The 57,671-nt window shown below is 71.9% G+C and carries 49 protein-coding genes and 2 pseudogenes (1 of these 51 running past the window's edge); 23 read left to right on the top strand and 28 right to left on the bottom strand.

The window, feature by feature from the left end; genetic code table 11:
- The 7 genes from IF89_RS0127500 to IF89_RS0127470 all read left to right on the top strand — a co-directional run.
- Positions 1 to 538, top strand: partial view of a sensor histidine kinase gene (locus tag IF89_RS0127500; RefSeq protein ID WP_030773656.1) — the final stretch only. 650 nt of this gene lie to the left of the window's left edge; only the last 538 of its 1,188 coding nucleotides appear in the window; its start codon lies beyond the left edge, outside the window; it ends in the stop codon at positions 536 to 538.
- Between the two features lie 205 nt (positions 539 to 743).
- Positions 744 to 2,048: a sensor histidine kinase gene (locus IF89_RS0127495; RefSeq protein ID WP_078628557.1), complete on the top strand. Its 1,305-nt coding sequence runs from the start codon at positions 744 to 746 to the stop codon at positions 2,046 to 2,048.
- Positions 2,049 to 2,405: 357 nt separating this feature from the next.
- On the top strand, positions 2,406 to 3,065 hold the full coding sequence (locus IF89_RS0127490; RefSeq protein WP_030773649.1) for a response regulator transcription factor: 660 nt from the start codon (positions 2,406 to 2,408) through the stop codon (positions 3,063 to 3,065).
- Positions 3,066 to 3,215: 150 nt separating this feature from the next.
- Positions 3,216 to 5,159, top strand: a complete 1,944-nt coding sequence (locus IF89_RS0127485) for a 2-oxoacid:acceptor oxidoreductase subunit alpha (protein ID WP_030773646.1) — start codon at positions 3,216 to 3,218, stop codon at positions 5,157 to 5,159.
- The gene (locus tag IF89_RS0127480; protein WP_030773644.1) at positions 5,152 to 6,231 is read left to right on the top strand and encodes a 2-oxoacid:ferredoxin oxidoreductase subunit beta; all 1,080 of its coding nucleotides are present in this window, start codon (positions 5,152 to 5,154) and stop codon (positions 6,229 to 6,231) included. The genes IF89_RS0127485 and IF89_RS0127480 overlap by 8 nt, the downstream gene beginning before the upstream one ends.
- A 233-nt stretch (positions 6,232 to 6,464) precedes the next feature.
- Entirely contained in the window at positions 6,465 to 7,409 is a 945-nt protein-coding gene (rarD, locus tag IF89_RS0127475; RefSeq protein WP_030773642.1) for an EamA family transporter RarD, read from the top strand.
- Positions 7,410 to 7,644: 235 nt separating this feature from the next.
- A complete protein-coding gene (locus tag IF89_RS0127470) occupies positions 7,645 to 8,961 on the top strand; it encodes a M28 family metallopeptidase (RefSeq protein ID WP_030773640.1) in 1,317 nt (438 codons plus the stop codon).
- Between the two features lie 72 nt (positions 8,962 to 9,033).
- Here IF89_RS0127470 and IF89_RS0127465 read toward each other — a convergent pair whose 3' ends face one another.
- The 4 genes from IF89_RS0127465 to IF89_RS0127450 all read right to left on the bottom strand — a co-directional run bounded on the left by IF89_RS0127465 (position 9,034) and on the right by IF89_RS0127450 (position 12,217).
- Positions 9,034 to 9,453: a hypothetical protein gene (locus IF89_RS0127465; RefSeq protein WP_030773637.1), complete on the bottom strand. Its 420-nt coding sequence runs from the start codon at positions 9,451 to 9,453 to the stop codon at positions 9,034 to 9,036.
- Positions 9,450 to 9,653 (bottom strand): ribbon-helix-helix domain-containing protein, encoded by a 204-nt coding sequence (locus IF89_RS0127460; protein WP_225884906.1) that lies wholly within the window; start codon positions 9,651 to 9,653, stop codon positions 9,450 to 9,452. Before IF89_RS0127460 ends, IF89_RS0127465 begins: the two co-directional genes overlap by 4 nt.
- 102 nt (positions 9,654 to 9,755) lie before the next feature.
- Positions 9,756 to 10,967 (bottom strand): LolA family protein, encoded by a 1,212-nt coding sequence (locus tag IF89_RS0127455; protein WP_030773631.1) that lies wholly within the window; start codon positions 10,965 to 10,967, stop codon positions 9,756 to 9,758.
- A 239-nt stretch (positions 10,968 to 11,206) separates the two neighbouring features.
- Positions 11,207 to 12,217, bottom strand: a complete 1,011-nt coding sequence (locus IF89_RS0127450; protein ID WP_030773628.1) for a polyprenyl synthetase family protein — start codon at positions 12,215 to 12,217, stop codon at positions 11,207 to 11,209.
- Positions 12,218 to 12,709: 492 nt separating this feature from the next.
- On the opposite strand from IF89_RS0127450, the gene IF89_RS0127445 reads away from it, so the two are divergent.
- The gene (locus tag IF89_RS0127445; RefSeq protein ID WP_030773624.1) at positions 12,710 to 14,716 is read left to right on the top strand and encodes a CocE/NonD family hydrolase; all 2,007 of its coding nucleotides are present in this window, start codon (positions 12,710 to 12,712) and stop codon (positions 14,714 to 14,716) included.
- An 18-nt stretch (positions 14,717 to 14,734) separates the two neighbouring features.
- Here the strand turns inward: IF89_RS0127445 and IF89_RS0127440 are convergent, their stop codons facing one another.
- Positions 14,735 to 15,553 (bottom strand): HAD family hydrolase, encoded by an 819-nt coding sequence (locus tag IF89_RS0127440; RefSeq protein WP_030773622.1) that lies wholly within the window; start codon positions 15,551 to 15,553, stop codon positions 14,735 to 14,737.
- Between the two features lie 141 nt (positions 15,554 to 15,694).
- Between IF89_RS0127440 and fahA the strand changes: the two are divergent.
- From fahA to IF89_RS0127405, 8 genes and pseudogenes are all read left to right on the top strand, one after another.
- Positions 15,695 to 16,777 (top strand): annotated as a pseudogene (gene fahA, locus IF89_RS47890) (fumarylacetoacetase); the annotation flags it as partial.
- A 132-nt stretch (positions 16,778 to 16,909) separates the two neighbouring features.
- Positions 16,910 to 17,689: a GntR family transcriptional regulator gene (locus IF89_RS47885; protein ID WP_324605364.1), complete on the top strand. Its 780-nt coding sequence runs from the start codon at positions 16,910 to 16,912 to the stop codon at positions 17,687 to 17,689.
- 32 nt (positions 17,690 to 17,721) lie between these two features.
- A complete protein-coding gene (locus IF89_RS0127430; RefSeq protein ID WP_030773618.1) occupies positions 17,722 to 17,949 on the top strand; it encodes a 4Fe-4S dicluster domain-containing protein in 228 nt (75 codons plus the stop codon).
- Positions 17,950 to 17,963: 14 nt separating this feature from the next.
- The gene (locus tag IF89_RS0127425) at positions 17,964 to 19,310 is read left to right on the top strand and encodes an ABC transporter substrate-binding protein (RefSeq protein WP_030773616.1); all 1,347 of its coding nucleotides are present in this window, start codon (positions 17,964 to 17,966) and stop codon (positions 19,308 to 19,310) included.
- Entirely contained in the window at positions 19,307 to 20,266 is a 960-nt protein-coding gene (locus IF89_RS0127420; protein ID WP_043194475.1) for an ABC transporter permease, read from the top strand. The genes IF89_RS0127425 and IF89_RS0127420 overlap by 4 nt, the downstream gene beginning before the upstream one ends.
- Positions 20,263 to 21,027, top strand: a complete 765-nt coding sequence (locus tag IF89_RS0127415) for an ABC transporter ATP-binding protein (RefSeq protein ID WP_078628554.1) — start codon at positions 20,263 to 20,265, stop codon at positions 21,025 to 21,027. The genes IF89_RS0127420 and IF89_RS0127415 overlap by 4 nt, the downstream gene beginning before the upstream one ends.
- Before the next feature lie 11 nt (positions 21,028 to 21,038).
- Positions 21,039 to 23,849, top strand: a complete 2,811-nt coding sequence (locus tag IF89_RS0127410; RefSeq protein ID WP_078628553.1) for a fumarate reductase/succinate dehydrogenase flavoprotein subunit — start codon at positions 21,039 to 21,041, stop codon at positions 23,847 to 23,849.
- A 43-nt stretch (positions 23,850 to 23,892) separates the two neighbouring features.
- Positions 23,893 to 24,507 carry a hypothetical protein gene (locus tag IF89_RS0127405; RefSeq protein ID WP_030773606.1) on the top strand — a complete coding sequence of 205 codons (615 nt, stop codon included), beginning with the start codon at positions 23,893 to 23,895 and terminating at the stop codon, positions 24,505 to 24,507.
- A 97-nt stretch (positions 24,508 to 24,604) separates the two neighbouring features.
- On the opposite strand, the gene IF89_RS0127400 is transcribed toward IF89_RS0127405, so the two are convergent.
- Both IF89_RS0127400 and IF89_RS0127395 read right to left on the bottom strand, forming a co-directional pair.
- Entirely contained in the window at positions 24,605 to 25,267 is a 663-nt protein-coding gene (locus IF89_RS0127400; RefSeq protein ID WP_030773603.1) for a response regulator, read from the bottom strand.
- Positions 25,242 to 26,414, bottom strand: a complete 1,173-nt coding sequence (locus IF89_RS0127395; protein WP_030773599.1) for a sensor histidine kinase — start codon at positions 26,412 to 26,414, stop codon at positions 25,242 to 25,244. The genes IF89_RS0127400 and IF89_RS0127395 overlap by 26 nt, the downstream gene beginning before the upstream one ends.
- Positions 26,415 to 26,589: 175 nt before the next feature.
- On the opposite strand from IF89_RS0127395, the gene IF89_RS0127390 reads away from it, so the two are divergent.
- Positions 26,590 to 28,848 (top strand): MMPL family transporter, encoded by a 2,259-nt coding sequence (locus IF89_RS0127390; RefSeq protein ID WP_051807721.1) that lies wholly within the window; start codon positions 26,590 to 26,592, stop codon positions 28,846 to 28,848.
- 157 nt (positions 28,849 to 29,005) lie between these two features.
- On the opposite strand, the gene nuoN is transcribed toward IF89_RS0127390, so the two are convergent.
- Genes nuoN through IF89_RS0127320 form a run of 14 tightly spaced genes read right to left on the bottom strand, consistent with a single transcriptional unit; the run spans position 29,006 to position 44,820 of the window.
- The gene (gene nuoN / locus IF89_RS0127385; RefSeq protein ID WP_043194474.1) at positions 29,006 to 30,661 is read right to left on the bottom strand and encodes an NADH-quinone oxidoreductase subunit NuoN; all 1,656 of its coding nucleotides are present in this window, start codon (positions 30,659 to 30,661) and stop codon (positions 29,006 to 29,008) included.
- Entirely contained in the window at positions 30,658 to 32,250 is a 1,593-nt protein-coding gene (locus tag IF89_RS0127380; protein ID WP_030773590.1) for an NADH-quinone oxidoreductase subunit M, read from the bottom strand. The genes nuoN and IF89_RS0127380 overlap by 4 nt, the downstream gene beginning before the upstream one ends.
- A 1-nt stretch (position 32,251) precedes the next feature.
- Positions 32,252 to 34,147, bottom strand: coding sequence for an NADH-quinone oxidoreductase subunit L (nuoL, locus tag IF89_RS0127375; RefSeq protein WP_030773587.1), 1,896 nt, complete (start codon positions 34,145 to 34,147; stop codon positions 32,252 to 32,254).
- A gap of 9 nt (positions 34,148 to 34,156) precedes the next feature.
- Positions 34,157 to 34,456 carry an NADH-quinone oxidoreductase subunit NuoK gene (gene nuoK, locus IF89_RS0127370; protein WP_030773573.1) on the bottom strand — a complete coding sequence of 100 codons (300 nt, stop codon included), beginning with the start codon at positions 34,454 to 34,456 and terminating at the stop codon, positions 34,157 to 34,159.
- A complete protein-coding gene (locus tag IF89_RS0127365) occupies positions 34,453 to 35,259 on the bottom strand; it encodes an NADH-quinone oxidoreductase subunit J (protein ID WP_030773571.1) in 807 nt (268 codons plus the stop codon). The genes nuoK and IF89_RS0127365 overlap by 4 nt, the downstream gene beginning before the upstream one ends.
- On the bottom strand, positions 35,256 to 35,858 hold the full coding sequence (gene nuoI / locus IF89_RS0127360; RefSeq protein ID WP_030773567.1) for an NADH-quinone oxidoreductase subunit NuoI: 603 nt from the start codon (positions 35,856 to 35,858) through the stop codon (positions 35,256 to 35,258). Before nuoI ends, IF89_RS0127365 begins: the two co-directional genes overlap by 4 nt.
- Complete coding sequence (gene nuoH / locus IF89_RS0127355; protein WP_030773563.1) at positions 35,851 to 37,212, bottom strand: NADH-quinone oxidoreductase subunit NuoH; 1,362 nt, start codon at positions 37,210 to 37,212, stop codon at positions 35,851 to 35,853. Before nuoH ends, nuoI begins: the two co-directional genes overlap by 8 nt.
- Positions 37,209 to 39,713 (bottom strand): NADH-quinone oxidoreductase subunit G, encoded by a 2,505-nt coding sequence (locus IF89_RS0127350; protein WP_030773561.1) that lies wholly within the window; start codon positions 39,711 to 39,713, stop codon positions 37,209 to 37,211. The genes nuoH and IF89_RS0127350 overlap by 4 nt, the downstream gene beginning before the upstream one ends.
- Complete coding sequence (nuoF, locus tag IF89_RS0127345; protein WP_030773558.1) at positions 39,710 to 41,077, bottom strand: NADH-quinone oxidoreductase subunit NuoF; 1,368 nt, start codon at positions 41,075 to 41,077, stop codon at positions 39,710 to 39,712. Before nuoF ends, IF89_RS0127350 begins: the two co-directional genes overlap by 4 nt.
- Positions 41,077 to 41,832: an NADH-quinone oxidoreductase subunit NuoE gene (gene nuoE, locus IF89_RS0127340; protein WP_030773555.1), complete on the bottom strand. Its 756-nt coding sequence runs from the start codon at positions 41,830 to 41,832 to the stop codon at positions 41,077 to 41,079. The genes nuoF and nuoE overlap by 1 nt, the downstream gene beginning before the upstream one ends.
- Positions 41,829 to 43,154: an NADH-quinone oxidoreductase subunit D gene (locus IF89_RS0127335; protein ID WP_030773552.1), complete on the bottom strand. Its 1,326-nt coding sequence runs from the start codon at positions 43,152 to 43,154 to the stop codon at positions 41,829 to 41,831. The genes nuoE and IF89_RS0127335 overlap by 4 nt, the downstream gene beginning before the upstream one ends.
- Positions 43,154 to 43,894 carry an NADH-quinone oxidoreductase subunit C gene (locus IF89_RS0127330; protein WP_051807705.1) on the bottom strand — a complete coding sequence of 247 codons (741 nt, stop codon included), beginning with the start codon at positions 43,892 to 43,894 and terminating at the stop codon, positions 43,154 to 43,156. The genes IF89_RS0127335 and IF89_RS0127330 overlap by 1 nt, the downstream gene beginning before the upstream one ends.
- A complete protein-coding gene (locus IF89_RS0127325) occupies positions 43,891 to 44,445 on the bottom strand; it encodes a NuoB/complex I 20 kDa subunit family protein (RefSeq protein ID WP_030028258.1) in 555 nt (184 codons plus the stop codon). The genes IF89_RS0127330 and IF89_RS0127325 overlap by 4 nt, the downstream gene beginning before the upstream one ends.
- A gap of 15 nt (positions 44,446 to 44,460) precedes the next feature.
- Entirely contained in the window at positions 44,461 to 44,820 is a 360-nt protein-coding gene (locus IF89_RS0127320) for an NADH-quinone oxidoreductase subunit A (protein ID WP_030773548.1), read from the bottom strand.
- Positions 44,821 to 45,595: 775 nt separating this feature from the next.
- Between IF89_RS0127320 and IF89_RS0127315 the strand changes: the two genes are divergently transcribed.
- Together IF89_RS0127315 and IF89_RS0127310 are read left to right on the top strand one after the other, a co-directional pair.
- Positions 45,596 to 46,426, top strand: coding sequence for a C40 family peptidase (locus IF89_RS0127315; RefSeq protein WP_030773546.1), 831 nt, complete (start codon positions 45,596 to 45,598; stop codon positions 46,424 to 46,426).
- 212 nt (positions 46,427 to 46,638) lie between these two features.
- Entirely contained in the window at positions 46,639 to 46,911 is a 273-nt protein-coding gene (locus IF89_RS0127310; protein ID WP_030773543.1) for a hypothetical protein, read from the top strand.
- 10 nt (positions 46,912 to 46,921) lie between these two features.
- Here IF89_RS0127310 and IF89_RS0127305 read toward each other — a convergent pair whose 3' ends face one another.
- On the bottom strand, positions 46,922 to 48,205 hold the full coding sequence (locus IF89_RS0127305) for a geranylgeranyl reductase family protein (RefSeq protein WP_030773541.1): 1,284 nt from the start codon (positions 48,203 to 48,205) through the stop codon (positions 46,922 to 46,924).
- A gap of 97 nt (positions 48,206 to 48,302) precedes the next feature.
- On the opposite strand from IF89_RS0127305, the gene IF89_RS0127300 reads away from it, so the two are divergent.
- Entirely contained in the window at positions 48,303 to 48,845 is a 543-nt protein-coding gene (locus tag IF89_RS0127300) for a GNAT family N-acetyltransferase (RefSeq protein ID WP_030773539.1), read from the top strand.
- A 15-nt stretch (positions 48,846 to 48,860) separates the two neighbouring features.
- Here the strand turns inward: IF89_RS0127300 and IF89_RS0127295 are convergent, their stop codons facing one another.
- Together IF89_RS0127295 and IF89_RS0127290 are read right to left on the bottom strand one after the other, a co-directional pair.
- The gene (locus IF89_RS0127295; RefSeq protein WP_420706972.1) at positions 48,861 to 49,757 is read right to left on the bottom strand and encodes a glutaminase; all 897 of its coding nucleotides are present in this window, start codon (positions 49,755 to 49,757) and stop codon (positions 48,861 to 48,863) included.
- Between the two features lie 38 nt (positions 49,758 to 49,795).
- A complete protein-coding gene (locus IF89_RS0127290) occupies positions 49,796 to 50,488 on the bottom strand; it encodes a demethylmenaquinone methyltransferase (protein WP_030773533.1) in 693 nt (230 codons plus the stop codon).
- Positions 50,489 to 50,755: 267 nt separating this feature from the next.
- Between IF89_RS0127290 and IF89_RS0127285 the strand changes: the two genes are divergently transcribed.
- Positions 50,756 to 51,664 carry a DUF3152 domain-containing protein gene (locus tag IF89_RS0127285; RefSeq protein WP_030773530.1) on the top strand — a complete coding sequence of 303 codons (909 nt, stop codon included), beginning with the start codon at positions 50,756 to 50,758 and terminating at the stop codon, positions 51,662 to 51,664.
- A gap of 54 nt (positions 51,665 to 51,718) precedes the next feature.
- Positions 51,719 to 52,090 (top strand): response regulator transcription factor, encoded by a 372-nt coding sequence (locus IF89_RS0127280; RefSeq protein WP_030773528.1) that lies wholly within the window; start codon positions 51,719 to 51,721, stop codon positions 52,088 to 52,090.
- Here IF89_RS0127280 and IF89_RS0127275 read toward each other — a convergent pair.
- The 4 genes and pseudogenes from IF89_RS0127275 to IF89_RS0127260 form a co-directional block, all read right to left on the bottom strand.
- Positions 52,056 to 52,700: an imidazolonepropionase-like domain-containing protein gene (locus tag IF89_RS0127275; protein ID WP_030773525.1), complete on the bottom strand. Its 645-nt coding sequence runs from the start codon at positions 52,698 to 52,700 to the stop codon at positions 52,056 to 52,058. The two genes, IF89_RS0127280 and IF89_RS0127275, sit on opposite strands and share 35 nt — an antisense overlap.
- Positions 52,701 to 52,713: 13 nt before the next feature.
- A complete protein-coding gene (mqnC, locus tag IF89_RS0127270) occupies positions 52,714 to 53,913 on the bottom strand; it encodes a cyclic dehypoxanthinyl futalosine synthase (protein ID WP_030773522.1) in 1,200 nt (399 codons plus the stop codon).
- A 77-nt stretch (positions 53,914 to 53,990) separates the two neighbouring features.
- Positions 53,991 to 55,783 (bottom strand): annotated as a pseudogene (locus IF89_RS38330) (serine/threonine-protein kinase).
- Positions 55,784 to 55,983: 200 nt separating this feature from the next.
- Positions 55,984 to 56,847, bottom strand: coding sequence for a menaquinone biosynthetic enzyme MqnA/MqnD family protein (locus tag IF89_RS0127260; RefSeq protein ID WP_030773518.1), 864 nt, complete (start codon positions 56,845 to 56,847; stop codon positions 55,984 to 55,986).
- Positions 56,848 to 57,084: 237 nt separating this feature from the next.
- Between IF89_RS0127260 and IF89_RS0127255 the strand changes: the two genes are divergently transcribed.
- Positions 57,085 to 57,288, top strand: coding sequence for a cold-shock protein (locus tag IF89_RS0127255; protein WP_030012116.1), 204 nt, complete (start codon positions 57,085 to 57,087; stop codon positions 57,286 to 57,288).
- Positions 57,289 to 57,671 lie beyond the last annotated feature (383 nt).

Here is a 57,671-nt window from a genome sequence, read left to right as displayed (position 1 = left end):
GATGGGCCTGGGCCTGGCGAAGGAGAAGCTGCTGGAGGACCCGGAGGGGGCGGCGGCGATGGTGGACGAGGCCCACGGTGAGGTGAAGCTGGCCCTCCAGGAGCTGCGGGACCTGGCGCGCGGGATCCACCCGGCGGTGCTGACCGACCGGGGGCTGGACGCGGCGCTGTCGTCGGTGGCGGCGCGGTGCCTGGTGCCGGTGAAGGTGCTGGTGGACCTGCCGGCCGGGCAGGAGGCGCGGCCCGCGGAGGCGATCGAGGGGATCGCGTACTTCGTGGTGTCCGAGCTGCTGCAGAACGTGAGCAAGCACGCGGGGGCGCGCGGCGCGACCGTGGAGGTGTGGCGGGCGGAGGCCCGGTTGATGATCCGGGTGTCGGACGACGGCCGGGGCGGGGCGCACACGTCCGGCGGGACCGGGCTGGCGGGGTTGGCGGAGCGGCTGGATGCGGTGGACGGGGTGCTGGTGGTGGACTCCCCGGAGGGCCGGGGGACGGTGGTGACGGCCGAGCTGCCGTGGCGGGACCGCGGGCGGGGGTGAGCGGCGGCGCCGCGGCCGGCGCGAGGTCGTGAGCGGGACTCCCGTCCGGGGTGGGCGGGGGTCCCGTCGTTCGTGCGTGTGGGGCGCCGCGGCGGGCGGGGTGGGGTTAACCCCCCGGTGCAGATGCCTACCCGCCGCATGGTGCCGGGGTGCGGGCGGGCGGGAGGCTGGGGTGCAGACGAGGAGCGGAAGGGCGGGTCGGGAGATGGACGACGGCAAGGGCGGGCGGCGGGGCGGCGCCGGGGCGGTGCTGCTGGCACCGGTGGCGGGGCGGACCTGGCGGGAGTTCGGGTACCTGCTGCTCGGGCTTCCGCTGAGCATCCTGTACTTCTCGCTCACGATCACCGGCGTGAGCCTGGGCGCCGGGCTGCTCGTCACCTTCCTCGGCGTCCCGGTCCTGGCCGGCGTCCTCGCGATGTGCCGCGGCTTCGGGGCGCTGGAGCGCGCCCGGGTGCGGGTGCTGCTGGGGGCGGACATCACCGAGCCGGCGCCGATCCGGGCGAGGAAGAGCGGCCCCCTGGCCGCCATGGGCGCGGTGCTGAAGAGCGGCAGCGCCTGGCGGCACGCGCTGTACTCGGTGATCCACTTCCCGTGGGCGGTGTTCGGTTTCTGCCTGGCACTGACGTTCTGGGCGACCGGCTGGGCGTACCTGCTGTACCCGCTGTGGTTCTGGGTCTTCCCCGCCTACACCGACCAGCCGGGGCTGCAGCTCTACCAGAACGGCGACTACTCCTTCTACCTCGACTCCCCCGCGGAGATCGCCCTGGCCTGCCTGTTCGGGCTGGCCCTCACCCTCGCCACGCCGTGGGTGATCCGGGCGCTGACCACCGTCGACCGGGTCATGGTCGGCGGGCTGCTGGGGGCGTCGCGGCTGGACAGCCGGGTCAGCGAGCTGGAGTCCGGCCGCGGGGTCGTCGTGGACACCGCCGCCGCCGACCTGCGGCGCATCGAGCGGGACCTGCACGACGGGGCGCAGGCCCGGCTGGTGTCGCTGGCCGTGGAGCTGGGGACGGCGCGGGAGAAGCTGGCCGAGGACCCGCAGGCGGCTGCCCGCCTGGTGGACGAGGCGCACGGCGAGGTGAAGATCGCCCTTCAGGAGCTGCGGGACCTGGCCCGCGGGATCCACCCGGCGGTGCTGACGGACCGCGGCCTGGACGCGGCACTGTCGTCGGTGGCCTCGCGGTGCTCCGTGCCCGTACGGGTGGCCGTGGATCTCCCGGCCCGGCCGGCCGCGGCGATCGAGGGGATCGCGTACTTCACGGTGTCGGAGCTGCTGCGGAACGTCAGTACGCACGCCCGGGCCCGGTCCGCCTCGGTGGACGTGTGGACGTCCGGGGGGCGGCTGCTCCTCCAGGTCGCAGACGACGGCCGGGGCGGCGCGGATGCGGACGCCGGGCACGGGCTGGCAGGGCTGGCGGACCGGCTGGACGCGGTGGACGGGGTGCTGGTCGTCGATTCCCCCGCGGGGGGTGGGACGACGGTGACCGCCGAGCTCCCGTGGCGGGCGTAGCCCGCAGCAGCCGGGGCGGATGCAGGGCCGGGACTCCCGTCCGGGATGGGCGGGGGTCCCTCCCGCCTGTCCGGAGCCGCCACCGCCGTCCTCGGCGGCACGGTCTCCGCTGCCCGGGCCGCTGCCCGGGCGCGGCCCCGGCTCCCCGGGTCCCGCCCGCCCGTCCGGTGCGGCGCCGGGCGGGGTGCCGGGATCCGGACCTTGGGCTTGCGCCCTCCCCGGGTGCGAAAACTCCTCCCGTACGCCCACGGGTTGTCCCGGCTCTGCCTTCACCGGGACTTAAGGCTGGGATGCTTGGCTGGGTCGGGCAGTACGGGAACGAGTGGACGCGGGAGCTGCTGAGTCGTGGAAGACAGGGTGCGGGTGGTCATCGCCGAGGATTCAGTGCTGCTGCGCGAGGGCCTGACCCGGTTGCTGACCGACCGGGGGCATGACGTCGTGGCGGGCGTCGGGGACGCGGAAGCCCTGCTGAAGACCATGGCGGAGCTGGCCGCCGAGGACGCGCTGCCCGACGTGGTGGTGGCGGACGTGCGGATGCCGCCCACGCACACCGACGAGGGCGTGCGGGCCGCCGTGCGGCTGCGGCGGGACTATCCCGGGACGGGCGTGCTGGTGCTGTCGCAGTACGTCGAGGAGCAGTACGCCACCGAGCTCCTGGCCGGTTCCAGTACCGGCGTGGGGTACCTGCTGAAGGACCGGGTCGCCGACGTGCGGGAGTTCCTGGACGCCGTGGTCCGGGTGGCCCGGGGCGGCACCGCCCTGGACCCGGAGGTCGTCGCCCAGCTGCTCGGGCGCAGCCGCAAGCAGGACGTGCTGGCGGGTCTGACGCCGCGCGAGCGCGAGGTGCTCGGGCTGATGGCCGAGGGCCGTACGAACTCCGCCGTGGCGAAGCAGCTGGTCGTCAGCGACGGCGCGGTGGAGAAGCACGTCAGCAACATCTTCATGAAACTGGGCCTCTCGCCGAGTGACGGGGATCACCGGCGGGTTCTGGCCGTTCTCACCTACCTGAAGTCTTGATCGACTGAAACTCTGTCAGATACGGCATACCGGCAGGGCCGTCTCGAAGGGCGGTCCTACGGTCCAGAATGTGGTCGCTCCTGGGGACCTGATCCCTACCGTCGTAGGGTGGTCATGGGGGTGCTCACGCCTCGAAGGAGGTCCAGTTCAGTGACCAGCCAGGTCAGCAGCCCAGCCGAACAGGCCGACGGGGCCGGGGGTGCGGTCGTCGGTGGACAGCGCATCCCGGGGAGTCCGGACGGCAAGGAAGTACGGCGCCTCGATCGGGTGATCATCCGGTTCGCGGGTGACTCCGGTGACGGTATGCAGCTCACCGGTGACCGGTTCACCTCGGAGACGGCGTCGTTCGGGAACGACCTGTCCACGCTGCCGAACTTCCCGGCCGAGATCCGCGCCCCCGCCGGCACCCTGCCGGGCGTCTCCTCCTTCCAGCTGCACTTCGCCGACCACGACATCCTCACCCCCGGCGACGCGCCGAACGTGCTGGTGGCGATGAACCCGGCCGCCCTGAAGGCGAACATCGCCGACGTGCCGCGCGGCGCGGAGATCATCGTGAACACGGACGAGTTCACCAAGCGTCCGATGGCCAAGGTCGGCTACGAGACCTCGCCGCTGGAGGACGGCTCGCTGGCCGCCTACAACCTGCACCCCGTACCGCTGACCACCCTGACGGTGGAGGCGCTGAAGGACTTCGGGCTCTCCCGCAAGGAGGCCGAGCGCAGCAAGAACATGTTCGCGCTGGGCCTGCTGTCGTGGATGTACCACCGGCCCACCGAGGCCACGGAGAGCTTCCTGCGGCAGAAGTTCGCCAAGAAGCCCGAGATCGCCGAGGCGAACATCGTGGCCTTCCGCGCCGGTTGGAACTTCGGGGAGACGACGGAGGACTTCGCGGTCTCCTACGAGGTGGCGCCCGCCACCCATGCCTTCCCCACCGGCACCTACCGCAACATCTCCGGGAACCTGGCGCTCTCCTACGGCCTCATCGCGGCGAGCCAGCAGGCCGACCTGCCCCTCTACCTGGGCTCCTACCCCATCACCCCGGCCTCGGACATCCTGCACGAGCTGTCGAAGCACAAGAACTTCGGCGTGCGGACCTTCCAGGCCGAGGACGAGATCGCCGGCATCGGGGCGGCGCTCGGCGCGGCCTTCGGCGGGGCGCTCGGGGTCACCACCACCTCCGGGCCCGGTGTGGCGCTGAAGTCGGAGACGATCGGCCTCGCGGTGTCGCTGGAGCTGCCGCTGCTGATCGTGGACATCCAGCGCGGCGGCCCCTCCACGGGTCTGCCGACGAAGACCGAGCAGGCGGATCTCCTGCAGGCCATGTACGGCCGCAACGGCGAGGCGCCCGTGCCGATCGTGGCCCCGCGGACCCCGGCGGACTGCTTCGACGCCGCCCTCGACGCGGCACGGATCGCGCTGACCTACCGGACGCCGGTCTTCCTGCTCTCCGACGGCTATCTGGCCAACGGTTCCGAGCCGTGGCGGATCCCGGAGGTCGCGGACCTGCCGGACCTGAAGGTCAAGTTCGCCACCGCCGCGAACCACACGCTGGCCGACGGCAGCGAGGTCTTCTGGCCCTACAAGCGGGAGCCGCAGACGCTGGCCCGGCCCTGGGCCGTCCCCGGCACGCCCGGCCTCGAACACCGCATCGGCGGCATCGAGAAGCAGGACGGCACGGGCAACATCTCCTACGACCCGGCCAACCACGACCTCATGGTCCGCACCCGTCAGGCCAAGGTCGACGGCATCGAGGTGCCCGAGCTCGACGTCGACGACCCGGACGGCGCCACCACGCTCGTCCTCGGCTGGGGTTCCACCTACGGTCCCATCACCGCCGCGGTCCGCCGGGTCCGGGGCGCCGGACTCCCCGTCGCCCAGGCCCACCTGCGCCACCTCAACCCCTTCCCCAGGAATCTCGGCGAGGTCCTGGAGCGTTACGAGAAGGTAGTGGTGCCGGAAATGAACCTCGGGCAGCTCGCCACCCTGATCCGGGCGAAATACCTGGTCGACGCCAGGTCGTACAACCAGGTCAACGGAATGCCGTTCAAGGCCGAGCAGCTCGCCAAGGTTCTCAAGGAGGCCATCGATGACTGAGGTGACGGAGGCGACCGACGGGGCGCGGACCCTGCTCTCGCTCGTACCGAAGGCCGAGAGCAAGCAGTCGATGAAGGACTTCAAGTCGGACCAGGAGGTCCGCTGGTGCCCGGGCTGCGGCGACTACGCCGTGCTCGCCGCCGTCCAGGGCTTCATGCCGGAGCTGGGCCTGGCGAAGGAGAACATCGTCTTCGTCTCCGGCATCGGGTGCTCCTCGCGTTTCCCGTACTACATGAACACCTACGGGATGCACTCGATCCACGGCCGGGCCCCCGCCATCGCGACGGGTCTGGCGACCTCACGCCGCGACCTGTCGGTGTGGGTCGTCACGGGTGACGGCGACGCGCTCTCCATCGGCGGCAACCACCTCATCCACGCCCTGCGCCGCAACGTGAACCTGAAGATCCTGCTGTTCAACAACCGGATCTACGGGCTGACCAAGGGCCAGTACTCCCCCACCTCCGAGGTCGGCAAGATCACCAAGTCGACGCCGATGGGTTCGCTCGACGCGCCCTTCAACCCGGTGTCGCTGGCGATCGGTGCCGAGGCCTCGTTCGTCGCGCGCACCGTCGACTCCGACCGGAAGCACCTCACCGAGGTGCTGCGCCAGGCGGCCGACCACCAGGGCACGGCGCTCGTCGAGATCTACCAGAACTGCAACATCTTCAACGACGGCGCCTTCGAGATCCTCAAGGACAAGGACCAGGCGCGGGAGGCCGTGATCAGGCTGGAGCACGGCCGGCCGATCCGCTTCGGCGCGGACGACGGCAAGGGCGTGGTGCGCAATCAGGCCACCGGCGACCTGGAGGTCGTCGACGTGACCCCCGACAACGAGGGACAGGTCCTCGTCCACGACACCCGGACGGCCAGCCCCACGACGGCGTTCGCGCTCTCCCGCCTCGCCGACCCCGACACCCTGCACCGGACCCCGATCGGGGTGTTCCGCAGCGTGGAGCGGCCGGTCTACGACACGCTCATGGCCGACCAGCTGGAGGCCGCCGTCGACCGCAGCGGCAAGGGTGACCTCGGCGCGCTGCTGAGCGGCAACGACACCTGGACCGTCGTCGGCTGAGGGCCGGGCGCACGCGCCACACGTCAGCCGGAAGCCCGGACCCCTTTCGGGGCCCGGGCTTCGGCATGCCCGCTCCGGGCGATCGGCGCCGCGCCGGTCCGACGGGACGGCCACCGCCCGCACCCGGGCCCGCGCTCCCGAAGTGTCATGAGTCTCTCGTAGTGACGGGCATGACATCTGGGCCGTGCGGCGATACCGTCGTGAAGTTGGCCGGAAGTCGCACAGGAGGCCCCGTGAAGGCAGAGAACGAGCAGCGCGCGGGTCTGCTCTACGGATTCGGCGCGTACGGCATGTGGGGTCTGGTCCCACTTTTCTGGCCACTGCTGATGCCCGCCAGCGCGGTGGAGATCCTCGCCCACCGCATGACGTGGTCCCTGGCCGTGGTGGGGCTGGCCCTGCTCGCGGTACGCCGCTGGGGCTGGATACGGGAGCTGGCGCGCCGGCCGCGCAAACTCGGCCTGACCGCGCTGGCCGCATCGGTGATCAGCGTGAACTGGGGCCTGTACATCTGGTCGGTCAACAACGGCCACGTGGTCGAATCGAGCCTCGGCTACTTCATCAATCCGCTGGTCAGCATCGCCATGGGCGTGTTGGTGCTGGGCGAGCGGCTGCGCCGCGCGCAGTGGGTGGCCGTCGGCATCAGCTTCGTCGCCGTGCTCGTGCTCGCCATCGGCTACGGGCGGCCGCCGTGGATCTCCCTGGGTCTGGCCTGCTCCTTCGCGACGTACGGACTGATCAAGAAGAAGCTCAACATGGGAGGCCTGGAGTCACTGGCCGCCGAGACGGCCATGCTCTTCCTCCCGGCCCTCGGCTACCTGCTGTGGCTCTCCGCGCAGGGGCAGTCCACCTTCGCCTCGCAAGGGATCGGGCACGCCCTGCTGCTGGCCGCGACCGGCCTGGTCACGGCGGTGCCGCTGGTGTTCTTCGGGGCGGCCGCGATCCGGGTCCCACTGTCGACCCTCGGACTGCTGCAGTACATGGCCCCGGTGTTCCAGTTCGGGCTCGGCGTCCTGTACTTCCACGAGGCGATGCCGCCGGAGCGCTGGGCCGGCTTCTCGCTGGTCTGGGCCGCGCTGGCGATCCTGACCTGGGACGCGCTGCGGACGGCCCGGCGCTCCCGCGCCCGGCTGGAGGCGGCACCCGTGATCGTCCCGGCAGCGGCCCGCGAACCCGCCTGACAAGGACCCCGCAGGGCGCGCACCAGCGAACTCCCCGACCCCACGATCCCCGGTACGGACCATCCGTACCGGGGATCGTCCGTTTTCCGAACCACCCTGACCGGATTATGGTCTTGACGGACAGTCATATTCTCGCTGACCATCAGGCTCGCACTGACGCACTGACGCACTAACGCTCAGCCAGCTCTCCCTCGCTCGTTCCGTCATATCCCCAGCGGAATCCCGGAGCCCCCACATGAGCCTGTCCGTCTCCCGGCGCCTCGCTGCCGTGACCGCCCTCGCGGTCGCCGGCCTGTTCGCCTCCGCCGCCCCCGCCGCCCTCGCCGCCCCCACGGCGGTCGCCGCGGCGCCGACCCCGCCCGACATACCGCTGGCCAACGTCAAGGCCCACCTGTCGCAGCTGTCGACCATCGCCGCCAACAACGGCGGCAACCGCGCCCACGGCCGGGCCGGCTACAAGGCCTCGATCGACTACGTGAAGGCCAAGCTCGACGCCGCCGGCTTCACCACGACGCTGCAGACCTTCACCACCAGCGGCGCCACCGGCTACAACCTGATCGCCGACTGGCCGGGCGGCGACCCGAACTCCGTCCTGATGGCGGGCGCGCACCTGGACTCCGTCAGCTCGGGCGCGGGCATCAACGACAACGGCTCCGGCAGCGCGGCAGTCCTGGAGACGGCCCTCGCCGTCTCCCGGGCCGGGCTGCAGCCCACCAAGCACCTGCGCTTCGGCTGGTGGGGCGCCGAGGAGCTGGGCCTGATCGGGTCGAAGTACTACGTCAACAACCTGCCGGCGACCGAACGGGCCAAGTTCGCCGGTTACCTGAACTTCGACATGATCGGCTCGCCGAACCCGGGCTACTTCGTCTACGACGACGACCCGACGATCGAGCAGACGTTCAAGAACTACTACGCCGGCATCGGCGTCCCGACCGAGATCGAGACGGAGGGCGACGGCCGCTCCGACCACGCCTCGTTCAAGAACGTGGGCATCCCCGTCGGCGGCCTGTTCACAGGGGCCAGCAACACCAAGTCCTCCGCGCAGGCGCAGAAGTGGGGCGGCACCGCCGGCCAGGCCTTCGACCGCTGCTACCACTCCTCCTGCGACAACACCGCGAACATCAACGACACCGCCCTGGACCGCAACTCCGACGCCATCGCCTACGCGATCTGGAACCTGGGCGCGTCCACCCCGGTCCCGCCGGGCCCGTCCTTCGAGAACACCGCGGACGTGACCATCCCGGACTCCCCCGCAGCGGCGGTCACCTCCCCGATCACGGTCTCGGGCGTCGCCGGCAACGCGCCGGCCACCACCAAGGTGGACGTGAACATCGTCCACACCTACCGCGGTGACCTGGTGGTCGACCTGCTCGCCCCGGACGGCACGGTCTACACCCTGCACAACCGCTCCGGCGGCAGCGCCGACAACCTCGTGCAGTCGTACACGGTGAACGCCTCCAGCGAGGTCGCCAACGGCGTCTGGAAGCTCCGCGTCAAGGACTCGGCCGCACAGGACGTCGGCTACATCAACAGCTGGAAGATCACCTTCTAGCCGCCCCGGGCGCGCGCCGCACCCGGCCCCTGCTCAGAGCTCCGGCACGGTCCGCCCGGATCGTGCCGGAGCTCAAGCGTCCTCGGCGCCGGCCGACCGGGACGAGGCCTCCAGCGGCTCTCTCATCCGCGCCCGCAGTTCCTCGGCCACGGCCGCGATGTCCGCACGGCCCAGCTTCGCCGCCTCGACGAGATCGCCGAGCTCCTCGGGCGAGGGCAGCTTCGCGGCACCGGCCACGCGCAGGTACGAGCGGGTCGCCGCGGCCGCGTAGAACTCGTTCATCGGCGATTCCAGCGCCGGGCAGACCGCGAGGGTGTGCAGAAACGCAGCGGCCCGCCACGCGGTGTCCGGGGCGGGCTGTTCTGGCACCAGGACCAGGTCGTTCTGGTGCCGGGCGACCGCGGCGGCCACCCCGGAGGGATCCCACACGGCGGGATCTGACGGGAGATGGTGGGCCAGAGCGGTCCAGGCCCACTCCATGGTGATCTTCAATTGCCGAACCGCTCCTGGAAGTAGCCCCAGTGATCGGCGAACTCCTCTATGCCGGAGAGGAAGTTCTTCCGGTCCTCGTCGAGCTCCCGCTCGGTGACCTCCGTGATCAGAGCGGTGACCGTCGTCCCCAGGGCCGCCGCGCGCGCCTTGAGGCGCTCGTGGAACTCTTCGTCCAGGCGGATGGTGACGTGTCTCGACATGCCCAACACCGTACAGCGCAGGCGCTGTACGGTCATGCGCAACGCGAGAAGGGTGGGCAGGGACACACTCCCCGCCCACCCCGGCACGCCTGCCCCGAGCGGCTACTTGTCCGCGTCGGCCGCCTTCACCAGCGCGTCCTTGGTGACCGCACCGGCGTAGACCTTGCCGTCGTCGGTGACCAGGACGTTGAACAGGCGGGTCGACATGACGCGGCCCTCGCCGAACGTCCCGTTGACCTTGTCCCCGAGGGAGTCGAGGAACTGCTTGGCCTCCTTGGGCGTGTTCTTGTCGTTCTCCAGGTCCTTCAGGCTCCTGCCCGCACCGGAGTCGATCCGCGCGATCGTCGCCCAGCCCTCGCCGAGCACCTTCACGTCGCCCTTGCCGCCCGGGCCGCCGGCCAGGCCCTCCAGGCCGGGGAAGGATTCCAGCGCCTTGAACGCGCCGTCCCTGTCGCCCTTGCCGTGCCCGTCCGCGCCCTCGGTCACCTTGGCGCCCTTGGGCGGGGTGAAGGCGAAGGTGTCGGCGGAGGGCTTGACGAAGTCCACCTTGGTGAAGCCGGCGTCCACGATCGGCTTGCCGCCCTGCGCGGAGAGCAGCTGCACGCGCAGCGGCACGCCGTTCTTGGCGTCCACCGCGATCTGCACCGAGCCGACCGTCGAGCCGGCCTGCTTGGGCTTGAGCACCAGCTGGTAGGCGTCCCGCCCGGCCACCTGCGCGGTCTCGCCCACGCTGACGTCCGTCGTGGGGCCGGCGGCCGCGAGGATCTCCTCGGCGAGCTTCTGGGGGGAGGCGGTCAGCCGGTCACCGGTCTTGTGCTCCTTGTCCGCGCCCCGGCCGGCCTTCTCCGACGGGGTCGCCTTCTCGTGGAAGACCTCGTTCGACTTGGAGTCGTAGCCCCACACCTCGTCGCCGTTGTGGATGAGGCTGTACTCGTCCTTGCCGTCGAGGAAGGTGACCTTCTGGCGGTCCTCGCCGTCGGCCGCCACCCGGAGCGCGTGCGTACCGTTCGCGAGCTGCGCGACCTTGTCCTCCGGGTTGGCGGAGCCGCCCGTGACACCCCCGCCGCCGAGCAGCCCGGAGGCGATCTTCGGCAGGCCCAGGTCGGTGCTGATCTTCGCCGTCCCCGACAGCTGCTCCACGTCCGAGGCGGCGACCTTCTCGATCAGCTGCTGCGCCGTCAGCCCGGGCAGGTCGGGCCCGCCGGCATTGGCGAAGGCCGGGACCATCGCCACGGTCGCCGCGGCGACACCCGCCACCGCGACCGGTACGGCGTACCGGGCGGCCTTGCGAGAAGTCTTCGTGTTCGCTGCCATGTCAGTGCCCTGCCCTCTGTGTCGACTCCGGCGATCCGCGTGTCGCCGCACTCACCCGATCTGGTGGGGTTGATGACTCCATCTGACCAAAACGGCGGCGCCGGGGCGTCAGTCCCCGGAAGCAACTGGACGTACGACCGTGGGATGACACGGAACGGGCCCTCCTCCCCCGACCCGTAGGGGTCGGCGGGTGGAGGGCCCGTTGCGGTGTCGTGGGGCGGTCCGCCCGTCCGCGCGGGTCAGCCGGCGCGGTGCACCACCGCGTCGCACAGCTCCTCCAGGGCCGCCTTCGCGAAGCACTCCGGCAGCGGGGCGAGCGTGGCGCGCGCGTCCTCGGCGTACCGGACGGTGTCGCGGCGGGCCTGCTCCAGGGCGGGGTGCGCCCGCAGCCGGGCGAGGACCTCGGCGTGGCGGGCGTCGTCGGTCAGGTCGCCGTCGAGCAGCGCGACCAGCTCCAGGTCCTCCGGGCGCCCGTCGCGCGCGGCCGTCTCGCGCAGCCGCAGCACGGGCAGCGTCGGGATGCCCTCGCGCAGGTCGGTGCCCGGGGTCTTGCCGGACTCGTGCGTGTCGGAGGCGATGTCGAGGACGTCGTCGGCGAGCTGGAAGGCGGTGCCGAGCCGCTCCCCGTACTGCGTCAGGATGTCGACGACCGACTCGTCGGCGCCGGACATGAGCGCGCCGAAGCGGCCCGAGACCGCGATCAGCGAGCCGGTCTTGCCGGCGATCACGTCGAGGTAGTGGGCGACGGGGTCGCGGCCGTCGCGCGGACCGGCCGTCTCCAGGATCTGGCCGGTCACGAGCCGCTCGAAGGCCTCGGCCTGGATGCGGACGGCCTCCGGCCCGAGGTCGGCCAGGATGTGGGAGGCGCGGGCGAAGAGGAAGTCACCCGTGAGGACTGCCACCGAGTTGCCCCAGCGGGCGTTGGCGCTCTCCACCCCGCGGCGCACGTCGGCCTCGTCCATGACGTCGTCGTGGTAGAGCGTCGCCAGGTGCGTGAGCTCGACCACCACGGCGGACGGGACGATCCCCGGCGCGTAGGGGTCGCCGAAGCGGGACGCGAGCATGACGAGCAGCGGCCGGAACCGCTTGCCCCCGGCCCGGACCAGGTGTTGCGCGGCCTCGGTGATGAAGGGGACTTCGCTCTTGGTGGCTTCCAGCAGACCCGCCTCGACGGCGGCCAGTCCGGCCTGGACATCGGTCTCAAGAGCCTGGTCCCGCACGCTCAGTCCGAACGGCCCGACGACGGTCACGAGGGGTACTCCTGTCTGCTGACGATCACGCTGACGATCACATGGATTGTCGATGTGTCGCTGCCATCACTCAAGCCAGCGTATCGGGTCTGTTTTCGATCACCGAGAGGGCCTTCCCGGCCACCCTCCCCACACTGCCCGATGAGCACCGGTATGTTCGGGAGGAGCCGAAACAACCGGAGAGTACGTTTTGCCCAGAAGAGTGACCGAGAGGGACGAGCCGGCGGAGCCGGCGGCCGACCAGCCGCCGCCGCAGGGCGACCGTGCCCTCCTCGGCCGCACCTCGGGCCTCGCCCTCCTGTACGGGCCGGAGGGCAGGGGCCGCACACCCGGCCGCCACCGTGTTCGCCACTCTTCCGGCGGTCACCGGCCGGTTGACGACGGGAAGCTCCCTCGACGGCCTGCGCCCCCTCCTCCCGGCCGCCGCCCCGGTGGCCCACGCGGCCCACGGGGCCGAGGCCCACGGCCACACGGCGATTGGCGGCAGAACCGATGACCATCCGAACCGAGTTCCCGTACCGGACCACCCACGAGGATGTCCGGATCCCGCTCCCCGACGGAGTGGAGCTGTACGCCCGGATCTGGCGTCCGGTGACGGACGAGCCCGTCCCGGCGCTGCTGGAGTACCTCCCGCACCGGCTCACCGACGGGACCGCGCCGCGCGACTGGCAGCGCCATCCCTGGTATGCGGGGCACGGCTACGCCTCCGTACGCGTCGACGTGCGCGGGCACGGCTGCAGCGGCGGCCTGCCCGGCGACGCCTACGACGACCGCGAGCTCGCCGACGGGACCGCGGTGGTGGAGTGGCTGGCGGCGCAGGAGTGGTGCACGGGATCCGTGGGAATGTTCGGGATCGGGTGGGGCGGCGTGAACGCCCTCCAGGTCGCCGCTCTCGCGCCCGAACCGCTGAAGGCGGTCGTCACCGTCTGCTCGACGGACGACCGCTACGACAACGACGTCCACTACCTGGGCGGCTCGGTGCTCGCCGTCGACATGCACGCGGCGTCGGCGGCCATGCTGGCCTTCGCCTCGCGCCCGCCCGACCCGCTCCACGCCGGGGACAGCTGGCGGGCGCAGTGGCTGGAGCGGCTGGAGGCGGTCGAACCCCTCGTCCACACCTGGCTCTCGCACCAGACCCGGGACGCCTACTGGCGCCGTGCCTGCGTCCGCGAGGACTACGGCGCCGTCCGCGCGGCCGTCCTCGCGGTCGGCGGCTGGTACGACCCCCACCGGGACACCGTGCTGCGGCTGGTCGAGCACCTGCCGTCCGCCCGCGTCCGGGGCCTGACCGGCCCCTGGTCGCAGCAGTACCCGGACCGGGGGCTGCCGCCGGGACCCGCGATCGGCTTCCTCCAGGAGACCCTGCGCTGGTGGGACCACTGGCTGAAGGGGGCCGACAACGGCGCGACGGACGAACCGCTGCTGCGCGCCTGGATCAGCGACGCGCACCGGCCGGCGACCGTGTACGAGGAGCTGCCGGGGCGCTGGGTCGGCGAGAAGGCCTGGCCCTCGCCCACGGTCGTCCCCGTCCCGTACGTCTTCCAGGGCGCACCCGTGGCCGTCGCCTCCCCGCAGCACACCGGACTGGACGCGGGCCGCTTCTCCCCCGCGGGCGACGGCGCCGACCTGCCGCCCGACCAGCGGGAGGAGGACGCGAAGTCGGCCTGCTTCGAGTTCCCCGTGGCCGGCGGGGAGCCGGTGGAGATCCTGGGACGGCCGTCGGTGACCCTGCGGCTGCGGCTCGACGTGCCGTACGGGCAGGTCGTGGCCCGCCTGTGCGACGTCGCCCCGGACGGCTCCTCGACGCTGGTCACCCGGGGTGCGCTGAACCTGTCCGCCCGCCAGGGCCGGGACCGGGCCGTCCCGTGGCCGGTGGGCTCGTACGAGGACGTCACCTTCGAGCTGGGCGGCATCGGCCACGCCTTTCCGCCGGGGCACCGGATCCGCCTGGCGGTGTCCTCCGCGTACTGGCCGTGGATCTGGCCGCGGGCCGGATCGGAGGCCGGGTGGACGCTGGACCCGGTGGGCAGCGCGGTGACCCTGCCGGTGCGGGCGGCGTCCCCGGCCGGGGAGGGCGGGATCGTCTTCGAGCCGCCGGAGCAGGCACCGCCGCTGGGCGTCTCGTCCCCGGCCACCCTGGACGAGCCGGGCCCGGAGCGGCTGGTCGTACGGGACGTCGCGCGCGGGACCTGGCGGCTGGAGGTGGACCCGCGCCACGGCGGCACCCTGGTCCACCCGGACGGCCTGGAGTACGCCGAGGACGCGACGGAGGTGTACGAGATCCAGGACGGGGACCCGCTGTCGGCCCGGACCCGCTCGCAGTGGCGGATCCGGTTCCACCGGCCCGAGGCCGGTTGGCGCACGCAGGTGGAGACCCGGTCGGAGATCTCCTGCGACGAGGGCGGCTTCCTGACGTCGGACGAGGTGGTGTGCCGGGAGGGGGACGAGGTGGTCTTCCACCGCACGTGGGAGCGCCGCCTGCCGCGCGCGGCGGGCTGAGCGCCCCCGGCCCGGCGGTCAGCCGTAGAGCCGCTCCAGGACCACCGCGACGCCGTCCGCCTCGTTCGACAGGGTCACCTCGTCGGCGACGGCCACCAGCTCGCGGTGGGAATTGGCCATGGCCACGCCGTACCCGGCCCACGCGAACATCGGCACGTCGTTCGGCATGTCCCCGAAGGCGATCGTCCCGGCCGGGGACGCCCCCAGGACCTCCGCCGCCCGCGCGAGCCCGCTGGCCTTGTCGATGCCCGGCGGCTGGAGCTCCACCGTGTGCTCGCCCGCCATGGTGACGTTCACCAGGTCTCCGACCACCTGCCGTGCCACCCGCGTCAGCTCGTCGTCGTCCAGCTCCGGGTGCTGGAGCAGCACCTTGTTGATCGGCGCCGACCACAGGCGCGAGCGGCGGGCCACCCGCACCGTCGGCAGGTGCGGGTGCCACATCCGGTAGCCGGGGCCCATCAGCATCTCCGCGTCCAGGCCCTCCTGGTTGACCGCCGCGTAGACCTCGCCCACCTCCGCCTCGATCTTGCCGAGGGCGACCTCCGCCAGCTCCCGGTCCATGGACACGGAGTGCAGCAGCCTGTCGCGCGCCGCGTCGTACACCTGCGCGCCCTGCGCGCACACCGCGAGCCCTGTGTAGCCGAGGCCGTCGAAGACGTGTCGGACCTGTGGGACGGGACGGCCGGTGACGATGATGTGCCGGGCACCGGCCGCGCGGGCCGCGTCGAGAGCCTTGTGGGAACGGGCTGAAACGGTGTCCCCGGCACGCAGCAGAGTCCCGTCCAGGTCGGTGGCGATCAAGGCATGAGGGAGGGCCGGAAGAGGCGCGGAAGTCACGGCGCCAAGGATACGGACCCCTTTGGACAAGTCCTACAAATAGAGCGCGAATCCGGCCTCCCACGCGCCCCCTCAGCCACGTAACGTGTCAACCAGCCCCCGGGACACCCCCGGACCGCGTCGAAAGCGAGGCAGTACCCCATGCCCCAGCAGAGCCCCCTCGATGTCCCCGAGGGCGACCCGTTCGGGCCGCACAACCTCCCCTACGGCGTCTTCTCCACCGCCGGCGAGGAGCGCCGCCGGATCGGCGTGCGCATCGGCGGACACGTGCTCGACGCGGGGGCGGCCGCGCTCGCGCTCGGCTCCCCGTACGCCGGGCTGCTCGGCCGGTCCTCCCTCAACCCCCTGCTGGCCGCCGGGCGCACCGCCTGGCGCGACGTGCGGCGCGCGCTGACCGCCTGGGTGACCGACCCCGGCCACCGCCCCACCGTCGAGCCGCACCTGCTGCCGCTGGACGAGGTCACGCTGCACCTGCCGTACGAGGTCGCCGACTACGTCGACTTCTACGCGAGCGAGCACCACGCCACCAACGTCGGCCGCATGTTCCGCCCCGACGGTGACGCGCTGACCCCCAACTGGAAGCACCTGCCCATCGGTTACCACGGCCGCTCCGGCACGATCGTGGTCTCCGGGACGGACGTCGTGCGCCCCTGCGGGCAGCGCAAGGCGCCCACCGACCCGGCGCCCGTCTTCGGTCCGTCCGTCAAGCTCGACATCGAGGCCGAGGTCGGCTTCGTCGTCGGCACTCCGTCCGAGCTGGGCCGTCCCGTGCCGCTGGGCGCCTTCGAGGACCACGTGTTCGGACTCTTCCTGCTCAACGACTGGTCGGCGCGGGACATCCAGGCCTGGGAGTACGTGCCGCTCGGCCCCTTCCTCGGCAAGTCCTTCGCCACCTCCGTCTCCCCCTGGGTCACCCCGCTGGAGGCCCTGGACGCCGCCCGCGTGGCCCCGCCCGCCCGCGACTTCCCGCTCCTGCCGTACCTGGACGACGCGGCCGTCGACCGCCCCGGCGGCTTCGACCTGCACATCACCGTCTCCATCAACGGGCAGGAGGTGGCGCAGCCGCCGTTCGCGACGATGTACTGGACCGCCGCCCAGCAGCTCGCGCACATGACCGTCAACGGCGCCTCCCTGCGCACCGGCGACGTCTTCGGCTCCGGCACCGTCAGCGGCCCCGAGGTCGGCCAGCGCGGCTCGCTGCTGGAGCTCACCTGGAACGGCCGTGTAGTCCACCCCTTGGTCGGCGGGGTGGCGGATCTTTCCGCCACCCCGCCGAAACCGCAGGTCACCGAGGGGTCCGCAGAGCTCTGCGGTGGCGCAATACTGCCGCAACACCACCGCGTGCGGGTCGTCGGTATGTTCCCTGCCATGCCAGCCGAACGCAGCCTCGAACACGCCGCGCGGCGGCGGAGACTGCGCGCGGACCAGGCGCGGCAGCTCGCCGACCTGCTGCGCCACCAGATCCTCACCGGCGCCTTCCCCACCGGGATCCTCCCGCTGGAGAACACCCTCGCCGCCGACTACCGGAGCAGCCGCAACACCGTCCGCCAGGCACTCGACCTGCTGCGCGGCGAACGGCTGGTGGAACGGCAGCCCGGCGTGGGCACCGTCGTCGTCTGCGAGAAGTACCCGCACGGCCTCGACCGGCTGCAGGGGCTCGCCGAGACCCTGCACGAGCACGGCACCGTCACCAACGAGGTCCGCACCGCCGGCCCGGTGCCGGCGCCCGCACCGGTCGCCCACCGGCTGGGCCTGCCCGAGCACACCGAAGTGCTCTACATCGAGCGGCTGCGACGCCTGGGCGGGCTGCCGCTCTCCCTCGACCTCACCTACGTCCCCCTGGACATCGGCTCGGCGCTGCTGGGCTGCGACCTGAAGAACACCGACGTCTTCCGGCTGCTGGAGCAGCAGACCGGACAGGCCCTCGGCCACGCCGAGATCACCCTCGAAGCCGTCAACGCCGACGCGCACTCCGCCGCCGTGCTCCAGGCCCCGCGCGGCGCCGCCGTCCTGATGCTGGAGCGGCTCACCCACCTCGCCGACGGGCGGCCCGTGGACCTGGAGTTCATCCGCTTCCGCGGTGACCGGATCACCATGAGCGGCCTGCTGCGGCGTTCGCTGCGGACTCCCGCTTAACCCCTTGCGTACCGACCTTCCTGGAGACAGCCATGCCTCTGGTCCCCCAGCGCGGCGACGTGCCCGTGACCATCGACGAGTCCCTGTGCATCGAGGGCTGCACCCTCTGCGTCGACATGTGTCCGCTCGACTCGCTCGCGATCCGCGAGGAGGACGGCAAGGCCTACATGCACGTGGACGAGTGCTGGTACTGCGGCCCCTGCGCCGCCCGCTGTCCCACCGGCGCGGTCACCGTCAACATGCCCTACCTGCTCCGGTGAAAGGTCCCCCACCCATGCGTACGAAAGCAGTCGCGCCGCTCGCGCTCGCCCTGCTGCTGGCTCCCCTCGCCACGGCCTGCACCGGCTCCGCCGGGGCCACCGGCTCCAGGACGGTCACGGTGACCGTCGGCTACCAGTCCAAGACCATCAACACCGTCACCGCCGGCACCCTGCTGCGCTCCCTCGGCTACTTCGAGCAGGAACTCGCGGCGCGCGGCGCGAAGGACGGCGTGACCTACAAGGTGGACTGGCAGGACTACGCCACCGGCGCCCCGATCACCGCGCAGATGACCGCCGGGAAGATCGACATAGGTTCGATGGGCGACTTCCCGCTCCTCATCAACGCCGCCCGTGGCAAGGAGCTGAAACAGCCCACCCGGCTCGTCGCGGTGACCGGCTACAACCTGCGCGGAGGCCTCAACACCGTCGTCACGGCGCCCGGTTCGACACTGGAGTCGCTGGCCGACCTGCGCGGCAAGAAGGTGTCGACCAGTGTCGGATCCGCCGCCGACGGGACGCTCCAGCGGGCGCTGCGACGTGCCGGGATCGACCCGTCGAGCGGGATCGAGAAGCTCAACCAGCAACCCAGCGTGGGCGCTTCGGCCCTCCAGGCGGGCAGCGTGGACGCCCTCTCGCAGTTCGTGGCATGGCCCGGGCAGCTGGCCTTCGAAGGGCGGGCGAAGGCCCTGTACGACGGCGCCGAGCTGAACCTGCCGACCTTCCACGGGGTCACGGTCCGCGAGAGGTTCGCGAAGGAACGGTCCGGGGTGCTGGAGGACTTCCTGCGCGCCCAGCGCCGGGCCACCGACCACCTGCGCGCGGAGCCCGTGGCAGCGGCCGAGTCGGTGGCGAAGGAGACGGGACTCCCGGCGGAGGTGGTGTACCTCTACAACGGGGCGAACGGCATCGCCACCTTCGACCCGGCCCTGCGGCCGGAGCTGATCGACGCGCTGAAGCAGGACGTGCCGGTGCTGAAGGACGCCGGTCTGGTCCCGGACGTCGACGTGGACGCGTTCGTCGATCCGGAGCCGCTGAAGAGGGCGGCGCAGGGCACGCAGCCCCTGCCGGTGGCGGCGCCCGCCCGCGCCGAGTTGTGGCTGAAGGGCCAGAGCCGTACGCAGTCCTTCGATTCGCCGCGCGAGCTGCTGAAGGCGGCCCGCGGCGCCGCGGTGAGGGCCGCGTACGTCCCGGACGCGGTGACGGGCACCCTGTGGTTCGCCGACCGGGCCGTGTGGGTCGCCGAGGGGCCGGAGCTGCGGGCCTTCGTCACCCCGGCGGGCGCGAAGTCCTACATCGACGCCCGCCCGGGGTCGGGGGCGCGGATCGTGAGCTTCGCCGAGGCCGGAGCCCTGGCGTCATGACCGCCGGCCGGTGGGCGCTGCGCGCGGCCTCGCTCGGTGCGGCCCTGCTGCTGTGGCAGGGGCTGACCTCCCTCGACGTGAACCTGTGGCTGCGCTTCGAGCAGTTCCCGACGGTGGGCGAGGTGGCCTCGGCCTTCGGGCAGCGGGCGGGGGCCGCGGCGTACTGGCAGGACCTGGGCTTCAGCCTGCGCCGGATCGTGTCGGGCTTCGTACTCGCCGCAGTCCTCGGGGTCGCGGCGGGCACGGCGGTGGCCCGGTCCCGGATCGCGGAGGACCTGCTGGGTCCGCTGCTGGAGGTGGCGCGGCCGGTCCCGGCCATCGCGCTGGTCCCGGTGGCGATCCTGCTGTTCCCCTCCAACGAGCAGGGGATCGTCTTCATCACCTTCGCCGCCGCGTTCTTCCCCGTCGTGGTCTCGACCCGGCACGCGGTGCGGGCGCTGAGCCCGGTGTGGGAGGAGGCCGTGCTGACGATGGGCGGCGGGCGGTGGCGGGTGCTGTTCTCGGTGGTCCTGCCGGGTGCCCTGCCCGGCGTCTTCGGCGGCCTGTCGGTCGGCATCGGCGTCTCGTGGATCTGCGTGATCTCGGCGGAGATGATCTCCGGCGAGTACGGGGTCGGCTACCGGACCTGGCAGGACTACACGGTGGTCGACTACCCCGGCGTCCTCGTCGGCATGGTCACCATCGGCGCACTGGGCTGGCTGACGTCCACGGCGGTGGAGCGGGCCGGGCGCCGCCTGACGCGCTGGCTCCCCGCGCGCGACGCCTCCGGCCCCGTACCGTCCGCCGCCGTCCGGCCCCGGCGAGGGCGCAGCCGGCGCCGCCCGTCCCCGGAGCCGCTCACCGCCCCGGCCCCGGCCGATCGCGCCGCACCGGCCGCCACGGGTCCGGCCGGCACGACCGGCCCGCGGCCCGGGGCCCGGACCTCGCCCGAACAGACCCGAGAGGTGACCCGATGAACCCGGCCCCTGCGGACCTGCGGAGCGGTCCGGGTACCACGGTGCCTGCCGCGCAGCCCGGAGCGCGGCTCGCGCTGCGCGGCGTACGGCTCGGCCACCGGGGGAGCACCGTGCTCGACGGGGTCGATCTGACGGTCGAGCCCGGCGAGGTGCTCGCCGTGGTCGGCCCGTCCGGCTGCGGCAAGTCCACGCTGCTGCGCACCCTCGCGGGCCTGCTGGCGCCGCTCGACGGCGTGGTGGAACAGGACGGCCTCCCGCTCCGCGGGCCGGACGCCGACCGGGCGCTGGTCTTCCAGGACGACGCCCTGCTCCCCTGGCGCACGGCACTGGCCAACGTCGAGCTGCCGCTCGCCATCGGGCGCCGGGGGCGCACCGAACGGCGCCGCACCGCCGAGGACTGGCTGGAGCGCGTGGGCCTGTCCGGGCACGCCCGCAAACTGCCGCACCAGCTGTCGGGCGGGCAGCGCCAACGCGTCCAGCTGGCCCGCGCGCTCGCCGCGCGCCCCCGCGCCGTCCTCATGGACGAGCCGTTCGGGGCGCTGGACGCACAGACCCGCGCCGAGATGCAGGACCTCCTGGTGGACGTCCTCGCGGGCACCGGCGCGAGCGTCGTGTTCGTCACCCACGACGTGGACGAGGCGCTGTTCCTCGGTGACCGCGTCGCCCTGCTCGGCACCGGAGCGGTGGTGACCGTACCGGCTCCCCGGGACAGGGCCGTCACCCACCCCGGACTCCGCCGTCACGTCATCGACTCACTCTGAAGGGCCGCACCATGGACATCCCCGCACTCGGCGACGCCGAGGAGATCTCCTGCGACGTCCTCGTGGTGGGCGGCGGCACCGCCGGCACGATGGCGGCGCTGACCGCCGCCGAGCGCGGGGCACGCGTCCTGCTGCTGGAGAAGGCGCACGTACGCCACTCCGGCGCGCTCGCCATGGGCATGGACGGCGTCAACAACGCGGTCGTCCCAGGCCGCGCCGAACCCGACGACTACGTCGCCGAGATCACCCGCGCCAACGACGGCGTCGTCGACCAGTCCACGGTCCGCCGGACGGCCACCCGCGGCTTCGCCATGGTGCAGCGCCTGGAGTCGTACGGGGTGAAGTTCGAGAAGGACGAGCACGGCGAGTACGCGGTGCGCCAGGTCCACCGCTCGGGCTCGTACGTTCTGCCCATGCCCGAGGGCAAGGACGTCAAGAAGGTCCTCTACCGGCAGCTGAGGCGCCGGGAGATGCGCGAGCTGATCCGGATCGAGAACCGTGTGATGCCGGTGCGGGTCCTGACCGCCCCCGACGACGGCCGGGCGATCGGCGCGGCGGCCTTCAACACCCGTACCGGGGCCTTCGTGACGGTGCGCGCGGGGGCGGTGATCCTGGCGACCGGCCCGTGCGGGCGGCTCGGGCTCCCGGCCTCCGGTTACCTGTACGGGACGTACGAGAACCCGACCAACGCCGGTGACGGATACGCCATGGCGTACCACGCGGGCGCCGCGCTCACCGGTATCGAGTGCTTCCAGATCAACCCGCTGATCAAGGACTACAACGGGCCGGCGTGCGCGTACGTCGCGAACCCCTTCGGGGGCTACCAGGTCAACCGGCACGGCGAACGGTTCGTGGACTGCGACTACTGGTCGGGGCAGATGATGTCCGAGTTCGCAGCCGAACTGGCCTCCGACCGGGGCCCGGTGTTCCTGAAGCTCAGCCACCTGCCGGAGGAGTCGGTGGCCTCCCTCGAATCGATCCTGCACACCACGGAACGGCCGACCCGCGGCACCTTCCACGCGAACCGCGGCCACGACTACCGCACCCACGACGTCGAGATGCACATCTCGGAGATCGGCCTGTGCGGCGGCCATTCGGCCTCGGGCGTCCGGGTGGACGACCACGCCCGCACGACCGTCCCGCGGCTCTACGCGGCCGGTGACCTGGCCTCCGTACCGCACAACTACATGATCGGCGCGTTCGTCTTCGGTGACCTGGCGGGCGCGGACGCCGCCCGGTACCGGCCCTACGAGGGCGCGCTGCCCGCCGACCAGCTGGCGGCGGCGCACGAGCTGGTCTACCGGCCGCTGCGGCATCCGGACGGGCCGCCGCAGCCGCAGGTGGAGTACAAGCTGCGCAGGTTCGTGAACGACTACGTCGCTCCGCCGAAGACGGGCGCGAAGCTCTCCCTCGCCGTGGAGGCCTTCGACCGGATGAGCGCGGAGATCGAGGGGATGGGGGCCACCACCGCGCACGAGCTGATGCGGTGTGCGGAGGTGTCCTTCATCCGGGACTGCGCGGAGATGGCCGCCCGGGCCTCGCTGGCCCGTACGGAGTCCCGCTGGGGCCTCTACCACGAGCGGACCGACCATCCGGAGCGGGACGACACACGCTGGCTGCACCACCTGGACCTGCGCAAGTCGGCTTCGGGGACGATGGTGTTCACCGCGCGGCCGGTGGAGCCGTACCTGGTGCCGGTGGAGGGTTTCAGCCCGCCGGGCGGCCCGGAACGGCACCTGGGCGAGGTGGCTCTGGTGCCGGTGGCGACGGCCGGGCCGCGCCGTACTCCGCCGGCGGCACGGGAGGGCTCACCCGGCGCGGCGGACGCCGGACGTGTGCCGGCCGCCGGGACGGCCGCCTCCCCCCGAATCCTCGAACTCCTCGCGCTCGCCGAGGAGTCCCCGGACCTCACGGCCCTGCGGCCGTACCTGGCCGACTCCGATCCGGGGGTGCGCGCGGCGGCCGTGGCCGCGCTCGGCGAGACCGTACCGGCGGGGGCCGGGCCGGCGCTGGCGGCCCGGCTCGCGGATCCCGACCCGGCCGTACGGGCCGCCGCGGCGGCCGCCTTGCGCGAGCTGCTGGAGGTCCTGCCGGGCGGGCCCGAGCTCGGTACGGCCCTGCGGGCGGCCCTGGCCGTGGCCGACCCGGCGGTGCGCTCGGCCGCGCTCGAAGCGCTGCGGGCGCTGCGGCTGGGCGACGCCGGGCTGTACGCGGCCTCGCTCGCGGACGCGGACGTCGACGTACGGATCCACGCGGTGCGGGGGCTGGTGGCCGTGGACGCGGCGGCGGAACTGGCCGCGGCCGCCGGCGACCCGGCCCGCGAGGTACGGGTGGCCGTCGCCAAGGGCCTCGCCGCGGTGCGCAATCCGGCGCCGGAGCCGCTGGACCCGCTCCTGTCGGACCCCGACCCGCTGGTGCGGGGCGCGGCGATGGCCGCGCTGGCCCCGGTCGGCTGCCCGGACGGGTACGCCCGCACGGCGGTGGCTGCGCTGGCCGATCCGGCCTGGCAGGTCCGCGCAGGGGCGGCGGCCGGGCTGTCGGCGGCCGCCGCGGGGACGGCGGTGCCGGCCCTGGCGGGAGCCCTGGCCGACGCCGACGCGGACGTCCGCAAGGCGGCGGTGCTGGCCCTGCTGGCCCACCGGGACTCCGCCGAGGCCCGGGCGGCCCTCGCCACGGCGGTCGCCGACCCCGACGCGGACGTCCGGGCGTACGCGGCCCGCGCCGACGCCCGCGTCCGACCGGCGGACCCCGGGGCCCCGTTCGGAGGCCCGCCGCGTGCGGCGCGCGCGGCGGGCCGGGATGGTGGACGGACGACCGGATAGGGGGAACCCGTACCCCCTACCCCCACCGCGAGGAGCCGCCGCCATGACCGAACGCAGCCTGAGGACCCTCGTCACCTGCGCAGCCGCCGTGACGCTCGGCCTGACCGCCGTGGCCCCGGCCCACGGGGTCGAGGGGCCCGCACCGGACCCGCGCAACGCGAAGGCCATGCGCGACATGGCGACGGCGATCGCGGCGACGGCCAAGTACGCGGACGAGCGGGAGGCCATCAAGGACGGGTACGTCCCGAAGGGCGAGGACTGCATGACCAACCCGTTCGGGGTGGGCGCCATGAACTACCACTACGTCAAGCAGGCCAACTGGGGTTCGAAGGACCCGGCGAGGCCCACGGCGCTCCTCTACAGCCGGGAGAAGGACAAGAACGGCCTGCGCAGGCTGGAGACCGTGGAGTGGATGTCCACCGACCGGGACCAGGACCTGAAGACCGCCGACGACCGGCCGAGCATGTTCGGCGTGCCCTTCGACGGCCCCATGCCGGGCCACTGGGCGGGCATGCCCAAGCACTACGACCTGCACATGTGGGCGTACAAGAAGAACCCGGCCGGCCGCTTCCACAACTGGAACCCTGCCCTGACCTGCCCGAGGAAGGCCCCCACCCCGGGCAAGCCGCCCACCGCGCCGCACGCGCACGGCCACTAGCCAGGCCCTGTCGCCAGGCGTGTATCAGTCGTGATCACCGGGTGGTCCTGGTGGTGGGGACTCATGGGATGTGGCTGGCACATGGCCGGCAGCCGGATCAGGTTCCGGGGAGGATACGGCGCGTTTCGTAGGCCCACATCGCGATCTCGACCCGGTTGCGGGCGCCGAGTTTGGCCATCAGGCTGGCCAGATGCGTCTTCACCGTGCTGAGGCTGATGTGCAGTGCGTCGGCGATCTCGGTGTTGGTCAGCCCGCGAGCGACGGCGAGGAGCACCTGCTCCTCGCGGGCGGTGACGGGGGAGACCGGCTGGGCCACCGGCCGGCCGGCGGGCAGGTCCGCGAACGCCTGGAGCAGACGGACGGTGACGCTGGGCGCGATGAGCGCCTCACCGTCGGACGCCGACCGAACGGCCTGCGTCAGAAGGTCCGGGCCCGTGTCCTTGAGGAGGAATCCGCGGGCCCCGGCACGCAGCGCGCCGTAGACGTACTCGTCGAGGTCGAACGTGGTGATGACGACCACGGCCAGCGGGTCGGCGACGCCCGGGCCGGCGACCAGCCGGGTGGCCCCGAGCCCGTCGAGTACGGGCATGCGGATGTCGAACAGGCAGACTTCGGGGCGCAGTTCGCGGGCGAGACGTACCGCCTCCCGCCCGTCGGCGGCCTCGCCGACCACCTCGATGCCGGGCTGGGCGTTCAGTATGATCCGCAACCCGGTGCGGATGATCGTCTGGTCGTCAGCGACGAGCACGCGAATGGACACCGCTCTCGCTCCTCGCTCTCGGCAGTTCGGCGTCGACATGCCAGCCCCGGTCGGTACCCGGGCCGGCTCGTAGTGTGCCGCCGAGCAGCGTCGCGCGCTCGCGCAATCCGGTGAGTCCGTATCCGTCGCGACCCCGGCCGGTGCGCCGGCCGTCGTCGCGCACGCTCACCCGTACCGTGTGCCGTTCCGCGGCGACCCGGACGACCAGCTCGGTCGCGTCGACCGCATGGCGCAGCGCGTTGGTCACCGACTCCTGCACGATCCGGTAGACGGCCGCGTCGACGGCCGGGGGCAGTGCGTCCAGTTCGCCGTCGAGCCCCAGGTCGACCCTGAGGCGACCACCCGGGGTGCGCACCAGGCGCTCCAGATCCGCGACTCCGGCAGGGGGCGCCAGCTCGGCCCCGACCCCGCGGTCGCGCAGCGTGGCGACCATGGCGCGCATTTCCTCCAGCGTGCGCGCCCCTTCCTCCTCGACCCCCTCCAGTGCCTCGACGGCGGCGGACGGGTCGGTGCCCGCGAGCACCCGGCCCGCCTGGGCGATGATCACCATGGCCGACACGTGGTGGGCCACCGTGTCGTGCAGTTCCCGGGCGAGCTGTTCGCGCTCGCGGGAGCGCACCTGGTCCAACTGCCGCTCGCGAGCGGTCACCCGGAACCGCACGGCAGCCCCGGCCACGCCGGGCAGCAGCAGGAAGGCGAAGCCCACGACGTTCTCGACGACCGGGGTCTCGTCCATGACGGAACACAGCCCGCCGACCGCGAGGATCACCGCGCCGCCCAGCACGATCTCGCGTCCCGATCCCCACCGGGGCAGCGCGTACACCAGCACGAGCACGACCGCGCCGGTGTACAGGCCGACGGGCTCGCGCGGCGCGGCGACGAGCGAGGCCACCGGAAGCAGGACCACCGAGCCGAACGCCAGCGTCACCGCCGCCAGCGGGCGGGTCCGGCGCCACAGGGTCAGCAGGCACAGCCATACGGCGAACACCACCGCCACCGGCCGCCACACGACGTCCTCGCGCAGGATGGCCTCCAGCGCCACACCGGCGAGGCCCGCGGCGAGCAGTACCCAGTCCCGCCGCACCCGGGCGGGCGCGTCGGGCGGGCGGGGTTCGGTCCACAGGGTTCTCAGGTCGTCTCGGAGCACGGTTCTCAGCCTAGGGACCGCGGCGCGCCGCGCATCGGCCGAAAGGACGGGTCGTCACTCCGCCCCGGGGCCGACGGATCCGCGGCCCGCGGGCCGATGCCGCGGAGCGCCGTGGCGGCGAGTCTCGGCATCGGCGGCCGTGCAAGGACGGCCGACGACGTGGTTGGAGGACCCGATGCTCTCGAAAGCCCTGTTGCGCGTGGGCGCAAGCGCCGCCCGCCATCCCTGGCGGGTGATCGCGGCATGGCTGATCATCGCCACGCTCGCCGTCCTCGCCGCCGTCGCCTTCGGCGGGCGGACCGCGGACTCGATGACCGCTCCGGGACTGGACTCACAGCGGGCCGCTGAACTGATCGAGCGGGCCGGCACCGGCCAGGAGGGGATGACCGCCCAAGTGGTCGTCACCCCGGTCGACGAGGGTGTGACGTTCTTCGACGACGACGGCGCGCGCACCGCTCTCACTCGGCTGCGGGGCGAGGTGCAGCGGCTGCCGCACGTGCTCGGCGCGAGCGACCCGGCGGGGGCGCTCGACGCGGGCGGGGACACCGCCGTGCGCGGCGGCCTCGTGTCGGCCGACGGACGGATCGCGGTCGTCCGGGTGCAGTACCCCGACCAGAGCCGGCTGTCGGCCGAGGACCTCGATGCCCTCGTCGAACTCGGCGACCGGCTGCGCGCCGAACTGCCCCTGCGCGTCGAGATGGGCGGGAACCTCTTCTACGCCTTCTCCGACCCCGGCGGCGGCGTGAGCGAGCTGATCGGCCTCCTCGCCGCGGCCGCGATCCTGTTCCTGGCGTTCGGTTCGCTCGTCGCCGCCGCGCTGCCGATCGGCATGGCGGTCTTCGGGCTGACCGTCGGGGTCGCCACGATGACGGTACTGGCGGGAGTGACGGACGTCCCCGCCTTCGCACCGGTCCTGGGCAGCATGGTGGGGCTCGGAGTGGGCATCGACTACGCGCTGTTCGTGCTCGCCAGACACCGGGAGTACCTCGCGTGCGGGCTCGATCCGCAGGCGGCGGCCGGACGAGCGGTGGCAACGGCGGGGCGGCCGGTGGTCTTCGCCGGCGGCATCGTCGTCGTGTCGATCCTCGGCCTGGCGGTCGCGAACGTGCCGTTCATGACGGTGGGCGGGGTTGCCGTCTCGATCGTCGTCCTGACGATGGTGCTCGCGTCGGTGACGCTGCTGCCGGCCTTCCTCGGCGCGGCGGGCCCGCGCCTGGGCCGGGCCGGCCGGGTCAGCCGGATCGGCCGGGCTCTGCGGACCGGGAAGCCGGGCCGGCTCGCACAGCGGCGGGACCCGGCGGCAGGTGCCGCCCACGCCACCGGGTGGCGTCGCTGGATCGGACACGTCGGCCGGCACCCGGTGCCGTACGCGGTCGGCGCGGCGGGGCTGCTGCTGACCGCGACGCTGCCCGTGCTCGGCCTGCGCGTCGGCCTGCCCGACGACGGCTCGCTGCCCCACAGCCGTACCGAGCGCCGGGCCTACGACCTCGTCGCCGACGGGTTCGGCCCGGGCACCAACGGTCCCCTCGTCATCGCCGCGGACCCCGCCGGTGATCCGGGAGTGCTGGACCGACTCGTCGGGGCGGTGGCGGCGGATCCGGGCATAGCGTCCGTCACGCCGACGCACATCGATCGGGACACCGGCATCGCGACCCTCGTGGTGTTCCCGACCACCAGCCCTCAGGACAATGCCACGGCCGACACCATCGCCCGGCTGCGGACCGACGTGCTGCCCACGGCGATCGGGGACGGCCCGGCCAGGGCCCACGTCGGCGGCGCCGCCGCGAGCCTGTCCGATGTGGGCCGGCGCACCAGCCAACGCCTGCCGGTGTTCGTCGCCGCCGTGCTGGCGATGTCCTTCCTGCTGCTGATGCTGGTCTTCCGCTCGATACTCGTACCGCTCAAGGCGGTACTGCTGAATCTGCTGAGCATCGGCGCGTCCTACGGCATCATGGTCGCGGTCTTCCAGTGGGGCTGGGGAGGCGCCCTCATCGGGCTTGAGGCGCCGGTTCCGATCGTGTCGTTCATCCCGATGTTCCTCTTCGCCATCCTGTTCGGCCTGTCGATGGACTACGAGGTGTTTCTCCTCTCCCACGTACGCGAGGAGTACCTGCGCACCGGCGACAACAGCACGGCGATCGTCGAGGGCATCTCGCGCACCGCCCGGATCATCACCTCGGCCGCCCTCATCATGGTGGCGGTCTTCCTGTCCTTCGCCGTCGCCGACGACCCCTCCGCCAAGATGTTCGGGCTCGGCCTGGCCACCGCGATCTTCATCGACGCCACGGTCGTACGCATGGTGCTGGTACCGGCGACCATGACACTGCTCGGCCGGACCAACTGGTGGCTGCCGAAGTGGCTGGACCGGTTGCTTCCCCGCGGCCCGGTCGGCACGGACCACCCGCCCGCCTACGCGGTCAAGTGCCGTACGTGATCGGGGATCTTCCACGACCCTGAAGGCTCCGTACCGTTCACCATCGATGTCGACCTCACGGCGATCACCCCCAGGCACCGTCCGGGGACCCAGCACCACAGGCCGAGGGCCCGGCCCCCCGAAGGGGGCCGGGCCCTCGGCCTGTGCGGCGGACCGGTCAGCGGACGAAGGTGCTCGCCTGCCCCGCCAGTTCCAGGAAGTACTGTGGCGCGAGGCCCAGGACCAGGGTGACCGCGACGCCCACGGCGATGGTCGTCATCGTCAGCGGCGAGGGAACGGCCACCGTCGGGCCGTCGGCCTTCGGCTCGCTGAAGAACATCAGCACGATCACCCGGATGTAGAAGAACGCGGCGATCGCGGACGACAGGACGCCGATCACGACCAGCGCTCCCGCGCCGCCCTCCGCCGCCGCGCTGAACACGGCGAACTTGCCGGTGAAGCCCGAGGTGAGCGGAATGCCGGCGAAGGCGAGCAGGAACACCGCGAAGACGGCCGCCGTCAGCGGCGAACGCCGCCCCAGGCCGGCCCACTTGGACAGGTGCGTCGCCTCGCCGCCCGCGTCGCGCACCAGCGTGACCACCGCGAACGCGCCGATCGTCACGAAGGAGTAGGCGGCCAGGTAGAAGAGGACGGACTGGACCCCCTCCGCGGACGTCGCGATCACACCGGCCAGGATGAAGCCGGCGTGCGCGACGGAGGAGTACGCCAGGAGCCGCTTGACGTCCGTCTGGGTCACGGCGATCACCGCACCCGCCAGCATCGTGACGATGGCCACCGCCCACATCACCGGACGCCAGTCCCAGCGCAGGCCGGGCAGGACCACGTACAGCAGCCGCAGCAGGGCGCCGAAGGCGGCCACCTTCGTCGCCGCCGCCATGAAGCCGGTCACCGGGGTCGGAGCGCCCTGGTAGACGTCCGGGGTCCACATGTGGAAGGGGACCGCACCGACCTTGAAGAGCAGACCCGTCAGGATCAGCGCACCGCCCATGAGCAGCAGCGCGTCGTTGCCCATGGTGCCGGCCAGCGCCGGGTCGATCTTCGTGACCGTGCCGTCGACCACGTCGGCGATCACCGCGTACGACATGGAGCCCGCGTAGCCGTAGAGCAGCGCGATGCCGAAGAGCAGGAAGGCCGAGGAGAAGGCGCCCAGCAGGAAGTACTTTACCGCGGCCTCCTGCGACATCAGCCGCTGGCGGCGGGCGACGGCGCAGAGCAGGTACAGCGGGAGGGAGAAGACCTCCAGGGCCACGAACAGTGTCAGCAGGTCGTTGGCCGCCGGGAAGATCAGCATGCCGGCGATCGCGAACAGGGCCAGCGGGAAGACCTCGGTGGTGGTGAAGCCCGCCTTGACGGCGGCCTTCTCGCTGTCGCTGCCCGGTACCGACGCGGCCTGGGCGGCGAAGGAGTCCACCCGGTTGCCGTGCGCGGCCGGGTCCAGCCGCCGCTCGGCGAAGGTGAAGACGGCGACGACCGAGGCCAGCAGGATCGTGCCCTGCAGGAAGAGGGCGGGGCCGTCCACGGCGATGGCGCCCATCGCGGCGACCTGGGCCTTGGAGGAGCCGTACCCGCCGGCCGCGAGGCCGACCACCGCGGCGAAGGCCGAGGCCAGCGCGGCCAGGGTGAGGAAGACCTGCACGTAGTAGCGGGACCTGCGGGGCACGAAGGCCTCCACGAGGATCCCGACGACGGCCGCGCCCACCACGATCAGCGTGGGAGCGAGCTGGGCGTACTCGATGGTGGGCGCCGGGATGCGGTCGGCCGGCGTGTCGGCCGCCAGTGTCCACAGGCTGTGGGCGAAAGTCGGGGTGCTCACTTCGCCTCCTCCCCGTTCTTGGCTTCGACGGCGACCTCGGGCTGCGGGTCCGTCTGCTTCACGTCCGACATGGTGTGCTCCACCGCCGGGTTGACGATGTCGGTGAGGACCTTCGGGTAGACGCCCAGCCCGATCAGCAGCGCGATCAGCGGGGCGACCACCAGTACCTCGCGCAGGCGCAGGTCCGGCATGGTGCGGACCTCCTCCTTGACCGGGCCGGTCATCGTGCGCTGGTACAGCACCAGCGTGTAGAGCGCGGCCAGCACGATGCCGAGGGTGGCGATGATCCCGACGACCGGGTAGCGGGCGAAGGTGCCGACCAGGACCAGGAACTCGCTGACGAAGGGCGCGAGGCCCGGCAGCGAGAGGGTGGCGAGGCCGCCGATCAGGAACGTCCCGGCGAGGACCGGGGCCACCTTCTGGACGCCGCCGTAGTCGGCGATGAGCCGCGAGCCGCGCCGCGAGATGAGGAAGCCGGCCACCAGCATCAACGCCGCCGTCGACAGGCCGTGGTTGACCATGTAGAGGGTGGCGCCGGACTGTCCCTGGGAGGTCATCGCGAAGATGCCCAGGATGATGAAGCCGAAGTGCGAGATGGAGGCGTAGGCCACCAGCCGCTTGATGTCCCGCTGGCCGACGGCCACCAGGGCCCCGTAGACGATCGAGATCAGGGCCAGTACGAGGATCACCGGCGTGGCCCACTTGCTGGCGTCGGGGAAGAGCCCGAGGCAGAAGCGGAGCATTGCGAAGGTGCCGACCTTGTCGACGACCGCGGTGATCAGCACGGCGACCGGGGCGGTGGACTCGCCCATCGCGTTCGGCAGCCACGTGTGCAGCGGCCACAACGGGGCCTTCACCGCGAAGGCGAAGAAGAAGCCGAGGAACAGCAGCCGCTCGGTGTTGGTCGCCATGTCCAGGGTGCCCGCGGCGCGGGCGGCGGTGATCTCCTGGAGCGAGAAGTTGCCGGCGACGACGTACAGGCCGATGACCGCGGCCAGCATGATCAGGCCGCCGACGAGGTTGTAGAGCAGGAACTTGACCGCCGCGTAGCTGCGCTGGGCGGCCGCGTTCTCGTCGCTGCCCGAGTGGGCCCGGTCCCCGAAGCCGCCGATGAGGAAGTACATCGGGATGAGCATGGCTTCGAAGAAGATGTAGAAGAGGAAGACGTCGGTGGCCTCGAAGGAGATGATCACCATCGCCTCGACCATCAGGATCAGGGCGAAGAAGCCCTGGGTCGGGCGCCAGCGCTTGGAGCTCGTCTCCAGGGGGTCGGCGTCGTGCCAGCCGGCCGCGATGACGAAGGGGATCAGCAGCGCGGTGAGTCCGATGAGGACCACGGCGATCCCGTCCACGCCCAGCTCGTAGCGGACGCCGAAGTCGGCGATCCACGGCCGGGACTCGGTGAGCTGGTAGCGGTCGCCGCCGGGTTCGAAGCGGACGGCGATGAGCACGGCGAGGGCCAGTGTGGCCAGGGAGAAGAGCAGCGCGAGCCACTTGGCGGCGGTCCGGCGGGTGGCCGGGACGGCCGCCGTCAGGATCGCGCCGACCGCGGGCACCGCGGCCGTGACCGTCAGAAGCGGGAAGTTCATGTCACACCGCCCTCATCAGCAGGGTCGCGGCGATGAGGATCGCCGTGCCCCCGAACATCGAGACCGCGTAGCTGCGGGCGTAGCCGTTCTGCAGCTTGCGCAGCCGGCCCGAGAGACCGCCGACCGAGGCGGCCGTCCCGTTGACCACCCCGTCGACCAGGCTGTGGTCGAGGTACACGAGGGAGCGGGTCAGGTGCTCCCCGCCGCGCACCAGCACGACGTGGTTGAAGTCGTCCTGGTACAGGTCGCGGCGGGCGGCCCGGGTGAGGAGGGAGCCGCGCGGGGCGACGACCGGGACGGGCCGCTTGCCGTACATGGCCCAGGCGATGCCGACGCCGGCGAGGAGCATCACCATGGTGGCCGCGGTCACCGTCATGGCGCTGACGGGCGGGTTGCCGTGCGCGTAGCCGGTGACGGGCTCCAGCCACTTCAGGAAGCGCTCGCCGATCTGGAAGAAGGCGCCGGCGAGGACCGAGCCGAGGGCGAGGACGACCATCGGGATCGTCATGGACTTCGGGGACTCGTGCGGGTGCGGCGCGTGGCCGTGCGCGTCGGGCTGCCAGCGCTTCTCGCCGAAGAAGGTGAGGAGCATGACGCGGGTCATGTAGAAGGCGGTGATGCCGGCGCCCAGCAGGGTGACGCCGCCGAGGATCCAGCCCTCGGTGCCGCCCTTCGCGAACGCCGCCTCGATGATCATGTCCTTGGAGAAGAAGCCGGACAGGCCGGGGAAGCCGATGATCGCCAGGTAGCCGAGGCCGAAGGTGACGAAGGTGACCGGCATGTACGTGCGCAGGCCCCCGTACTTGCGCATGTCGACCTCGTCGTTCATCCCGTGCATCACGGACCCGGCGCCGAGGAAGAGGCCGGCCTTGAAGAAGCCGTGCGTCACCAGGTGCATGATCGCGAAGACGTAGCCGATCGGGCCGAGGCCCGCCGCGAGGATCATGTAGCCGATCTGCGACATCGTGGAGCCGGCCAGGGCCTTCTTGATGTCGTCCTTCGCGCAACCGACGATCGCACCGAAGAGGAGCGTGACCGCGCCCACGACGGTGGTGACCAGCTGGGCGTCCGGCGCCCCGTTGAAGATGGCGGCGGAGCGGACGATCAGGTAGACGCCGGCGGTCACCATGGTGGCCGCGTGGATCAGGGCCGAGACCGGGGTCGGACCCTCCATCGCGTCCCCGAGCCAGGACTGCAGCGGCACCTGCGCCGACTTGCCGCAGGCGGCCAGGAGCAGCATCAGGCCGATGGCGGTGAGCGTGCCCTCGGAGGTCTCCCCCACCGCGCCGAGCACCGGCTCGAAGGCGAAGGTCCCGAAGGTGGTGAACATCAGCATGATGGCGACCGACAGGCCCATGTCGCCGACGCGGTTGACCAGGAAGGCCTTCTTCGCGGCCGTGGCCGCGCTGGGCTTGTGCTGCCAGAAGCCGATCAGCAGGTACGAGGCGAGGCCCACGCCCTCCCAGCCGAAGTACAGCAGCAGGTAGTTGTCGGCGAGGACCAGCAGCAGCATGGCCGCGACGAACAGGTTCAGGTAGCCGAAGAAGCGGCGGCGGCGCTCGTCGTGCTCCATGTACCCGATCGAGTACACGTGGATCAGCGTGCCGACGCCCGAGATCAGCAGGACGAAGGTCATCGACAGCTGGTCGAGCTGGAAGGCCATGTCCGCCTGGAACCCCTCGACGGGGATCCAGGTGAACAGGTTCTGCGTCAGCGTCCGGTCGTCGGCGCTGCGCCCCAGCATGTCGGCGAAGAGCACGACGCCGATGCCGAAGGAGACGGCCGCGAGCAGGGTGCCGAGCCAGTGGCCGGTCTTGTCGAGGCGCCGGCCGCCGCAGAGCAGCACCGCCGCTCCGAGCAGGGGCGCCGCGATCAGCAGCGCAATCAGGTTCTCCACAGCGACCCCTTACAGCTTCATCAGGCTGGCGTCGTCGACCGAGGCCGAGTGGCGGGTACGGAACAGCGACACGATGATCGCCAGGCCGACCACGACCTCCGCGGCGGCGACGACCATCGTGAAGAAGGCGACGATCTGGCCGTCGAGGTTGCCGTGCATCCGGGAGAACGCGACGAAGGCGAGGTTGCAGGCGTTGAGCATCAGCTCGACGCACATGAACAGCACGATCGCGTTCCTGCGGATCAGTACTCCGGTGGCGCCGATCGTGAACAGCAGCGCCGCCAGGTACAGGTAGTTGACCGGATTCACTTCGAGGCCTCCTCACGGCCGAGGCGCTCCGCGGAACGCTGCTCCAGCGCCTTGAGGTCGTCGAGCGCCTCGCCGGAGACGTCGCGGACCTGGCCGCGGGCCCGCAGCGTCTTGCTGACGGTCAGCTCGGACGGGGTGCCGTCCGGCAGCAGGCCGGGGACGTCCACCGCGTTGTGCCGGGCGTAGACGCCGGGCGCGGGCAGCGGCGGGAGCTGTCCGCCCTCGCGCACGCGGCGCTCGGCCAGCTCGCGCTGGGTCGCGGCCCGTTCGGTGCGCTCGCGGTGGGTGAGCACCATCGCGCCGACGGCCGCGGTGATCAGCAGCGCGCCGGTGATCTCGAAGGCGAAGACGTACTTGGTGAAGATCAGCTGCGCCAGACCCTCGACGTGCCCGGCGGAGTTGATCCGGCCGAGCCCGTTGAACCGGCTCAGCCCGGCGTGGCCGATCCCGGCGAACAGCAGGATCCCGAAGCCGAGTCCGCACAGCAGGGCCAGCCAGCGCTGCCCCTTGATGGTCTCCTTCAGGGAGTCGGCGGCGGTGACACCGACGAGCATGACCACGAAGAGGAAGAGCATCATGATCGCGCCGGTGTAGACGATGACCTGGACGACGCCCAGGAAGTACGCCCCGTTGGCGAGGTAGAAGACGGCCAGGATGATCATCGTCCCGGCGAGGCTGAGTGCGCTGTGCACGGCCTTCTTCATCAGGATCGTGGCCAGCGCGCCGATGACGGCGACCGTGCCGAGGATCCAGAACTGCACGGCCTCACCGCCGGAGGTGGCGGTCGCGGCGACGGCGTTCATGCCCCCACCTCCGCCGCGGTGCCGCCGGCGGCATCGGCCGGCTCCTCACCCTTGGAGACGGCCACCTGCCGGACCGTGCCCGGGGCGGCGCCCGTCACCAGCCCCCGGTAGTAGTCCTGCTCGTCGGTGCCCGGGAAGATCGAGTGCGGGGCCTCGACCATGCCCTCGGTCAGTCCGGCGAGCAGCTGCTCCTTGGTGTAGATGAGCGACTCGCGGCTGGCGTCGGCCAGTTCGAACTCGTTCGTCATGGTCAGCGCCCGGGTCGGGCACGCCTCGACGCACAGTCCGCACAGGATGCAGCGGGCGTAGTTGATCTGGTAGACCCGGCCGTAGCGCTCACCCGGGGAGTAGCGCTCCTCCTCGGTGTTGTCCGCGCCCTCCACGTAGATGGCGTCGGCGGGACAGGCCCAGGCGCACAGTTCGCACCCGATGCACTTCTCCAGACCGTCGGGGTGCCGGTTGAGCTGGTGCCGTCCGTGGAAGCGGGGGGCGGTCGTCTTCTGCTGCTCCGGGTACTGCTCGGTGAGGCGCTTCTTGAACATGGCCTTGAAGGTCACGCCGAAGCCGGCCACCGGGTTCTGCCACTTCTCGTCAGACATTCTCAGCACCCTCCTCTCGGTCACTGGTGTTGGCGCCGCCACTGACGATCAGCTCCCGCTCGCCGCGGGGCCGCCTGCGCGGTACGGGGGCCAGGTGCTGGCCGGGCTTGGGCGGTACGGGGAACCCGCCCGCCAGCGGGTCGAAGGGCTCGGCGGTCCCGGCGGCCTTCGTGGCCGCGGCCTTCTCGCGCCGGTCGCGGAAGACGTCCGCGACGAGGGAGAGCAGCAGGATCGCCACGACGGCGCCGCCGACGTAGAGGGCGATGTCGCCGATCTCGTACGCCTCGTTGCGCAGGGCCCGGACGGTGGCGACCATCATCAGCCACACCACCGAGACCGGGATCAGGACCTTCCAGCCGAGCTTCATCAGCTGGTCGTAGCGCACGCGCGGCAGCGTTCCGCGCAGCCAGATGAAGAAGAAGAGCAGCAGCTGCACCTTCAGGACGAACCAGAGCAGCGGCCACCAGCCGTGGTTCGCGCCCTCCCAGAAGGAGCTGATCGGGTACGGGGCCCGCCAGCCGCCGAGGAACAGCGTGACCGAGACCGCCGAGACGGTGACCATGTTGACGTACTCGGCGAGCATGAACAGCGCGAACTTGATGGACGAGTACTCGGTGTTGAAGCCGCCGACCAGGTCGCCCTCCGACTCCGGCATGTCGAAGGGGGCGCGGTTCGTCTCGCCGACCATCGTGACGACGTAGATGATGAAGGACACCGGCAGCAGCACGATGAACCAGCGGTCCTGCTGCGCCTCCACGATCGCCGAGGTCGACATCGACCCGGAGTAGAGGAAGACCGAGGCGAAGGCCGCGCCCATCGCGATCTCGTAGGAGATCATCTGCGCGCAGGAGCGGAGGCCGCCGAGGAGCGGGTAGGTCGAGCCGGAGGACCAGCCGGCGAGGACGATGCCGTAGATGCCGACCGAGGCCACCGCGAGGATGTAGAGCATCGCGATGGGCAGGTCGGTCAGCTGCATCGAGGTGCGCTGGCCGAAGATCGAGACCTCGCTGCCGGCGGGGCCGAAGGGGATCACGGCGATGGCCATGAAGGCGGGGATCGCGGCGATGATCGGGGCCAGGACGTAGACGACCTTGTCGGCCCGTTTGACGACGATGTCTTCCTTGAGCATCAGCTTCACGCCGTCGGCGAGCGACTGGAGCATGCCCCAGGGGCCGTGCCGGTTGGGGCCGATGCGCAGCTGCATCCAGGCGACGACCTTGCGCTCCCACACGATGGAGAAGAGCACCGTCACCATCAGGAAGGCGAAGCAGAACACCGCCTTGACGACGACGAGCCACCAGACGTCCCGTCCGAAGAGGGACAGGTCCTCGGCAGCGAGTTGCACGGTGTTCACGCGCCCACCTCCGCAGTGGTGTCGCCTGCGCCGGCCGACGTCGCCGGGCCGATGCGTACGAGGGTGCCCGGGCGGGCTCCGGCGTCGGCGAGGACGCCGGAGCCGGTGGAGTTCAGCGGGAGCCAGACGACGCGGTCGGGCATCTCGGTGATCCGGAGCGGGAGCTCCACGGTGCCGGCGGGGCCGGTGACCGCGAGGACGTCGCCGTCCTTGACGCCCGTCTCGGCGGCCGTGGCGGCCGACAGCCGGGCGCTCGCCTCGTGCCGGGTGCCGGCCAGGGCCTCGTCGCCCTCCTGGAGCAGGCCCTGGTCGAGGAGGAGCCGGTGGCCCGCGAGGACCGCCTCGCCGACGCCCGGCCGGGGCAGCGGCACGGGCCGGGTGGACTGCTCGGTGGCGAGCGGTCCCTCCCAGGGGCCGAGCCGCTCCAGCTCCCGGCGTACGGCGTGCACGTCGGGCAGCGCGATCGGCCGGTCGGCGGCGTCCGCCAGCATGTGCAGCACGCGGGCGTCGGCCGGGGCCAGCCTGCGGGTCATCTGGTCGGGCTTGAGGGCGGCCTCGAACGGCCTGACCCGGCCCTCCCAGTTGATGAACGCACCCGCCTTCTCCGCGACCGCGGCGACCGGCAGGACCACGTCCGCATGGTCGGTGACCTCGCTGGGCCGCAGCTCCAGGGAGACCACGAAGGCCTCCTCCAGGGCGGTCCGGGCGCGGGCCGGGTCCGGCAGGTCGGCGACCTCGACGCCCGCGACGAGCAGCGCGGACAGCTCCCGGGTCGCGGCCGCCTCGACGATCTGGCCGGTGTCGCGGCCGTAGCGGTGCGGGAGTTCGTCCAGGCCCCAGGCGGTGGCGACCTCGTCGCGGGCACGCGGGTCGGTCGCCGGACGACCGCCCGGCAGCAGGGACGGCAGCGCACCGGCCTCGACGGCCGCCCGCTCCCCGGCCCGGCGCGGGATCCACACCAGCTTCGCACCGGTCGCGGCGGCCGTCCGGACGGCGGCGGTCAGCGCGCCGGGCACGCCGGCGAGGCGCTCTCCGACGACGATGACGGCGCCGGGCCGGCGGAGGGCCTCGGCGGCGTCTGCGCCGCCCGCCTCCAGGCCGGTCCGCGAGGACAGGGCGTCGAGCCAGTCCGGCTCGGTGCCGGGAGCGGCCGCGAGCAGGGTGCCGCCGGCCTTCTCCAGTCCCCGTGTGGCGAAGGGCGCGAGGGCGAAGGTCCGCTGCTTGAACCTGCGGTGGGCCTTGCGCAGCCGCAGGAAGACCCCGGGGGCCTCCTCCTCGGCCTCGATGCCGGCGAGCAGCACCGCGGGCGCCGCCTCCAGCGAGGCGTAGGTGATGCCGTCGCCGTCGAGGTCCTTGCCGGTGCCGGCGACGGTGGCGGCCAGGAAGTCGGCCTCCTCCGCGCTGTGCACGCGGGCCCGGAAGTCGATGTCGTTGGTGTCGAGCACCACGCGGGCGAACTTGGCGTAGGCGTACGCGTCCTCGACGGTGAGCCGTCCGCCGGTCAGCACCCCGGCCCGGCCGCGCGCGGCGGCGAGTCCGTTCGCCGCGGCCTCCAGGGCCTCGGGCCAGCTCGCCGGTTCCAGCACCCCGGCGGCGCTGCGCACCAGCGGGGTGGTCAGCCGGTCCGGGCGCTGTGCGTAGCGGAACGCGAAGCGGCCCTTGTCGCAGACCCACTCCTCGTTGACCTCGGGGTCCTCGGCGGCGAGCCGCCGCAGCACCTTTCCGCGCCGGTGGTCGGTACGGGTCGCGCAGCCGCCCGCGCAGTGCTCGCACACGCTCGGGGAGGAGACGAGGTCGAAGGGGCGGGAGCGGAACCGGTACGCGGCCGAGGTGAGGGCGCCGACCGGGCAGATCTGGATGGTGTTGCCGGAGAAGTACGACTCGAAGGGGTCGTCCTCACCGGTGCCGACCTGCTGGAGCGCGCCGCGTTCCAACAGCTCGATCATCGGGTCGCCGGCGATCTCGTTGGAGAAGCGGGTGCAGCGGGCGCACAGCACGCACCGCTCCCGGTCCAGCAGGACCTGGGTGGAGATCGGGACGGGCTTCTCGTAGGTCCGCTTGCGGCCCTCGAAGCGGGATTCGGCGTTGCCGTGCGACATCGCCTGGTTCTGCAGCGGGCACTCGCCGCCCTTGTCGCAGACCGGGCAGTCCAGCGGGTGGTTGATGAGCAGCAGCTCCATCACCCCGCGCTGGGCCTTGTCGGCGACCTCGGAGGTGAGCTGCGTCTTGACGACCATGCCGTCGGTGCAGGTGATGGTGCAGGAGGCCATCGGCTTGCGCTGGCCCTCGACCTCGACGATGCACTGGCGGCAGGCACCGGCCGGGGGAAGGAGGGGGTGGTCGCAGAAGCGGGGGATCTCGATGCCGAGCTGTTCGGCGGCGCGGATGACGAGGGTGCCCTTGGGCACCGACAGTTCGACGCCGTCGATGGTGAGCGAGACCAGGTCCTCCGGCGGGACGGCGGCTTCTCCCCCGGAGGCGGCCGTAGTGGTGACGGTCATGCGTTCACCTCCGTGTCGGCCCAGAGGGTCGACTTCCTGGGGTCGAAGGGGCAGCCCTTGCCCGTGATGTGCTGCTCGTACTCCTCGCGGAAGTACTTGAGCGAGGAGAAGATCGGGCTGGCCGCGCCGTCGCCGAGGGCGCAGAAGGACTTGCCGTTGATGTTGTCGGCGATGTCGTTGAGCTTGTCGAGGTCGGACATGACGCCCTTGCCGGCCTCGATGTCGCGGAGCAGCTGGACCAGCCAGTAGGTGCCTTCGCGGCAGGGCGTGCACTTGCCGCAGGACTCGTGTGCGTAGAACTCGGTCCACCGGGTGACGGCCCGCACCACGCAGGTGGTCTCGTCGAAGCACTGGAGGGCCTTGGTGCCGAGCATCGAGCCGGCGGCGCCGACGCCCTCGTAGTCCAGCGGGACGTCGAGGTGCTCGTCGGTGAACATCGGGGTGGAGGAGCCGCCCGGGGTCCAGAACTTCAGCCGGTGCCCGGGCCGCATGCCGCCGCTCATGTCCAGGAGCTGGCGCAGGGTGATGCCGAGCGGGGCCTCGTACTGGCCGGGCCCGGCGACGTGCCCGGAGAGCGAGTACAGCGTGAAGCCGGGGGACTTCTCGGTCCCCATCGACTTGAACCAGTCCTTGCCCCTGTTCATGATCGCGGGAACCGAGGCGATGGACTCGACGTTGTTGACGACAGTGGGGCACGCGTAGAGCCCCTCGACGGCAGGGAAGGGGGGACGCAGCCGGGGCTGGCCGCGCCGGCCTTCGAGGGAGTCGAGCAGCGCCGTCTCCTCGCCGCAGATGTACGCGCCCGCGCCCGCGTGCACCGTGATGTCGAGGTCGAGGCCGCTGCCCAGGCCGCTCCTGTCACGATGGTCCGCCTTGCCGAGGTATCCGGCCTCGTACGCCTCGCGCACCGCCTCGTGCAGGCGCCGCAGCACCGGCACGACCTCGCCGCGCAGGTAGATGAAGGCGTGCTGCGAGCGGATCGCGTAGCAGGCGATGATCATTCCCTCGATGAGGGAGTGCGGGTTGGCGAAGAGGAGGGGGATGTCCTTGCAGGTCCCCGGCTCGGACTCGTCCGCGTTCACGACGAGGTAGTGCGGCTTTCCGTCGCCCTGCGGGATGAACTGCCACTTCATGCCGGTGGGGAAGCCCGCACCGCCACGGCCGCGCAGACCCGAGTCCTTCACGTAGGCGATCACTTCGTCCGGCGTCATCGCCAGGGCTTTGCGCAGGCCCTCGTAGCCGCCGTGGCGCCGGTAGGTCTCCAGCGTCCACGATTCGGGTTCGTCCCAGAACGCCGACAGGACGGGGGCGAGGAGCTTCTCCGGGCTGGTGCCGTTCTTGCTCAGCTCAGTCGACACGGACATCACTCCCCTCCCTCGGTGGTGCTCTCGCCGCGCGGGTGGACGATCGGGGCGTGCGGGGACTCGCCGCGCGCGATGCGCAGGCCGATCAGGGAGGCGGGGCCGGCGCCGCCGGTGGCCTCGACCGCGCCGGCGCGCTCGTCCGGGAAGCCGGCCAGGATCCGGGCGGTCTCCTTGTACGTGCACAGCGGCGCGCCCCGGGTCGGCGAGACCTCCCGGCCGGCCAGCAGGTCGTCGACCAGGGCCTTGGCGGACTCGGGGGTCTGGTTGTCGAAGAACTCCCAGTTGACCATCACCACGGGGGCGTAGTCGCAGGCCGCGTTGCACTCGATGTGTTCGAGGGTGACCTTGCCGTCGGGGGTGGTCTCGTTGTTGCCGACCCCGAGGTGCTCCTTGAGCTCCTCGAAGATGGCGTCGCCGCCCATGACCGCGCACAGGGTGTTGGTGCAGACGCCGACCTGGTAGTCGCCGGACGGCTTGCGCCGGTACATGGTGTAGAAGGTGGCGACGGCCGTGACCTCGGCCGTGGTCAGGCCGAGCACCTCGGCGCAGAAGCGGATGCCGGTCTTGGAGACGTGGCCCTCCTGCGATTGGCACAGGTGCAGCAGCGGCAGCAGCGCGGAGCGGCTGTCGGGGTAGCGGGCGATGATCTCCTTGGCGTCCGCTTCGAGGCGTGTGCGGACCTCCGCCGGGAAGTCGGGGGCGGGCAGCTGGGGCATGCCCAGCGAGACCCCTCGGTTCTGAGGACTGGCGGTCATCGGTCGACGCCTCCCATCACGGGGTCGATGGAGGCGACGGCGACGATGACGTCGGCGACCTGGCCGCCCTCGCACATCGCTGCCATGGCCTGGAGGTTGGTGAAGGACGGGTCGCGGTAGTGGACCCGGTAGGGGCGGGTCCCGCCGTCGGAGACGACGTGGACGCCGAGCTCGCCCTTGGGCGACTCGACGGCCGTGTACGCCTGCCCGGCCGGTACCCGGAAGCCCTCGGTCACCAGCTTGAAGTGGTGGATGAGGGCCTCCATGGAGGTGCCCATGATGTTCCTGATGTGGTCGAGCGAGTTGCCGAGGCCGTCGGGGCCCATGGCCAGCTGGGCCGGCCAGGCGATCTTCTTGTCGGCGACCATGACCGGGCCGGGCTCCAGCCGCTCCAGGCACTGCTCGACGATCCGCAGCGACTGGCGCATCTCCTCCAGGCGGATCAGGAACCGCCCGTAGGAGTCGCAGGTCTCGGTGGTCGGCACGTCGAACTCGTAGGTCTCGTAGCCGCAGTACGGGTCCGACTTGCGCAGGTCGTGCGGCAGGCCGGCGGAGCGCAGGACGGGGCCGGTGGCGCCGAGTGCCAGGCAGCCGGAGAGGTCGAGGTAGCCGACGTCCTGCATGCGGGCCTTGAAGATGGGGTTGCCGGTGGCGAGCTTGTCGTACTCCGGCAGGTTCTTCTTCATGGTCTTGACGAACTCGCGCAGCTGGTCGACGGCACCCGGGGGCAGGTCCTGCGCGAGGCCGCCGGGGCGGATGAACGCGTGGTTCATGCGCAGCCCGGTGATCAGCTCGTAGAGGTCGAGGATCAGCTCGCGGTCGCGGAACCCGTAGATCATGATCGTGGTCGCGCCCAGCTCCATGCCGCCGGTGGCGATGCACACCAGGTGCGAGGAGAGCCGGTTGAGCTCCATCAGCAGGACGCGGACGACGGTGGCGCGGTCCGGGATCTGGTCGGTGATGCCGAGGAGCTTCTCGACGCCGAGGCAGTACGCCGTCTCGTTGAAGAACGGCGTCAGGTAGTCCATGCGCGTGACGAAGGTGGTGCCCTGCGTCCAGTTGCGGAATTCGAGGTTCTTCTCGATTCCGGTGTGGAGGTAGCCGATGCCGCAGCGGGCCTCGGTGACCGTCTCGCCGTCGATCTCCAGGATCAGCCGGAGCACGCCGTGGGTGGACGGGTGCTGGGGACCCATGTTGACGACGATCCGCTCGTCGTCGGCCTTGGCCGCCGACTGGACGATCTCGTCCCAGTCGCCGCCGGTGACGGTGTAGACGGTGCCCTCGGTCGTCTCGCGGGCGGAGGAGTGGTTGGACGTGGACATCAGCTGTACGACCTCCGCTGGTCGGGAGCCGGGATCTGGGCGCCCTTGTACTCGACGGGGATGCCGCCGAGCGGGTAGTCCTTGCGCTGCGGGAAGCCCTGCCAGTCGTCCGGCATCATGATCCGGGTGAGGGCCGGGTGCCCGTCGAAGACCAGGCCGAAGAAGTCGTACGCCTCGCGCTCGTGCCAGTCGTTGGTCGGGTACACCGCGACCAGCGACGGCAGGTGCGGGTCGGCGTCCGGGACGGACACCTCCAGCCGCACGATCCGGCCGTGGGTCAGCGAGCGCAGGTGGTAGACGGCGTGCAGCTCGCGGCCCTTGTCCCCGGGGAAGTGGACGCCGGAGACCCCGGTGCACAGCTCGAAGCGCAGCGCGGGGTCGTCGCGCAGGGTGCGCGCCACCCGGACGAGGTGCTCGCGGGCGATGTGGAAGGTGAGCTCGCCCCGGTCGACCACCGTCTTCTCGATGGCGTTCTCCGGGACCAGGTCCTGTTCCTCCAGGGCGCCTTCCAGCTCGTCGGCCACCTCGTCGAAGTAGGAGCCGTACGGCCGGGCGCTCGCGCCGGGCAGGGCCACCGTTCGGACGAGGCCGCCGTAGCCGCTGGTGTCGCCGCCGTTCGCCGCGCCGAACATGCCCTTGCGGACGCCGATGACCTCCGGGCCCTGGGCGCGCGGTGCGGGCAGGCCGCCGCCGGCGTCGGGGGCGTGGGTGCCGTCGTGCGGCTCTTGGGTCTCGCTCACCGGAGCAGCCCCTTCATCTCGATGGTGGGGAGCGCCTTGAGGGCCGCCGCCTCCGCCTCGCGGGCCGCTTCCTCCCGGTTCACGCCGAGCTTTCCGCCCTGGATCTTCTGGTGGAGCTTGAGGATCGCGTCCATCAGCATCTCGGGGCGGGGCGGGCAGCCGGGGAGGTAGATGTCCACCGGGACGATGTGGTCGACGCCCTGGACGATCGCGTAGTTGTTGAACATTCCGCCCGACGATGCACAGACCCCCATGGAGATGACCCATTTGGGAGCGGGCATCTGGTCGTACACCTGGCGCAGCACCGGCGCCATCTTCTGGCTGACCCGCCCGGCCACGATCATGAGGTCGGCCTGGCGCGGGGACCCGCGGAAGACCTCCATGCCGAAGCGGGCCAGGTCGTACCGGCCCGCTCCGGTCGTCATCATCTCGATCGCGCAGCAGGCGAGGCCGAAGGTCGCCGGGAAGACGGACGACTTGCGCACCCATCCCGCGGCCTGTTCGACGGTGGTCAGCAGGAAGCCGCTCGGCAGCTTCTCTTCCAGTCCCATGGGAAATTCAGCCCCTCAGTCCCATTCCAGGCCGCCGCGGCGCCATACGTAGGCGTAGGCGACGAAGACGGTGAGCACGAAGAGCAGCATCTCGACGAGCCCGAAGATCCCCAGGGCGTCGAAGGTGACGGCCCAGGGGTAGAGGAAGACAACCTCGATGTCGAAGACGATGAAGAGCATCGCCGTCAGGTAGTACTTGATGGGGAAGCGACCGCCGCCGGCCGGCATCGGCGTCGGCTCGATGCCGCATTCATAGGCTTCGAGCTTCGCCCGGTTGTACCTTTTTGGACCGATCAGCGTGGCCATGACCACGGAGAAGATCGCAAACCCTGCGCCGAGGGCGCCGAGCACGAGGATGGGCGCGTACGCATTCACGCTCCTCGCTCCTTCCAGTCGTCCTTGACCGTTGGACCGCTGCCGGCGCCGCGTGCCCCGCCTCGCGAAGATCGTGCACATGTGAGGCAGTTCACAAGCCGGACTGGTGCGCATCTTATGCCTGCTCGTCTGTGATCTGCGACACGGGTAACAACACCGAGTTTGTGATCTCCACCACCTGACGAACGATCATGAAGCCCGATGAGTGGTGATCTTCATACGCGAAGCATCCGCATGATCACCAAAGGTGACATTCGAGCCCGTTGTTGCAGGTCCAGGGCGGACCGCCCTATCAAACGGTGGCCGGTGCAGGCAAATTGGCCTGAAGGCGCCGCCGGTGCTATGAGGATCCGCGTCGCCCGGTCGGGGGAGGCCGCGCGTACGGAGGTGGACGCGGGGTCGGGCGGGGGTGCGGCCGGGCGCCGGGGCCCCCGACTGCGTGCATCCGTTCACGAGCCGCCCCGGGCCGCTTCACAGGAAGGTCACGGACCGGCCACAGCGTCCGCATGGCGTGATCCGACTGTGACCTGCGCCACTCTGAATCCGGCGTTCCGAAAGCGGGCTTGGCCATCTGTGCGGAGGGATGGTAGTCCGCGGATCAATTCGGACTTAATACTGAAACCCCATGATCACAGCCTTGTGAGGGCGTGTCCGTTTCGCCCGTTACGGCGTCAATAAGACGCGGGACGCGCCCGGTTCGCGTGCTTCGCGCGCAACTGTGGCGCACCCCACGTTTCTTGAAGACAACCCTGACGCCCTGATAGCGGTTGTTCTCATGTCCCACACCGCTCACATACCCAGCCACCGGAAGCCCCGCCGCAGCGCCTCGAAGCTCGCGGTCCGCGCCGGAGTTGCCGGTGGCGTCCTCAGCACCCTGGCCATGGCCGGCACCGCGAGCGCGTCCCCGACCGAGCCCGTGGCCGAGACGACGCTCGAAATGCCGGTCCTGAGCCTGGACCTGGCGGCCGACGTCTCCTCCGCCGTCACCACGGCCGCCGAGAACACCCGTCTGGCCGCCGTGGAAGGCGAACTGACCGCCCAGGAGGAGAGCGCCCGCACCGGCGCCGCCGCCGAGGCGAAGCAGGCCAAGGAAGCGGCCCAGAAGGCCGCCGAGAAGAAGGCGAAGGAGGAGGCGGACCGCAAGGCCGAGGCCGAGCGCGCCACCCGCGACTCCGACCGCACCTCGCTCAAGAGCACCTCGACCTCCGCCAAGGCCCCCCAGGGCACCGGCACCGTGACGGCCCCCGCCACCGGCTCCGCCGCCGCCATCGTCAACTTCGCGCGGGCGCAGGTCGGCAAGGCCTACGTCATGGGCGGCACCGGCCCGTCCTCCTTCGACTGCTCCGGGCTCGTCCAGGCCGCCTACCGCCAGGCCGGCATCTCTCTGCCGCGCATGTCCCAGGCGCAGTCCTCGGCCGGCACCTCCGTGTCCCTCAACGCCCTCCAGCCGGGCGACATCCTGTACTGGGGCTCCAAGGGCAGCGCGTACCACGTCGCCATCTACGTGGGCGGCGGCAAGTTCGTCGGCGCGCAGAACCCCAGCACCGGCATCGTCGAGCGCAGCCTGAGCTACGACAGGCCCACGGGCGCCGTCCGCGTCCTCTGAGCCCGCCCCCGGGCCCCCGCTCGGGCCCCGGCGCATCCGACGGCCGCAGGGCCGGTACTCCCCCGCTCGGGGGTGGAGTACCGGCCCTGCGGCCGTTGCCCGTCGCGTCCGTCCTGCGGGCGGATCCTGCGGGCGGGTCCTGCGGACCCGGGGCGCCCTGCGAAGATGGCCGTGAAGGCGCTGAACGTGCAGACCCTGGAGGTGGTGGTCCCGTGGGCACACAGCCGTACGAGCACCACGAGGCCGGCGACCCGACCGCGGTCCGGGCCGCCCTCGGGCTCGGGCTCCTCGCCGCCGGGGGCCTGCTGCTGAACACTGCGCGCCCGTGGCAGAAGCAGGGGCACGCGCTCCTCCTGGCGGCCGGCTGGACGGTCTCGGGCGCCCTGCTGGTGTGCGGCCTGGTCCTGCTGGCCCGGTGCGTGCGCACCGTGCACGGCGGCCCCGACCCGGAGGGCCGGGAGGCCCGGGACCGCCGCCCCTCGTGAGCCGGCCGCGTCAGGCCTTCGGGGCCACCTTCGACAGGCCGTTGATGATGCGGTCCATCGCGTCGCCGCCCGCCGGGTCGGTCAGGTTGGCCAGCATCTTCAGCGTGAACTTCATCAGCAGCGGATGGGTCAGGCCGCGCTGCGTGGCGACCTTCATGACCTTCGGGTTGCCGATCAGCTTCACGAAGGCGCGGCCGAGCGTGTAGTAACCGCCGTAGGTCTCCTTGAGCACCTTCGGGTAGTTGTGCAGCGCCAGCTCGCGCTGCGCCGGGGTGGCCCGGGCCTGCGCCTGCACGATCACGTCCGCCGCGATCCGGCCGGACTCCATGGCGTAGGCGATGCCCTCGCCGTTGAACGGGTTGACGAGGCCGCCCGCGTCGCCGACCAGCAGCAGGCCCTTGGTGTAGTGCGGCTGCCGGTTGAAGGCCATCGGCAGGGCCGCGCCGCGGATCGGCTGCGTCATGTTCTCCGGGGTGTAGCCCCAGTCCTTCGGCATCGAGGCGCACCAGGCCTTGAGGACCTCGCGCCAGTCCAGCTCCTTGAAGGCGGAGGAGGAGTTGAGGATGCCCAGGCCGACGTTGGAGGTGCCGTCGCCCATGCCGAAGATCCAGCCGTAGCCCGGCAGCAGCCGGTCCTGCGGACCGCGCCGGTCCCACAGCTCCAGCCAGGACTCCAGATAGTCGTCGTCGTGCCGCGGCGAGGTGAAGTACGTGCGCACCGCGACGCCCATCGGGCGGTCCTCGCGCCGGTGCAGGCCCATCGCCAGCGACAGCCGGGAGGAGTTGCCGTCGGCCGCGACGACCAGCGGGGCGTGGAAGGTGACCGGCGTCTTCTCCTCACCGAGCTTCGCCTGCACGCCCGTGATGCGGCCCGTACGGGCGTCCCGCACGGGCTCGCCGACGTTGCAGCGCTCGTGCAGCCGGGCGCCGGCCTTCTGCGCCTGGCGGGCGAGGATCTCGTCGAAGTCGTCGCGCTTGCGGACGAGTCCGTACTCCGGGAAGGAGGCGAGTTCCGGCCAGTCCAGCTGGAGCCGCTGGCCGCCGCCGATGATCCGCAGGCCCTTGTTGCGGAGCCAGCCGGCCTCCTCGGAGATGTCGATGCCCATCGCCACCAGCTGCTTGGTGGCGCGCGGGGTCAGGCCGTCGCCGCACACCTTCTCGCGCGGGAACGCCGTCTTCTCCAGCAGCAGGACGTCCAATCCGGCCTTGGCGAGGTAGTAGGCGGTGGTCGAGCCGGCAGGCCCGGCCCCGACGACGATCACGTCCGCGGAGTGTTCGGAGAGGAGCTCGGTCACTGCGGGGTCTCCCGAAGGCTCGATAAAGGGTGCCCAACGGCACCGGACACGTGCAGTCTATGCAGCGAGAGAGATCGCGACCCGAAGGGCTGCCCCCATGACGACTTCGCCGACCCGGCCGCCGCTCCCCGCGGTGCGGCTGCGCGTGCCCACCGACGAGGACGCGCACGCCTGGCACCGCGTCTTCAACGACGCCGACGTCATGGAGTTCCTCGGCGGCCCCGCCGAGCTGTCGGAGTACGAGGAGTTCACCGCGCGCCAGCGCATGCACGACGCACAGCTCGGACTGTGCCTGTGGACGCTGCTGGACGGCGACGGTGAAGTGATCGGCTTCACCGGCGCGCAGCCGTGGCCGGTGGACAAGGAGTGGGGCCCGGTCGGCGAGATCGAGATCGGCTGGCGGCTCGGCCGGGCGGCCTGGGGCCACGGCTACGCCTACGCCGCGGCGCTGGCCACCCTGGAGCGGGTCCGCCGGGCCGGCATCCCGCGGGTGGTGGCGATGATCCACGCCGGCAACGCACGTTCCGTGGCGGTGGCGGAGCGGCTCGGGATGACCCTGGCCGAGGAGTTCACCACCCCCGGGGGGAACCCGGCCCGCCGCTACGCCCTGGACCTGAGCGACCTCCCCGGGCCCCGTTGACCGGCGCTGCGGGGGTCAGAACACGGACAGGCCCGTCAGGGTCGTGAAGCGGTCCAGTGCCGCTACGCCCGCCACCGAGTTGCCCCGGGCGTCCAGGCCGGGGCTCCACACTGCGAGCGAGCACCGGCCCGGGACGACGGCGACGATCCCGCCGCCCACCCCGCTCTTGCCGGGCAGCCCGACGCGGTAGGCGAACTCGCCCGCCGCGTCGTACGTCCCGCAGGTCATCATCACCGCGTTGACCTGCTTGGCCTCGCTGCGCGTCAGCAGCCGCGAGCCGTCCGCGCGCAGCCCGTGCCGGGCCAGGAAGCGTCCGGCTCGCGCCAGGTCGGCGCAGCTGGTCTCGATGGAGCACTGCCAGAAGTAGTGCTCCAGCAGCGCCGGCACCGGGTTGTCGATATTGCCGTACGAGGCCATGAAGTGGGCGACGGCGGCATTGCGGTCGCCGTGCTCCTGCTCGGAGGCGGCGACGTCGGCGTCGAAGCCCAGGTCCGGGTTCTCGCTCTCCTGCCGCAGGAACTCCAGCACCTCGCTGCTCGCGTCGCCCGTCAGGGTCTGGAGCCGGTCGGTGACCACGAGGGCGCCCGCGTTGATGAAGGGGTTGCGCGGGATTCCGTTCTCGTGCTCCAGCTGTACGAGCGAGTTGAACGGGTTGCCCGAAGGCTCCCGGCCGACCCGCTCCCACAGGCTGTCGCCGCCCCCGGCCAGCGCCAGGGCGAGCGCGAAGACCTTGGTGATCGACTGGGCGGAGAAGGGCACCTGCCAGTCCCCCACCCCGAAGACGTTGCCGTCGAGGTCGGCGACCGCCATCCCGAACTGCCGCGGGTCCACGGCCGCCAGCGCCGGGATGTACTCGGCGGGCGTGCCGCTGCCCAGCAGCGGGGCGACGTCGGCGGCGATCCGCTCCAGCAGGGGCCCGTAGTCCGTGGGCGCGATGTCGGGCACGGCGGTCAGTCCTTGGTGCCTCTGTGCAGCGCCACGATGCCGCCGCTGAGGTTGCGCCAGGCGACCTTGGACCAGCCGGCCTTCTGCAGCAGGGCGGCCAGCGCGGGCTGGTCGGGCCACGCGCGGATGGACTCGGCCAGGTACACGTACGCGTCGGGGTTGGACGACACCGCGCGGGCGACGGGCGGCAGCGCCCGCATCAGGTACTCGGTGTAGACCGTCCGGAAGGGCGCCCAGGTGGGCTGCGAGAACTCGCAGATCACGACCTGCCCGCCCGGCTTCGTCACCCGGTACAGCTCGCGCAGGGCCGCATCGGTGTCCTGGACGTTGCGCAGGCCGAAGGAGATCGTCACGGTGTCGAAGACGTCGTCCTTGAACGGCAGCCGCGTCGCGTCACCGGCGGTCAGCGGCAGCCACGCGTTCCTCTTCTTGCCCTCCCTGAGCATGCCCAGGGAGAAGTCGCACGGGACGACGTACGCGCCGGTCGCGGCGAACGGCAGTGACGAGGTCGCCGTACCGGCCGCCAGGTCGAGGACCTTCTGCCCGGGGCGCGCGCCGACCGCCTTGGCGACCTCCTTGCGCCACACCCGGTCCTGGCCGAGGGAGAGCACGTCGTTGGTCAGGTCGTAGTTCGCCGCGACCCTGTCGAACATGGAGGCGACTTCGTGCGGCTGCTTGTCCAGGGAGGCCCTTGTCACTGGCGTTCGCCCCTCGTGTTGCGATGCGGAATCGGCGGGTACGGCCCCATCCTCTCAGGCCGCGCCGGGCCGCAGGGCGCGGGCTCGGCCGTACCGCGCCGTGCCGGTCGCGTACCCGACCGTAGAACTGTTCCGAAGGACAGTTACGCTGCGACGTCGCATGCGCGTTGACTGCCAGGGTGCGGCCCGGTGAGGGTCACCCACCGGATCAGGACCGCAAACCGTGGGCGGGTCCGGCAGTGGCCGCCGCGAACAGGAAGCTTCACGATGCCGGCAGGCCATTCCACCGGTCGTCCCCGCCGTGACGGCCCGCGCGCCAGGCGCCGCGCCGAACGGCGCAGGCGGCTGCGGCGCACGATCCTCCTCGGCTCGGCGGCACTGGTCGCCGTCTCGGCGACCGCCTACGCGCTGCTGCCCGAGGACGAGACCACCACCGCGGCCAAGGGCCGCACCGCCGCCCGCCCCGACGCCCCGAAGGGGGAGGGCACCGACGACGCGGGCAACCCGCTCCCGCAGGGCGGCGCGAAGTCCCCCGAGGCCGCGAAGTCCCCCGCCGCCCCCTCGCAGCAGCCCTCGGCCCCGCCCTCGCCGTCCACCGGCGCGCCCGCGACGCCCGGCAAGCCGGGCACCTTCACCGGCTCGTCCGCCTCGGGCGGGGCGCAGGGCAAGGGGACGACCCGGCGCTGGCGGCTGGAGGTCGAGGAGGGCAGCGGCATCGACCCGGAGGCGGCCGCCCGTTCCGTCGAGGCGATCCTCGGCGACCCGCGCGGCTGGACCAGGGACCCGCAGTACGGCTTCCAGCTCGTGGGGCCCGGCCAGCCGGTGGACTTCACCGTCAAGATCGCGACGCCCAGGACCACCGACCTCCTGTGCGACGTGGTCACCCCCGAGCTCATCGGCGAGACCAACTGCCGCGTGGGCCACACCGTGGTGGTGAACCTCAAGCGCTGGAAGGAGGGTTCGCCGCAGTTCAGCGGCACCGTGGAGGAGTACCGGGCGCTGATCGTCAACCACGAGGTCGGGCACGAACTGGGGCGCGGGCACGAGGGCTGCCCCGGCCCCGGAAAACCCGCTCCGGCGATGATGCAGCAGATCAAGGGCCTGGGCGGATGCACATCCAACGCCTGGCCGTACGACGCGAAGGGAACCTACCTGTCCGGTCCGTCCGTCCTCTAGGTCGGAGGGCGCCCGCCGAAGGGCCGCCCGGGGGTCGTCGAGGAGTGGGAAACCGTGCGCGTCGTCAGCTTCAGCGTCCCCACCTGGTTCCCCTCGTACGAGGAGCCGGGCGGGCCGCCGCACGGCGACCCGGCGTCCGAGGCCCTGCTGACCGAGCAGGAGTCCGCCGTGTTCCTGTGCCTGGCCACCGGCGCATCCAACCGGGAGCTGGCCGACGAACTCCGACTGTCCGTCAGCACCGTCAAGTTCCACGTCGTGAACATACGCGCCAAGCTCGGCGGGATCAGCCGCCTCCAGGCCTGCCTGCTGGCCGCCCTCGCCCGGGAGGGCGGCCGGTCCGTCGCCGCGGCCGCACCCCCTCCCGGCGGGGCCGGGCGCGGGGACGCCGGGCTCAGCGACGACGGTGCAGCAGCCTGCCCCCGATGACCGTGGCCACGCACGTCGTCGCGCCCCGCGCCAGCAGCTCGGCCTCGTCCGCCACCGCGAACACCGCGAAGCGCGCCGCGGCACCCGGCTCCAGCACCCCGTGGAAGGCCTCCGCCGCAGACTCCCGGCCCGCGAGCGGATCCAGGCAGGGCCGCCCCTCGTAGGGTGCCGGCGGCAGGATCGTCAGCCCCGACCGGGACACCGCCGTGCGCACCGCCGCCACGGTGAAGCGCCCGCACACCGCCACCGCCCCGCGGGCCAGCAGCCGCTGCGTGCCGCGCCGGGCGCTGTGGCCCCACCGCGACTCGGTCATCTTCAGGGCCTGCAGGGCCTCCTCGCCGCTGATCGGGTCGGCGCCGAGCTCCGTGACCTCGTACGGGTCGTCCGGGTAGTACGTCCGCTCCAGCAGCTCGTCCGCCCCGCGCACCAGCAGTCCCGGGGTGAGCACCCCCGGCCAGCGGCGGACCCGCGCGTGCGAATGGGCCGCGCCGAGCTCCTCGTACGGGCCCACGTGGGCGATCCGGTCCCCCTCGACGAGGACCGCACCGCCCTGGAGCGGCGCCGACCCCGCTCCGGTCACGAGGAGTTCCGCGGCGTGCAGCGTCAGCATCGTGTCGGACGCGTCAGTTCGCGGAGATGAGCTTCAGCTCGGGGTGCGCGGTACCGCCCTCGATGGCGGTGGAGGAGATGTGGGAGACGACGCGGTCGTCGGCCGGGTCGTTCGCCGGGTCCTCGTGCACCAGCAGGTGTTCGTACGTCGTCGCGCGCTGTGCCGGGGTGCGGCCCGCCTTGCGGATCAGGTCGATGATCTCCTGGCGGTTGGAGCGGTGCTTGGCGCCGGCCGAGGAGACGACGTTCTCCTCCAGCATGATCGAGCCGAGGTCGTCCGCGCCGTAGTGCAGCGACAGCTGGCCCGCCTCCTTGCCGACGGTCAGCCAGGAGCCCTGGATGTGGGCGATGTTGTCGAGGAACAGGCGGGCGATGGCGATCATCCGCAGGTACTCGAAGATCGTCGCCTGGGTGCGGCCCTTGAGGTGGTTGTTCTCGGGCTGGTACGTGTACGGGATGAAGGCGCGGAAGCCGCCGGTGCGGTCCTGCGTGTCCCGGATCATCGCGATGTGCTCGATGCGCTCGGCGTTGGTCTCGCCGGTGCCCATCAGCATGGTGGAGGTGGACTCCACGCCCAGCTTGTGGGCGATCTCCATGATCTCCAGCCAGCGCTCGCCGGACTCCTTGAGCGGGGCGATCGCCTTGCGCGGCCGGGCCGGCAGCAGTTCGGCGCCGGCGCCCGCGAAGGAGTCGAGGCCGGCGGCGTGGATGCGCCGGATGGCCTCCTCCGCCGAGACGCCGGAGATGCGGGCCATGTGCTCGACCTCGGACGCGCCGAGGGAGTGGATGACCAGCTGCGGGAAGTCCTTCTTGATGGCGGAGAAGTGGTGCTCGTAGTACTCGACGCCGTAGTCCGGGTGGTGGCCGCCCTGGAACATGATCTGCGTGCCGCCCAGCTCGACGGTCTCCGCGCAGCGGCGCAGGATGTCGTCGAGGTCGCGGGACCACCCCTTCTTCGTGTCCTTGGGGGCCGCGTAGAAGGCGCAGAACTTGCACGCCGTGACGCACACGTTCGTGTAGTTGATGTTCCGCTCGATGATGTACGTCGCGATGTGCTCGGTGCCGGCGTAGCGGCGGCGGCGCACCGCGTCGGCGGCCTGGCCGAGCGCGTGCAGCGGCGCGTGGCGGTAGAGGTCGAGCGCCTCTTCCTTGGTGATCCGGCCCCCCGCGGCGGCGCGGTCGAGGACAGACTGGAGAACGGCCTGGTCGGTCACCGGGAGTCACCTTTCGGCGGTGTGTCTGTGTCAGGGTCCGGACCGATCCAGCCTACGCCAGCACCTGGCGGGGGTTTTCAGGGGCTTCGGGTGAGGTCTCCCTCGGGGTTCCCGGCCGCGCTGTCACCCGACTTGTAGTGCAGGGTCCCGTTGGCGTTCAGGCTGAAGCGCTCGTCGGCGGACCCGTTGGAGCACACCCCTGGTGCCGGGTTGGGGCCGCCCGACGTGTCCAGGACCAGGGAGCGGTCGGTGGCGGAGGCCAGCCTCCAGTCCCCGCTGCAGTCCGTTCCGAGCAGCGGGAGGACCGACTTGTCCCGGGCGACCACCTCACCGACCTTGCCGGCCCTGATGGTGATCTCGAACTCCGAGGAGAGCCCGGCGCGGGCGGTGGTGACCGTCCCCTTCCACGTACCGACGAGCTTCTCGGGGACATCGGTACGGCTCCCGGACGGCGCCGCGGAACCCGCGCCGCTGGCCGCCGCCGACGGGGCCGAGGCGCCCGGGGCGGGCGAGGAGGCGGAGGGCCGCCCGCCGGCGTCGGCCAGGTCCCGCCCGCCGCCGCCCGGCAGCAGGTCCAGGAAGTAGATCCCGCCCGACAGCAGGGCGAGGACGGCCGCCGCGGCCAGCACCAGGGTGCAGCTGAAGCGGCGGCCCGCGGCGCTGAGGGAGACCTGCCGCCCGTCGGACGCGGTCCGCGGCTGCGGCAACGCGCCGCTGGCGGTACCGGCCGGGCCGCCGCCTGCGGTCGCGGCGGGAGTGCCGTAGGGGCCCGCGGCCCCGGCGGCGTACGGGGAGCCCGCGCCCCGGCTGCCGTACGGGCCGCCCGGCCCGCCGTACGAGCCCTGGCCGCCGTACGAGGGGTCGGGAGCGCCGAAGCCGCCGCCGGCGGGGGTGTACGCCCCGGCGGTGAAGGGGACCGGGCCCGAGGCGGCCTCCGGGGCGGGCGCGGCAGGCCCCGGCCCGCCCTCGTCGGGACCGGCCGGATCGGCGTCGAGGTCGAGCAGGCCACCGCGGCCCGGCTGGCCTCCTCGACGAGGGGTGCGGGCAGCCGGCCGGGGGCGTCGAGCGCGTCGGCGAAGGCGGCGGCGACGGCCTCCGGGGCGGGCCGGTCGGCGGCCTGCTTGGCCAGGCAGGCCTCGATCAGGTCGCGCAGCTCGCCGGCCGGGAGCTCGCCCAGCTCGGGCGGCTCGTGGACCACCTTGTAGAGGAGGGTGGCGGAGTTGTCCCCGGTGAACGGGGGCCGGCCGGTCGCCGCGAAGGCCAGGACCGCGCCGAGCGAGAACACGTCGGCGGCCCCGGTGACCCCCTTGCCGAGGATCTGCTCGGGCGCCATGTAACCGGGCGAGCCGACCGAGACACCGGTGGAGGTGAGCGAGGCGGTTCCGTCGGTGGCCCGCGCGATCCCGAAGTCGATCAGGCGGGGCCCGTCGAGGGTGAGCATCACGTTCGACGGCTTCACGTCCCGGTGGACGAGGCCGAGTCCGTGCACGGCCACCAGGGCGCGGGCGAGCCCCGCGCCGACCGCCCGTACCGCCGGCTCGGGGAGCGGACCGTGCGCGGCGAGGGCGCGGTCCAGGGAGGGGCCCGCCACGTAGCCGGTGGCCACCCACGGGACCGGGGCCTCCGGGTCGGCGTCGAGGACCGGCGCGGTCCACTCGCCGCCGACCCGCCGGGCCGCGTCGACCTCGCGGCGGAAGCGGGCCCGGAACTCCTGGTCGGAGGCGAAGTGCGGGTGCACGATCTTGACGGCGACGGTCCGCCCGCCGGCGCTGCGCCCCAGGTAGACCCGGCCCATGCCACCCGCGCCGAGCCGGCCGAGCAACCGGTACGCGCCGATGGTCCGCGGCTCACCGGCTTCCAGCGGATGCATCGCGCCCCCAATTCCCCGTCGTGCCGGGCACCTTGTGGCATCCGGCCGAGCAGCAGCCTAGGGGGTGCGGGCCGGGGCGGGGGTGCGGCGTCACCTTTTGCATTTCCCCCGCACGGTGGAGAAATGCGGAAAGCGGGAATTCCCGGGAAACCGGGCATTCACCTGTCGGGCGCTTCCGATCCACCCGGCGGTAAACCCGATCAGCACTCCTGAACCACTGCGCCCAGCAGCTCCACCGAGACGTCCGCCGGATACCCCGTCGTCGGTCCGGTTCGGCGGGCGAATTCCCGTACCCCTGCGAGCTGGTCGGGGCCGAAGCGGAAGTCGAGCGTGGTGAAGTACCGCTCCAGCAGCTCCGCGTCGAAGGACTCCCAGCGGGCCGCCTGCTCGGCGACCTTGGTGACCTCCTGGAGGGAGAGGTCGCGGGAGGCGAGGAAGGCCTCGTGGACCTTCTGTACGACGGCGGGCTCCCGGGCGAGGTAGTCCTTGCGGGCGGCCCAGACGGCGAAGACGAACGGCAGCCCGGTCCACTCCTTCCACATGTGCCCCAGGTCGTGGACGGTCAGCCCCAGCCGGGGCGCGTCGTGCAGCGAGGCGCGCAGCGCGGCGTCGCCGATCAGCACGGCGGCGTCGGCCTCCTGCATCATCACGCCCAGGTCGGGCGGGCAGGTGTAGTAGTCGGGCCGCACTCCGTACTGCTCGGAGAGCAGCAGCTGGGCCAGACGTACGGACGTACGGGAGGTCGAGCCGAGGGCGACGCGGGCTCCGTCGAGCTGCTCCAGGGGGACCTGCGAAACGATCACGCAGGACATCACCGGGCCGTCGCAGCCGACCGCGAGGTCGGGGAAGGCGACGAGGCGGTCGGCGTTGCGGAGGAATTCGACGAGGGTGATCGGGGCGATGTCCAGCTCCCCCTCGACCAGTCGCCGGCTCAGCTTCTCGGGGGTGTCCTTGGTCAGCTCCAGGTCCAGCAGCGTGCCGGTTCTGGCGAGCCCCCAGTAGAGGGGCAGGCAGTTCAGGAACTGAATGTGGCCGACGCGGGGCCGGCTGCGGTAGACGTCCACATCGCGAGACTAGTCCCCCGGTCTGCGTCAGCCTTGAGGCGGGTCTCAAACGTCCGAGTGACGTGATCTTTCCCTCTGGTCTCGGCCGCAGGGTGCGTGCTACGCTCGACGCAAGTTGCAGTTTGGTTTCCCTTGCAGTACGAGGCCTGCGGAGAATGTGACCCGCAGGCTTTTGTAGTTTTCAGACTTCTTAGCAGGTTCTGGAGCAGGGCGACCCTTTGGCCCATAGGAGGGCTCATGGCTACCGGAACCGTGAAGTGGTTCAACGCTGAAAAGGGCTTCGGCTTCATCGCCCAGGACGGCGGCGGCCCGGATGTCTTCGTCCACTACTCCGCGATCAACGCCTCTGGCTTCCGCTCCCTCGAGGAGAACCAGACGGTGAACTTCGACGTCACGCAGGGTCCGAAGGGCCCGCAGGCGGAGAACGTCACCCCGGCCTAGTCGCCTGGGCCAACCTCGTCGCGGGTTGGAAAGCAGTACCCAAGGAGCCCTGTCCCCTCTGCGCGAGCAGAGCGGCAGGGCTCCTGCCTTTTCCTCCCGGGGCGGGAGGCCCTGGGCGGGAGGGGACGCAGATGCGCCTCTGGGCCCGCACCGTGTGCACGGTGCGGGCCCAGAGGCGCCCTACGGCCCGGACCCGTGCGGGTCCGGGCCGCCGCGTTGGGCTACTTGGGGGTGGCGGCCGGGGCCGGGGCCGTGATCTCGATGTCGAGGATCAGGATCACGCCGTCCGGGGTGGCCAGGCGCAGCTGGTAGGTACCCGGGGCGAGGTCCGCGTCGGTGAAGACCTCCGGCAGCACGATGCGGCCGTCGGCGCCGGTCGCGGG

The organism is Streptomyces sp. NRRL F-2664, from assembly GCF_000719345.1.
GTDB lineage: Bacteria > Actinomycetota > Actinomycetes > Streptomycetales > Streptomycetaceae > Streptomyces.
This window is presented reverse-complemented; position numbering and strand designations above follow the sequence as displayed.

Coding starts and splice junctions, on each gene's coding strand:
- IF89_RS0127390 (WP_051807721.1), top strand. CDS start 26,590: ATGCTCTCGAAAGCCCTGTTGCGCGTGGGCGCAAGCGCCGCCCGCCAT.
- IF89_RS0127425 (WP_030773616.1), top strand. CDS start 17,964: ATGCGTACGAAAGCAGTCGCGCCGCTCGCGCTCGCCCTGCTGCTGGCT.
- IF89_RS0127300 (WP_030773539.1), top strand. CDS start 48,303: ATGACGACTTCGCCGACCCGGCCGCCGCTCCCCGCGGTGCGGCTGCGC.
- IF89_RS0127480 (WP_030773644.1), top strand. CDS start 5,152: ATGACTGAGGTGACGGAGGCGACCGACGGGGCGCGGACCCTGCTCTCG.
- IF89_RS0127335 (WP_030773552.1), bottom strand. CDS start 43,154: ATGTCCACGTCCAACCACTCCTCCGCCCGCGAGACGACCGAGGGCACC.
- IF89_RS0127410 (WP_078628553.1), top strand. CDS start 21,039: ATGGACATCCCCGCACTCGGCGACGCCGAGGAGATCTCCTGCGACGTC.
- nuoE (WP_030773555.1), bottom strand. CDS start 41,832: ATGACCGCCAGTCCTCAGAACCGAGGGGTCTCGCTGGGCATGCCCCAG.
- IF89_RS0127255 (WP_030012116.1), top strand. CDS start 57,085: ATGGCTACCGGAACCGTGAAGTGGTTCAACGCTGAAAAGGGCTTCGGC.
- IF89_RS0127350 (WP_030773561.1), bottom strand. CDS start 39,713: ATGACCGTCACCACTACGGCCGCCTCCGGGGGAGAAGCCGCCGTCCCG.
- IF89_RS0127325 (WP_030028258.1), bottom strand. CDS start 44,445: ATGGGACTGGAAGAGAAGCTGCCGAGCGGCTTCCTGCTGACCACCGTC.
- IF89_RS0127380 (WP_030773590.1), bottom strand. CDS start 32,250: ATGAACTTCCCGCTTCTGACGGTCACGGCCGCGGTGCCCGCGGTCGGC.
- IF89_RS0127460 (WP_225884906.1), bottom strand. CDS start 9,653: ATGTCGAGACACGTCACCATCCGCCTGGACGAAGAGTTCCACGAGCGC.
- nuoF (WP_030773558.1), bottom strand. CDS start 41,077: ATGTCCGTGTCGACTGAGCTGAGCAAGAACGGCACCAGCCCGGAGAAG.
- IF89_RS0127415 (WP_078628554.1), top strand. CDS start 20,263: ATGAACCCGGCCCCTGCGGACCTGCGGAGCGGTCCGGGTACCACGGTG.
- IF89_RS0127430 (WP_030773618.1), top strand. CDS start 17,722: ATGCCTCTGGTCCCCCAGCGCGGCGACGTGCCCGTGACCATCGACGAG.
- IF89_RS0127455 (WP_030773631.1), bottom strand. CDS start 10,967: ATGGCAGCGAACACGAAGACTTCTCGCAAGGCCGCCCGGTACGCCGTA.
- IF89_RS0127420 (WP_043194475.1), top strand. CDS start 19,307: ATGACCGCCGGCCGGTGGGCGCTGCGCGCGGCCTCGCTCGGTGCGGCC.
- IF89_RS0127405 (WP_030773606.1), top strand. CDS start 23,893: ATGACCGAACGCAGCCTGAGGACCCTCGTCACCTGCGCAGCCGCCGTG.
- IF89_RS0127365 (WP_030773571.1), bottom strand. CDS start 35,259: ATGAACGCCGTCGCCGCGACCGCCACCTCCGGCGGTGAGGCCGTGCAG.
- IF89_RS0127315 (WP_030773546.1), top strand. CDS start 45,596: ATGTCCCACACCGCTCACATACCCAGCCACCGGAAGCCCCGCCGCAGC.
- IF89_RS47885 (WP_324605364.1), top strand. CDS start 16,910: ATGTTCCCTGCCATGCCAGCCGAACGCAGCCTCGAACACGCCGCGCGG.
- nuoI (WP_030773567.1), bottom strand. CDS start 35,858: ATGTCTGACGAGAAGTGGCAGAACCCGGTGGCCGGCTTCGGCGTGACC.
- IF89_RS0127275 (WP_030773525.1), bottom strand. CDS start 52,700: ATGCTGACGCTGCACGCCGCGGAACTCCTCGTGACCGGAGCGGGGTCG.
- IF89_RS0127470 (WP_030773640.1), top strand. CDS start 7,645: ATGAGCCTGTCCGTCTCCCGGCGCCTCGCTGCCGTGACCGCCCTCGCG.
- IF89_RS0127495 (WP_078628557.1), top strand. CDS start 744: ATGGACGACGGCAAGGGCGGGCGGCGGGGCGGCGCCGGGGCGGTGCTG.
- IF89_RS0127445 (WP_030773624.1), top strand. CDS start 12,710: ATGACCATCCGAACCGAGTTCCCGTACCGGACCACCCACGAGGATGTC.
- IF89_RS0127285 (WP_030773530.1), top strand. CDS start 50,756: ATGCCGGCAGGCCATTCCACCGGTCGTCCCCGCCGTGACGGCCCGCGC.